Origin of the sequence: Archangium minus, from assembly GCF_044360475.1 — a bacterium.
GTDB lineage: Bacteria > Myxococcota > Myxococcia > Myxococcales > Myxococcaceae > Archangium > Archangium minus.
The window spans coordinates 1,603,907-1,661,577 of sequence record NZ_CP043494.1 but is presented as its reverse complement, the minus strand read 5'-3'; the positions used below and the strand labels follow the sequence as shown (position 1 = coordinate 1,661,577).

The 57,671-nt window shown below is 66.1% G+C and carries 46 protein-coding genes and 1 pseudogene (2 of these 47 running past the window's edge); 25 read left to right on the top strand and 22 right to left on the bottom strand.

All coding sequences use genetic code 11. The features are described 5' to 3' along the window. The 7 genes from F0U60_RS06965 to F0U60_RS06935 all read left to right on the top strand — a co-directional run. Positions 1–266, top strand: the end of a protein-coding gene (locus F0U60_RS06965; protein ID WP_395815672.1) for a molybdopterin cofactor-binding domain-containing protein. It extends 1,915 nt beyond the left edge of the window; 266 of the gene's 2,181 nt are visible here — the last part of the coding sequence; its start codon lies beyond the left edge, outside the window; its stop codon occupies positions 264–266. A gap of 2 nt (positions 267–268) precedes the next feature. After that, complete coding sequence (locus tag F0U60_RS06960) at positions 269–736, top strand: (2Fe-2S)-binding protein (protein WP_395815670.1); 468 nt, start codon at positions 269–271, stop codon at positions 734–736. 249 nt (positions 737–985) lie between these two features. Next, a complete protein-coding gene (locus tag F0U60_RS06955; RefSeq protein ID WP_395815668.1) occupies positions 986–2,665 on the top strand; it encodes a hypothetical protein in 1,680 nt (559 codons plus the stop codon). A gap of 476 nt (positions 2,666–3,141) precedes the next feature. Next, a complete protein-coding gene (locus F0U60_RS06950) occupies positions 3,142–4,332 on the top strand; it encodes a cytochrome P450 (protein WP_395815666.1) in 1,191 nt (396 codons plus the stop codon). A gap of 117 nt (positions 4,333–4,449) precedes the next feature. After that, the gene (locus F0U60_RS06945) at positions 4,450–6,000 is read left to right on the top strand and encodes a hypothetical protein (RefSeq protein WP_395815664.1); all 1,551 of its coding nucleotides are present in this window, start codon (positions 4,450–4,452) and stop codon (positions 5,998–6,000) included. Between the two features lie 960 nt (positions 6,001–6,960). Then, the gene (locus F0U60_RS06940) at positions 6,961–8,454 is read left to right on the top strand and encodes an FG-GAP-like repeat-containing protein (RefSeq protein ID WP_395815662.1); all 1,494 of its coding nucleotides are present in this window, start codon (positions 6,961–6,963) and stop codon (positions 8,452–8,454) included. Then, a complete protein-coding gene (locus F0U60_RS06935) occupies positions 8,421–8,606 on the top strand; it encodes a hypothetical protein (RefSeq protein ID WP_395815660.1) in 186 nt (61 codons plus the stop codon). Before F0U60_RS06940 ends, F0U60_RS06935 begins: the two co-directional genes overlap by 34 nt. Positions 8,607–9,090: 484 nt before the next feature. Here F0U60_RS06935 and F0U60_RS06930 read toward each other — a convergent pair whose 3' ends face one another. Beyond that, positions 9,091–10,659, bottom strand: coding sequence for a S8 family serine peptidase (locus F0U60_RS06930; protein ID WP_395815658.1), 1,569 nt, complete (start codon positions 10,657–10,659; stop codon positions 9,091–9,093). 487 nt (positions 10,660–11,146) lie between these two features. Between F0U60_RS06930 and F0U60_RS06925 the strand changes: the two genes are divergently transcribed. Then, positions 11,147–11,545 (top strand): VOC family protein, encoded by a 399-nt coding sequence (locus tag F0U60_RS06925; RefSeq protein ID WP_395815656.1) that lies wholly within the window; start codon positions 11,147–11,149, stop codon positions 11,543–11,545. Between the two features lie 589 nt (positions 11,546–12,134). On the opposite strand, the gene F0U60_RS06920 is transcribed toward F0U60_RS06925, so the two are convergent. Next, entirely contained in the window at positions 12,135–13,289 is a 1,155-nt protein-coding gene (locus tag F0U60_RS06920; protein WP_395815654.1) for an epoxide hydrolase family protein, read from the bottom strand. A gap of 165 nt (positions 13,290–13,454) precedes the next feature. Here F0U60_RS06920 and F0U60_RS06915 point away from each other — a divergent pair, with 165 nt between their 5' ends. Then, a complete protein-coding gene (locus F0U60_RS06915; RefSeq protein WP_395815652.1) occupies positions 13,455–14,132 on the top strand; it encodes a TetR/AcrR family transcriptional regulator in 678 nt (225 codons plus the stop codon). A 1,128-nt stretch (positions 14,133–15,260) separates the two neighbouring features. Here the strand turns inward: F0U60_RS06915 and F0U60_RS06910 are convergent. The 4 genes from F0U60_RS06910 to F0U60_RS06895 form a co-directional block, all read right to left on the bottom strand. Next, the gene (locus F0U60_RS06910; RefSeq protein WP_395815650.1) at positions 15,261–16,211 is read right to left on the bottom strand and encodes an alpha/beta hydrolase; all 951 of its coding nucleotides are present in this window, start codon (positions 16,209–16,211) and stop codon (positions 15,261–15,263) included. A 24-nt stretch (positions 16,212–16,235) separates the two neighbouring features. After that, positions 16,236–16,904 carry an NAD(P)-dependent oxidoreductase gene (locus tag F0U60_RS06905; RefSeq protein WP_395815648.1) on the bottom strand — a complete coding sequence of 223 codons (669 nt, stop codon included), beginning with the start codon at positions 16,902–16,904 and terminating at the stop codon, positions 16,236–16,238. A gap of 67 nt (positions 16,905–16,971) precedes the next feature. Beyond that, positions 16,972–17,445 (bottom strand): AtaL-like protein, encoded by a 474-nt coding sequence (locus F0U60_RS06900; RefSeq protein ID WP_395815646.1) that lies wholly within the window; start codon positions 17,443–17,445, stop codon positions 16,972–16,974. Between the two features lie 42 nt (positions 17,446–17,487). Further along, positions 17,488–18,357: an SDR family oxidoreductase gene (locus F0U60_RS06895; protein ID WP_395815644.1), complete on the bottom strand. Its 870-nt coding sequence runs from the start codon at positions 18,355–18,357 to the stop codon at positions 17,488–17,490. A gap of 121 nt (positions 18,358–18,478) precedes the next feature. Here F0U60_RS06895 and F0U60_RS06890 point away from each other — a divergent pair, with 121 nt between their 5' ends. The 6 genes from F0U60_RS06890 (at position 18,479) to F0U60_RS06865 (ending at position 24,225) form a co-directional block, all read left to right on the top strand. Next, a complete protein-coding gene (locus F0U60_RS06890; protein WP_395815642.1) occupies positions 18,479–19,372 on the top strand; it encodes a LysR family transcriptional regulator in 894 nt (297 codons plus the stop codon). Between the two features lie 192 nt (positions 19,373–19,564). Continuing rightward, positions 19,565–20,002 (top strand): hypothetical protein, encoded by a 438-nt coding sequence (locus F0U60_RS06885; RefSeq protein ID WP_395815640.1) that lies wholly within the window; start codon positions 19,565–19,567, stop codon positions 20,000–20,002. A gap of 92 nt (positions 20,003–20,094) precedes the next feature. Then, the gene (locus F0U60_RS06880) at positions 20,095–20,976 is read left to right on the top strand and encodes a LysR family transcriptional regulator (RefSeq protein ID WP_395815638.1); all 882 of its coding nucleotides are present in this window, start codon (positions 20,095–20,097) and stop codon (positions 20,974–20,976) included. 135 nt (positions 20,977–21,111) lie between these two features. Further along, positions 21,112–21,720, top strand: a complete 609-nt coding sequence (locus tag F0U60_RS06875) for a hypothetical protein (protein WP_395815636.1) — start codon at positions 21,112–21,114, stop codon at positions 21,718–21,720. A gap of 327 nt (positions 21,721–22,047) precedes the next feature. Further along, complete coding sequence (locus F0U60_RS06870; protein ID WP_395815634.1) at positions 22,048–23,139, top strand: glycoside hydrolase family 5 protein; 1,092 nt, start codon at positions 22,048–22,050, stop codon at positions 23,137–23,139. 423 nt (positions 23,140–23,562) lie between these two features. Further along, entirely contained in the window at positions 23,563–24,225 is a 663-nt protein-coding gene (locus F0U60_RS06865) for a hypothetical protein (RefSeq protein ID WP_395815632.1), read from the top strand. A gap of 135 nt (positions 24,226–24,360) precedes the next feature. Here F0U60_RS06865 and F0U60_RS06860 read toward each other — a convergent pair whose 3' ends face one another. After that, positions 24,361–25,671, bottom strand: coding sequence for a hypothetical protein (locus F0U60_RS06860; RefSeq protein WP_395815630.1), 1,311 nt, complete (start codon positions 25,669–25,671; stop codon positions 24,361–24,363). Positions 25,672–25,957: 286 nt separating this feature from the next. Next, a complete protein-coding gene (locus tag F0U60_RS06855) occupies positions 25,958–27,412 on the bottom strand; it encodes a hypothetical protein (RefSeq protein WP_395815628.1) in 1,455 nt (484 codons plus the stop codon). 393 nt (positions 27,413–27,805) lie between these two features. On the opposite strand from F0U60_RS06855, the gene F0U60_RS06850 reads away from it, so the two are divergent. Continuing rightward, positions 27,806–31,501: a TIM-barrel domain-containing protein gene (locus F0U60_RS06850; RefSeq protein ID WP_395815626.1), complete on the top strand. Its 3,696-nt coding sequence runs from the start codon at positions 27,806–27,808 to the stop codon at positions 31,499–31,501. Positions 31,502–31,891: 390 nt separating this feature from the next. On the opposite strand, the gene F0U60_RS06845 is transcribed toward F0U60_RS06850, so the two are convergent. From F0U60_RS06845 to F0U60_RS06835, 3 genes are all read right to left on the bottom strand, one after another. Next, entirely contained in the window at positions 31,892–32,683 is a 792-nt protein-coding gene (locus F0U60_RS06845) for a DNA alkylation repair protein (protein ID WP_395815624.1), read from the bottom strand. A gap of 326 nt (positions 32,684–33,009) precedes the next feature. After that, complete coding sequence (locus F0U60_RS06840) at positions 33,010–34,545, bottom strand: prenyltransferase/squalene oxidase repeat-containing protein (RefSeq protein WP_395815622.1); 1,536 nt, start codon at positions 34,543–34,545, stop codon at positions 33,010–33,012. Positions 34,546–34,674: 129 nt separating this feature from the next. Beyond that, complete coding sequence (locus tag F0U60_RS06835; protein ID WP_395815620.1) at positions 34,675–35,415, bottom strand: HAD family hydrolase; 741 nt, start codon at positions 35,413–35,415, stop codon at positions 34,675–34,677. Positions 35,416–35,753: 338 nt separating this feature from the next. On the opposite strand from F0U60_RS06835, the gene F0U60_RS06830 reads away from it, so the two are divergent. Continuing rightward, positions 35,754–36,419 (top strand): DUF4386 domain-containing protein, encoded by a 666-nt coding sequence (locus F0U60_RS06830; protein ID WP_395815618.1) that lies wholly within the window; start codon positions 35,754–35,756, stop codon positions 36,417–36,419. Here F0U60_RS06830 and F0U60_RS06825 read toward each other — a convergent pair. Then, positions 36,409–37,002, bottom strand: a complete 594-nt coding sequence (locus F0U60_RS06825; RefSeq protein ID WP_395815616.1) for a Crp/Fnr family transcriptional regulator — start codon at positions 37,000–37,002, stop codon at positions 36,409–36,411. The two genes, F0U60_RS06830 and F0U60_RS06825, sit on opposite strands and share 11 nt — an antisense overlap. Before the next feature lie 355 nt (positions 37,003–37,357). Here F0U60_RS06825 and F0U60_RS06820 point away from each other — a divergent pair, with 355 nt between their 5' ends. Next, the gene (locus F0U60_RS06820) at positions 37,358–38,824 is read left to right on the top strand and encodes a S28 family serine protease (protein WP_395815614.1); all 1,467 of its coding nucleotides are present in this window, start codon (positions 37,358–37,360) and stop codon (positions 38,822–38,824) included. A gap of 195 nt (positions 38,825–39,019) precedes the next feature. Here F0U60_RS06820 and F0U60_RS06815 read toward each other — a convergent pair whose 3' ends face one another. Continuing rightward, complete coding sequence (locus tag F0U60_RS06815) at positions 39,020–39,538, bottom strand: DoxX family protein (protein WP_395815612.1); 519 nt, start codon at positions 39,536–39,538, stop codon at positions 39,020–39,022. Between the two features lie 716 nt (positions 39,539–40,254). Between F0U60_RS06815 and msrA the strand changes: the two genes are divergently transcribed. Together msrA and F0U60_RS06805 are read left to right on the top strand one after the other, a co-directional pair. Next, the gene (gene msrA, locus F0U60_RS06810; protein ID WP_395815610.1) at positions 40,255–40,887 is read left to right on the top strand and encodes a peptide-methionine (S)-S-oxide reductase MsrA; all 633 of its coding nucleotides are present in this window, start codon (positions 40,255–40,257) and stop codon (positions 40,885–40,887) included. A gap of 380 nt (positions 40,888–41,267) precedes the next feature. Continuing rightward, positions 41,268–42,899 (top strand): cellulase family glycosylhydrolase, encoded by a 1,632-nt coding sequence (locus F0U60_RS06805; RefSeq protein WP_395815608.1) that lies wholly within the window; start codon positions 41,268–41,270, stop codon positions 42,897–42,899. Between the two features lie 303 nt (positions 42,900–43,202). On the opposite strand, the pseudogene F0U60_RS06800 reads toward F0U60_RS06805, so the two are convergent. After that, positions 43,203–43,508, bottom strand: a pseudogene (locus F0U60_RS06800) (DUF6188 family protein); the annotation flags it as partial. Positions 43,509–43,682: 174 nt separating this feature from the next. Next, the gene (locus tag F0U60_RS06795; protein WP_395815606.1) at positions 43,683–44,087 is read right to left on the bottom strand and encodes a RidA family protein; all 405 of its coding nucleotides are present in this window, start codon (positions 44,085–44,087) and stop codon (positions 43,683–43,685) included. 152 nt (positions 44,088–44,239) lie between these two features. On the opposite strand from F0U60_RS06795, the gene F0U60_RS06790 reads away from it, so the two are divergent. Then, on the top strand, positions 44,240–45,145 hold the full coding sequence (locus F0U60_RS06790) for a LysR family transcriptional regulator (RefSeq protein ID WP_395815604.1): 906 nt from the start codon (positions 44,240–44,242) through the stop codon (positions 45,143–45,145). Between the two features lie 47 nt (positions 45,146–45,192). On the opposite strand, the gene F0U60_RS06785 is transcribed toward F0U60_RS06790, so the two are convergent. Continuing rightward, complete coding sequence (locus tag F0U60_RS06785; RefSeq protein ID WP_395815602.1) at positions 45,193–46,038, bottom strand: alpha/beta fold hydrolase; 846 nt, start codon at positions 46,036–46,038, stop codon at positions 45,193–45,195. 241 nt (positions 46,039–46,279) lie between these two features. Here F0U60_RS06785 and F0U60_RS06780 point away from each other — a divergent pair, with 241 nt between their 5' ends. Beyond that, entirely contained in the window at positions 46,280–46,855 is a 576-nt protein-coding gene (locus F0U60_RS06780) for a PadR family transcriptional regulator (protein WP_395815600.1), read from the top strand. 28 nt (positions 46,856–46,883) lie between these two features. Here F0U60_RS06780 and F0U60_RS06775 read toward each other — a convergent pair whose 3' ends face one another. Continuing rightward, complete coding sequence (locus F0U60_RS06775) at positions 46,884–47,858, bottom strand: hypothetical protein (RefSeq protein ID WP_395815598.1); 975 nt, start codon at positions 47,856–47,858, stop codon at positions 46,884–46,886. Positions 47,859–48,189: 331 nt separating this feature from the next. Here F0U60_RS06775 and F0U60_RS06770 point away from each other — a divergent pair, with 331 nt between their 5' ends. Next, complete coding sequence (locus F0U60_RS06770) at positions 48,190–49,767, top strand: polysaccharide lyase family 1 protein (RefSeq protein ID WP_395815596.1); 1,578 nt, start codon at positions 48,190–48,192, stop codon at positions 49,765–49,767. Between the two features lie 65 nt (positions 49,768–49,832). Here F0U60_RS06770 and F0U60_RS06765 read toward each other — a convergent pair whose 3' ends face one another. After that, positions 49,833–50,006 carry a DUF4010 domain-containing protein gene (locus tag F0U60_RS06765; protein WP_395815594.1) on the bottom strand — a complete coding sequence of 58 codons (174 nt, stop codon included), beginning with the start codon at positions 50,004–50,006 and terminating at the stop codon, positions 49,833–49,835. Beyond that, positions 50,006–50,404: an MgtC/SapB family protein gene (locus F0U60_RS06760; protein ID WP_395815592.1), complete on the bottom strand. Its 399-nt coding sequence runs from the start codon at positions 50,402–50,404 to the stop codon at positions 50,006–50,008. The genes F0U60_RS06765 and F0U60_RS06760 overlap by 1 nt, the downstream gene beginning before the upstream one ends. A gap of 229 nt (positions 50,405–50,633) precedes the next feature. Here F0U60_RS06760 and F0U60_RS06755 point away from each other — a divergent pair, with 229 nt between their 5' ends. Both F0U60_RS06755 and F0U60_RS06750 read left to right on the top strand, forming a co-directional pair. Then, complete coding sequence (locus F0U60_RS06755) at positions 50,634–50,993, top strand: hypothetical protein (protein ID WP_395815590.1); 360 nt, start codon at positions 50,634–50,636, stop codon at positions 50,991–50,993. Positions 50,994–51,031: 38 nt separating this feature from the next. After that, on the top strand, positions 51,032–52,825 hold the full coding sequence (locus F0U60_RS06750) for a hypothetical protein (RefSeq protein ID WP_395815588.1): 1,794 nt from the start codon (positions 51,032–51,034) through the stop codon (positions 52,823–52,825). Between the two features lie 17 nt (positions 52,826–52,842). On the opposite strand, the gene F0U60_RS06745 is transcribed toward F0U60_RS06750, so the two are convergent. The 3 genes from F0U60_RS06745 to F0U60_RS06735 form a co-directional block, all read right to left on the bottom strand. Beyond that, the gene (locus F0U60_RS06745; protein ID WP_395815586.1) at positions 52,843–53,601 is read right to left on the bottom strand and encodes a DUF3050 domain-containing protein; all 759 of its coding nucleotides are present in this window, start codon (positions 53,599–53,601) and stop codon (positions 52,843–52,845) included. A 210-nt stretch (positions 53,602–53,811) separates the two neighbouring features. Continuing rightward, positions 53,812–54,531 (bottom strand): TetR/AcrR family transcriptional regulator, encoded by a 720-nt coding sequence (locus F0U60_RS06740; protein WP_395815584.1) that lies wholly within the window; start codon positions 54,529–54,531, stop codon positions 53,812–53,814. A 48-nt stretch (positions 54,532–54,579) separates the two neighbouring features. Then, positions 54,580–57,671 carry the 3' portion of a PAS domain S-box protein gene (locus tag F0U60_RS06735; protein ID WP_395815582.1) on the bottom strand. 379 nt of this gene lie beyond the right edge of the window, so the window shows 3,092 of its 3,471 coding nt (coding positions 380–3,471); the start codon falls outside the window, past its right edge — the gene reads right to left on this strand; it ends in the stop codon at positions 54,580–54,582.

Below are 57,671 nucleotides of genomic sequence, written 5' to 3'. Positions count from 1 at the left end.
CGGTCGATGCCTTCTCGACGACGCTGAGCGCGGGAATCCACATCGACGCGGGAGCCGTGCGCGAGGGCAGCTTCGCCGACTACCGGTGGCTGCGGATGAAGCACACGCCCGCGGAGCTCAAGGTCCACCTCGTCAGATCCGACGACCGTGTCGGCGGGGTGGGAGAGCTCGGCTACCCCACGGCGGCCGCCGCTCTTGCCAATGCCATGGCCCGGGCGACCGGCAACATGCCCACCCGCTTTCCGATCCTCGACGCAGGAGCCTGAACATGCCGGTTCATCACTTCATCCTCAACGACGACACGGTCTCGGTGGAGGCGCCGGAGGATCTGCCCCTGTTGTGGGTCTTGCGTGATCTGCTGGGCGTGACGGGTCCGAAATATGGCTGCGGCGTGGGCGTGTGCGGAGCGTGTACGAGTCATCTCGATGGCGGCGCCTTCCGCCCCTGCATCCAACCCGTCGGCGGCGTGGAGGGCCGTCAGGTGACCACCATCGAGGGACTGGGGGGCGAGGGGCTTCATCCCGTGCAGCAGGCGTGGATCGACGAGGACGTCGCGCAGTGCGGATTCTGCCAACCCGGTCAGATCATGGCCGCGGTGGCACTCCTGCGGCGTAACCCCCATCCGTCCGATGCGGACATCGACGCGGCCATGAGTGAGAACGTGTGCCGGTGCGGCACCTACGTCCGTATTCGAGCGGCCATCAAGCGCGCCGCCTTGCTGCTCGCCGCACGGTGAGAAGAGAGCCCCAACGGTAGCAGCGTGTTCAACGAAGGGGCGGTCATCGGTGCCTTCCTTCCTGCCCCGGGGTGTCAAAGAATTCGAGCGACGCGACCTGGCACAACCCGCGGCGGGAAGGAGAATGGCGGAAAGCACGCTGAGAAGTCTCCCCGCATCCACCGAGTCTGATATTTCATGAATTACTCTCTTCACCTGTATCCTTGTCGGCCGCGCTGGAGTTCCCAGTCGCGGCAACAAGGAGAAGCGATGAAGAGTACCTCTGGACGTACTCAGCGGGCGGCGCGTGCCGCCCTCCTCCCGGCGTTGTTCCCCATGCTGTGGCTGGGGTCGGCTTGTGGCGAGCCGCCCCTGGACGACACGCGGGAGGAGCCCGTGGTGACCCAGGCGCAGGGCGCCTCGGACGCCAACCTGTATGACTCGTTCACCCGGGCCAACCACGACTCCCGCCTGTACAGCCTCGAGCAGGGCGTGCACGCGTGGACCCCGAATCCCTATTGGGGCAGCGCCTGGGGCAGCATGTCGGGCCGCGCGTACCTCTCCAAGGACGACGGCACCTGGATGGACCACTACGCCACGGTGCCCGGCAGCGCGAACGTCCGGGTGATGGTGACGCTGGCCGCGCTGGGCGAGTTCTCCGGCCTCACCTTCCGCCACGTCGACCGCGGCAACTGCTGGAAGCTGGCGACGGACCTCGGCGCGCGGAAGTACTTCCTCACGAAGTACGTGGGCTACACGCAGTACTTCCCGCTGCAGATTGAGCAGGCGCCCGTCGCGGGGGACGAGCTCGAGGTGCGCGCGTCCGGCACCCGCATCGACGTGTACATCAACGGCGTGCACAAGGGCGGCGTCAACGACGCCTCGCACCAGTACGCCACCCGCGTCGGCCTGCTCGCGAGCCAGGACAACCTCGCGCGCTTCGACGAGTTCAAGGTCTACACGCAGGGCACGCGTGACGCCACGCTGCAGCCCTTCACCTCGAACTCGGTGTGGAACCTGCCCATCGGCCAGGAAGCGGTGTACGCGAGCACCACGGACCCGGCGACGCGCGACTTCCTCGCTACCTGGTTCGACAACCGCACCATCAACGCCTGGGCCAACTGGAACGAGTACTCGCACCCCATCAGCTTCGCGTCCAACACCGACCCGTGGGCGACGGTGTCGGACTTCAACGACTCGTCGCGCAACGGCACCTACAACGTGCCCGCCACCGCTACCATCGCCAACGGCAGTGACAAGCACATGCACGTGGTCAACCCCTCGCGGACGTACATCGACGAGGCCTGGGCCACCACGCGCCAGTCGACCACGGCGTACACCGTGGGGCGCCACCACAAGATTGACCTCTACGGCAGCGGCCTGGGCCCGCAGAATGGCGTGCGCGCCTACGGCGGCGCCGCGGTGGGCGGCCTCATCCGCGCGTGGGAGACGACGCCCACGCACCCGAAGTACACGGGGAAGATTCAGCACGCCATCGCCCTGGCCGTGGACCGCGCGCAGCTCTATTACAGCGGCGGGTCCAGCGGCTACGACTCCAAGGGCTACGGCACCGCGAAGGGCTACGTCTGGCCCGCCACCGAGCAGGACTGGAACAGCGAGTGGAACTACAAGGGCAACGTCCCCATGGGGGCGTACTTCGCCATTCCGCCCTCCGTGGACATCAACGCGCAGGGGCTGACGGCGGACGGGAAGATGGTGGCGCAGGCGCTCCAGGACTACGGCGCCTACGTGACGGACGCGACAGTGGGGGCGGTGATCTTTTACGTGGAGCCGACGGCGCCCTCGACCTTCGCGGCCAACCTCCGCAAGGACGCGGCGAAGCTGCGCTCGCTGCTGCGGCGGGTGACGAACAACAGCGCCGCCACGCCCAACGGCCCCGGCGCGCGCCGCGTGCCCATGCTGCCCGACCTGGCGACGCCCCAGCCCTAAGCCAATGCTTGGGGAGCCGCTCGCGCCCGGGCTACCTCACCCAGGGCCGCGTCATCCGGCGCATTCTTCGCCACCTGCACCTGCCCGAGCTGCCCCCACCCCAGGCACCTGCCAGCGGGTCAGCGCAGCACGCGCTGTGGGAGTGACGCACGGCTGAGTCGCGGAGCCCACGGCGACCGGTCGCCTGCGCTGGGGAGGGGTGTGCCTGAAGCGCGACGGGCGGGCCTCCTCGGGGCCCTCCTGCACCGTCCCATGCCTGTCGCACGGCCCTCCGGGACGACCACCTACCCCGGCCCTCTCCCTCAACAGGGCTCCCCTGCCGCCTATGCTCCGCTCTCCGATCAGTGTTTGTCGAGAGGACGGGGGTTGTTTTAGGGGCGGATCGCTGGATTCGTATTCATACAGCAGGTGCGTGAGGATTCTCTCCCAGTGTATCCTTCGGGACATCTCGACGGTGAGCAGACTGGAGTTCCTCCGTGACGACTCAACGCGTGAACATCCTGGCGCCCGAGTTCCGCGCCAACCCGCATCCCCGCTATGCCGAGATGCGTCGCAACACCCCCGTCATCCAGGTAGAGCCCGCCGGGTTCTGGGCCATTTCCCGTTATGAGGACGTGGCCCTCGTCATCAAGAACTCGCAGCTGTTCTCTTCGCAGGGGTTCAAGGCGGCGTGGCAGCCGGAGTGGGTGGGGTACAACCCGCTCGCCAACTCGATGCTCGCCTTGGATGGGGCGGGGCACACCCGGCTGCGGACGCTGGTGAGCCGGGCCTTCAACGCCAGCGCCATCAACCGGCTGGAGGTACGCATCCGGAAACTCGCGAACCGGCTCGTGGAGGAACTGGCGGCAAAGGGCGAGGCGGACTTCGTCTCCCAGTTCGCCATGCCACTGCCGGCGTTCGTCATCGGTGAGCTGCTCGGGCTGGACGTCTCCCTCCATCATCGGTTCAAGGACTGGTCGGACGACATCGCCAGCGTCACTCCTGAGCCCCGGGACTCCGAGCACGCCCGGCGCACACTCAGCGCCATCGAGGACTCGACGCGCTACATCTCCGAGGTCATCGAGGCCCGCCGCCGTTCGCCCGCCGAGGATATGGTCAGCGATCTGATCCGCGCGGAGGTGGAGGGACAGTCCCTGACGGATAGGGAGATCATCGACTTCCTGGTGCTCCTGCTCATCGGGGGCCTGGAGACGACGGTGCATCTGCTGGCCAACTCCCTGCTCTTCCTGGCGGAGCGCACGGATGTGCAGGCGAGGCTGCGCGCGGAGCCCACGCTGGTGCCTGGGTTCATCGAGGAGATGCTGCGCTACGAGGCGCCCGTCCAGGCGCTGTTACGCATCGTCACCTCCGACGTGACGCTCTCCGGGGTGAGAATTCCTCAGGGGGACGTGGTGCTCGCCCTCCTCGCCTCGGCCAACCGGGACGAGCGTCACTACACCGAGCCCGATCGCTTCGATCTCCACCGCGGACAGCCCGGCCTCTCCTTCGGGTATGGCGTCCACTACTGCATCGGCGCGCAGCTGGCCCGGATGGAGGCGCGCTGCGGCCTGGAGGCGCTGCTCTCCCGCTTCAGCGGTTTCGAGCGGATCCCCACCGAGCTGAACTGGGGCCAGGCCATCACGGTTCGTGGGCCTCAAAGACTGCCGCTTCGTTTCATCCCAGCCTGAGCTCGCCAGCCTGTTTCCAGGGAAGGAGCGCCAGCGCCGATGAAGCCATGGGCGTGCCTGGTATGCCTTTTTCCCGGCATCGATGAAGAACCATTGCAACTGACCCGAGGGGCGCTCGTGAAATCAAATTACCTGGGACTGCTGGTGATTCCCGTTTGTGGCACGTGGCTGGGATGCGCCGAGGGAGGGCCGCGGATGCCGCCGGCCTCCGAAATGGGCCCACCGCCCGCCGCTGGCCTGAGCTCCGATGGAGGCACGGTGCTCGTGTCCAGCTCCACGTCCTTCCACACCGCGGCGGGCGTCACGGTGGTGCCGAATGAGCTGTCGGACTGGAACCTCGAGATCCTCGTCCCCAACGGTTCGATGTTCACCCACATCACCGGCACGCCGGTCCCTGGTGGCTGGCAGTTCACGGGGGTTCCCCCGGGGATGTATTACCTGAAGACCGGAAGAAACTGCATCGTCACGGACGCGCGGGAGGTGGATCTCGACGCCCATAGGCTGGGTCGGGCGGACACCGTCCCCTCCAATGTGAGTCACTCTCCCCTCCAGCTCAACCTGACGAACCTCGCCCCGTGGATGCCGTACCTGAGCAGTACGGAGCCCGGCTCCAGTCTGCAGCTCGCATCCGGGCAGGTGAACCTCGGTGGCATGGTGGACCTCTTCGAAGATGTTCCCACCGGGCAGACAGAGCTCGTCACGAATCAGGCCCAGATGTGGAACTCCATTGGCCGGATTCCCATCTTCGAGGCAGACAAGGGGGACCGGCTCTACGTGAACCAGCTCAGCCAGCTCGACGCGGGTACACTGCCGGACGGCGAAGCGCTGGCGTACAGCACCGTGGTGCGCAGCGTGCAAATGGATGCCCTGGACTTCACCGCGGATGGCATGACGCCTCTGCCCGCCACCGGCAGGCTGGAGCCGGTGCCCCAGACGGCCTTGACCCTCGACTGGCGGCTGTCCGCTTACACCGGCCATGCCACGGCGGTTCACCCATTGGCCACGCCCGACTTCCCTTCGTTCTACGTCTTTCCCTCCGCGTACGGCCTGGACCATGGCTGGGTGGGTGACGAACTGGCGGAGGTGCTCTCCCTGCAACTGCCCCCAGGCGCCTCGTTCGAGCTCACGCGCCCGCTGACGTACGGCAACCCGTACCCTTCCACCTGGGGGATGGTGGGCTACGCCCAGTACGCGTTCAGGATCGAGATGCCGATACCGGATGGCTCCGGCTCCACATATGACACGCTGGGCATCATGCTCACGCATGAGCGACTGGAGGACCTCGTCGCCGCGCCCGTGCAACCGCGTGTGTCGCCGCCCCGGGCCCTGACCATCGACGGGGTGGATGCCACCGTGTCGAGAGAGCTGAGCTCCGTCACTCCCATCGTTGCCTGGCAGCCACCGACCCTGGGCACGCCCACGGCCTATCGGCTCGACGTCTATCAGTACACCGGGCCCTACTACGCTCCCCGCAAGGGGAACGTCTACGTCCCTGGTTCAGTGACACAGGTGCGGCTGCCCCCCGGAATGCTGTCACCGGATTCCATCCACTACCTGCGCCTGACGGTCGTGGATGCCCCCCACTACGACGTGAGCCGCCAGAGCACCCTCTATCTTCTGCCCTGGGCCAAGGCAGACACCCTCAGCTCTTTCTTCACCACGCCCTGAACACCCTTCCCGGCTCCGGCTACCGCAACGCGAGCCCCAGACGGGCACACGTCTTCGGGCCGGGCACGCCGTCGGCGTCCGAGCCGCTCCAACCGACACCGCGACGTGCCCGTGGGAACCGCCGCCCCAGAAGACGAAACCGCCGGCCGGTGGAGTGCCGGTCGTGTGGCGGTACCGCGCGTTCCGCAGCGGCGGCCCCGGGCGAGGAGGAGGCACCCGCTTCAGATGCGGCAGCTCGGGCCATGTGCCGCAAGCGTCAGCGCGCCCGGAGGCTGGATGGGGCGGGGTTGCTACGCAAGTCGTTCTCAGTGGACGTCTTCTCCTGCCCGAGGTGCGCAGGAAGGCGGCGGGTGCTGGCCTACCTCTCCCAGGGCCGCGTCATCCGGCGCACTCTTCGCCACCTGCACCTGCCCGAGGTGCCCCCTCCCCAGGCACCTGCCAGGGGGCCAGCGCAGCACGCGATGGGGGAGTGACGCACGGCTGAGGGATGCGCGCTCTCTCGGAGCCCAAGGCCACCGGTCGCCTGCTCAGGGGTGGGGTGTGCCTAGAGCGCGACGGGCGGGCCTCCTCGGGGCCCTCCTGCACCGCCCAATGCCTATCGCGAGGCCCTCCTGGACCACCACCTACCCCGGCCCTCTCCCTCAACAGGACTCCCATGCCTCCTATGCTCCGGGCCAGGGTACACCCTGTGGGCCAGCTCCAAGTCCTCGGAAAGACTCGAGGAGCGGTCGGCTATCCGTCCACGCCCAGTTCCGTTCTGGCTCAAGACCCCCGTTGCGAGTCCTTTGACACTACCTCCGCTCCTGACGTCCATGCCGAATCCCGGCGAGTGCTCACCTCCAGGCGAAAGAAGGCCCTCGGGGCGCTTCCCCCGTGCTCACGCCGAGGACCTTTTCCGAGGTTGCGGCAAGACCGCGGGATTTGGCATCTTTCACGCCCCCCTCTATCATCCAAGGCACGATGAGCAAACTCACACGCACCTTCGCTTTGATCTCGCTCGTTATTCTCACGCTCGCCGCAACTGATTCATCAGCACAAACACTGTGCCTGAGTTTCGTCTCCTTCAGCGCCAAGAAGAGCACCGATTGTTCCATCACGCTCGCGTGGACATACAACCAATGCGACACTGGTAGGTTTTACATAGACTATTCACTCAATGGCTCGTTTTACGAGCCAATTGCTGTCATCAACTCGGCGGGCGATATCGGCAGCCAACTGAGCTACACGTACGTGGATAACTACGCGTACCCTAATGACCCGAGTGCTCCGCGTGTTTATTATCGGGTAAGGTTCGAGGGGGACACGAGCGGTTCTCGTTACTCACCCGTGGGAACCGTACTCATGGGGACCACCGCATCCTGCGAGAGGAACAACACCAATCGAAGGGCTGTCATCCGCGATGGAATCGTCATCCCCAATGGGCATACGTCCCTCAAGGGGGACTACGCCAACATCATTCCTGGTGACTTCAATGGCGATGGGAAGACCGACTTCATCCGCCAGGAGAAGGGCGCCTGGGATGATAACGATGTCGACACCGCCCAGGTCTACTTCTCCAACGGCGACGGCTTCTTCACTGTCGTCACCCCGAACGATGACTCGAAGCTCAAGGGAGACTACACCAACATCATCCCCGGTGACTTCAACGGCGACGGGAAGACCGACTTCATCCGCCAGGAGAAGGGCGCCTGGGATGATGACGATGTCGGCACCGCCCAGGTCTACTTCTCCAACGGCGACGGCTTCTTCACCGTCGTCACTCCGAACAACGCCTCGCTCCTCAAAGGGGATTACAACAACATCATCCCCGGTGACTTCAATGGTGACGGCCGGACCGACTTCATCCGCCAGGAGAAGAGCACGTGGGATGATAACGATGTCGACACCGCCCAGGTATTCCTCTCTAACGGCAACGGCTTCTTCACTGTCGTCACCCCGAACGATGACTCGAAGCTCAAGGGGGACTACACCAACATCATCCCCGGTGACTTCAACGGCGACGGGAAGACCGACTTCATCCGCCAGGAGAAGGGCGCCTGGGATGATGACGATGTCGGCACCGCCAGGTCTACTTCTCCAACGGCGACGGCTTCTTCACTGTCGTCACTCCGAACAACGCCTCGCTCCTCAAAGGGGATTACAACAACATCATCCCCGGTGACTTCAATGGTGACGGCCGGACCGACTTCATCCGCCAGGAGAAGAGCACGTGGGATGATAACGATGTCGACACCGCCCAGGTATTCCTCTCTAACGGCAACGGCTTCTTCACTGTCGTCACCCCGAGCGATGACTCGAAGCTCAAGGGGGACTACACCAACATCATCCCCGGTGACTTCAACGGCGACGGGTACACCGACTTCATCTGCCAGGAAAAGGGGGCCTGGGATGATGACGATGTCGGCACCGCTCGGTTCTACATGTCCAAGGGCAACGGCACCTTCGGCCTCATAGCCTTGAACAATGCCTGGAGCCTCAAGGGGGACTACACCAACATCATCCCCGGTGATTTCAATGGTGACGGTCGGACCGACTTCATCCGCCAGGAGAAGGACTACTGGGATGATGACGATAACGGTACCGCCGAGGTCTTCATCATGCCTTAGTTCGAGTTTCGCAGTTTCTGGTGGCCAGGAGGAGCGAGCGGCGGATGCGCTGGTGGGCTGAGTAGCCCTCGCCCCCGGTGGCGCCTTCCAGCGTGCCTGAAGATGGCGCAGGGGAGCGAAGCTGGAGCGCACGTCAACCGTTGCGAGTCCTTTGACACTACCTCCGACAGCCCTCCCCTCCACACCGCCGCTCTCCTGCCTATACGCTTCCGCGTGGAGTACCGCCGCGAGGGCAAGCCCGTGGGCGAGCTGACGGTGGCGCGTGGCGCGAAGGGTGAGCTCTACGCGCGCACCGAGCACACCGCGGGCTGGGCGCGGCTGCCGAACCGGAGAGGACACGCTCGTGAACGAAGCCACCAAGGTGGCCGGCGGCAAGTCCTGACCTGCTTCAGGGAAGTCCGGTCAGACGCAGGCTCGGCATCGCCACTCGAAGAGTCGAAGGCACCTGGAGGCGCCCCCGCTGGGGGCGCCCTGGGTGATGGTGCTACCGGCAGGTGGTGTTGCTCTGCCAGAGCCGTGTGCCACCGTTACCGACGAGGACGAGGTTGCAGTCGTTGCCCACCACCAGGTAGGCGTTCGGGTTCCCCCAGGTGCCCGTGCCCCAGAGCGCGCCACCCGTGCCGTTGTACAGCACGAGGTGCCCATCCATCTGCATGACGAAAGTGGACGAGGTGTTGTTCCACGTCTGCGTATGCCAGAGCGCGCCCAGGCGGTCATAGAGAACGACGTTGCCGTCGGTCTGGTGGGTGAGCCAGACATTGCCCGCGCAGGAGTAGAGCGTCTGGCCGGGGATGAGGGACTCGCCGAAGTTGAGATAGCCGCAGCCGATCTGGCCGAGCGCGGTGGAGGCGATCAGGCGGGTGGGAGAGCCGATTCCCGCGTCGGCCACCCTGTTGGGCGGGGAGTTCTGGACGATGGCCGTGTGCACGGTCGCGGGCGAGGCCCTCGGGTTGCTCTCGAGGTACCGCGCCACCGCGCCCGTCACATGCGGAGCGGCCATGGACGTGCCGTGCTTGAAGTCGGAGGCGCCGTCGAGTGTGGCGGAGCGGATCCACACGCCAGGGGCGAAGACGTCCAGGCAGCTGCCGTAGTTGGAGAAGGAGGCCCGGCTGTAGGTACCGTATTCGTAGGCGCCGACGGTGAGGGCCTCGGGGATGTGGGCCGGTGTGCGGGCGCACGCGTCGATGTTATCGTTGCCAGCGGCCGCCACGTACACGACGCCGGCGGCGATGGAGCCGCGCACCGCCTGGTCCATGGCGTCATTGACGCCCGCGGACAGGCTCATGTTGGCCACCGCCGGCTTGATGTGGTTGCGCGTCACCCAGTCCACCCCGGCGACGATGCCCGAGATGGTGAGGCCGCCAGCGCAGTCCCCGACGCGCACGGCGTGCAGGCGGACGTTCTTGGCCACGCCATAGGTGGTGCCGCCCACCGTGCCGGCCACGTGCGTGCCATGCCCGAGGCAGTCCTCGGCTCCGCGACCGTCGTTGATGAAGGAGATGTCCGCCGAGGCCCGGCCACCGAACTCCGGGTGGCTCGTCATGATGCCCGAGTCGATGATGTACGCGTGCACCCCGGCGCCCGTGGTGCCGTAATTGTAGGTGCCCGAACCATACTGGTCCATGATGTCCAGGTTAGAGGGGGCGTTGGTCTGCGTGGAGTAGTCGAGGGTGGCCTTGCCGTCCTCCACCACGTAGTCCACCTCGGGCCTGGCGGCGATGGCGCGCGCGCCCGCCTCGGTGGCACGCACCGCGTAGCCCCGCAGCGCGTACGCGTAGGTGTGGGTGAAGGAGACGCCGAACTGGCGAGCGTGGGACTGGGCGACCTCATTCACGGTGAAGGTGCCGATCGCGCCGTCCTTCAGCACGACGATGTACTGCCCGGCGATGGCGTCCGTGGACTTCCTGAGCTTGCCCGCGGGGAGGGAGGCCAGGGGCGAGGCGGTGTCGAGTGCCGGCTCCCGGGCGCCGGTCGTCGGGGATTCGCCGCCGCAGGCGGACAGGACGGAGAGGTTGACGGCGAAGAGCAGGTTCTTCCAAGAGGGATGATGCATAACGGTACGGTGGGGCTCCAGCGTGTTGGGTGTTGCGCGTCGAGAGGGGATGGAGACAACAGGGTGCTGCGACACTCCTCCCATCATGACGTGTAACTTATTTCACACACGGAGAAACACTCCAAGAGCTGGTGCCATTGATTTTCATTTCGGCGCCACAGGCCTGGCGCTCGAGCACGGCGTCCACGGACACCGCGCAGGGCGTCCACGAGCGCGGCGGCATCCCGCCGGAGAGGGTGTCAAAGAGCTGCGCGATGCCACCCAGAATGACACTCGACGGAAAGGAGACTTCGACACGGGCAGGAACAACTCGGGCCCTCACCGCACACTCGTGCGCGAGAACTACCGGCGTGGCGCAACAGCGAAGCGATCTGGTGAGCGCCATCGCAGCGAAATTTTTTTCGCGGGCTTGTCGATTTCATGCGTCATCATTCGTCGTCCGGATGCAGGACCCGTTATTCAACTCACCTTTCGACATGGGGACGTCATGAACAAGCAGATCATCTTCAACCTGCCGGTCAAGGACCTGGACAAATCCAAGGCCTTCTTTTCCGCTCTCGGCTTCAGCTTCAATCCACAATTCAGCAGCGAGAGCACGGCGTTCATGGTCATCGCGGATGGCAGCATTCATGCCATGCTGATGACCGAAGCGTTCTTCAAGACCCTCATCAACAAGCCCGTCGTGCAGGCGAAGGAGGCCAACGAGGTCATCATCTGCCTGACCTGCGAGAGCCGGGAAGAAGTGGACAGTCTGATTGCCAAGGCAGTCGCCGCCGGCGGCCGTACTCCGCATCCGCCCGAGGACCACGGCTTCATGTATGACCAGGGCTTCGAGGACCTCGACGGCCACCTGTGGAACCTGGTCTGGACGGCGCCGCAGGCCTGATGCGGCCGGCCGGGCTGCTCAACGCTCGTCGGAACACCGCGACGAAGGCACGGTACTGCTCGCGCAACTCCCTCAGCGCCTGGCGCGTGGAGGCATGCCCCAACGGCCGCGGGCTACGTTTGGGATGCTCGGGCCGGGTATGTGGGTGCTGGGCCCTCACGGCTCGCGCCCCCAGGACAGGCTTTTGCCGTGCGCGAGCCTCGGATTCCACCTCCTCCCCCAGCCCTCCCAACACGGCAGTGGCGCCACCTCCAACTCCACCGGCTCGGCCCACTCCTCCGCGAAACGCCCCTGGGCTCCTGCCATGTCCTCGCTGCCCCGCCTGCTCCAGCGCTTCGTCCAGCTGAACCACTGGAACAGTCGTCGCGCTGGCCCCAATAGCACGCTCGCTCCCTCCCCACCTGCTTGGGGGAGCTGCGCATGGGCCTCGTGGTGACGCTGGTGGGCATGGGGCTCGGAGACTCCCAGCAGAATCGAGCCCTGACTTTGTAGCCGCCCACAATGCCGGAGGCCGTCCTCCGCCCGCGCCGCGCTCCTGAACCGCGAGCCGGGCGACGGACAACGCCCCGCGTGGCCGTGCCCGTCCGTGCTACCGGAGCCCAGCGAAGGTGGCGCGAACCTCCTCCACGAAGAGCGCCGGTTGCTCCAGCGCCGCGAAATGACCGCCCCGCTCCAACTCATTGAAATGGACGAGGCGGGCGAAGCGGGATTCCGCCCAGCGCCGGGACACCCGTATCTGCTCGCCGGGGAACATGCTGATGCCGGCCGGCGTCGGCATGGGCATGCTCGGCGGACCACCTTGTTTCATCGCCTGTGCGCTCTCCCAATACAAGCGCGCGGAACTCGGCCCGGCGTTCGGCAACCAATAGAGCATGATGTCGTCAAGCATGTCGTCGAGCGAGAACACGCGCTCCGGCTCGCCGCCACTGTCCGAGACATCCTGGAAGAGCGCATAGATCCACGCGGCCAGTCCGACAGGCGAATCCGCGAGGCTGAACGCGACGGACTGCGGCCGGGTGTTCTGGAGTTTGTAATAGCCAGAGAACTGCTCGTCATAGCGTTGCGCATCCGCCAGCATTTTCCGCTCGTGCGCGTCCGCGTTCGCGCATTCCTCGTGGGTCGGCTGGAACATCACCATGTTGAGATGGATGCCAATCAAGCCGGCGGGCGCCATGTAGCCGAGCATCGTCGTGACCCCCGCGCCCCAGTCGCCGCCCTGCGCGGCCCAACGCTCATAACCCAGCCTCCGCATCAACGTCAGCCACGCGCCGGCGATGCGCCCCACGTGCCACCCCGGCCCGGTGGGTTTGTCGGAAAAGCCAAACCCCGGCAATGAGGGGATGACGAGATGGAAGGCGTCAGACGCCCTGCCGCCATGCGCGACGGGATTGGTGAGGGGTCCCACCACGTTGCGAAACTCCAGCACCGACCCTGGCCAGCCATGCGTCATGAGGAGCGGCAGTGCGTCCGGCTCGGGTGAGCGGATGTGCAGGAAATGGATGCCCAGTCCGTCGATCTCCGTGCGGTGCTGGCCGAGGCCATTGAGCAACGCCTCGCACCGACGCCAGTCATAACCCTCGCACCACCGCTCCGCGAGCGCACGAATCCTGGCGAGCGGCGGACCCTGCCGGGTGTCCTCCACCGTCCCGGGGTCAGGCCAGCGGGTGTGCCTCAGTCGCGCGCGCAGTTCGTCCAGCTCGGACTGTGGCACGGACAGGTGAAACGGCTCGAGGTGATCAGTCATCAGGAACACTCCAGCTCGGGATGGGAAGCCACTCGTATTGCCCTGCCGACGCGCGTGTGCCACTCCACGGACTCGCGCGGCATCCGGGCCACGATGCCTCCGACGACAAACTGAACGACACCGTTCAGTTGCAACGAGCGGCGAATTAGCTTATGCGCTCGGGTCATGCAAGGAAAAAGCACTCTTCCCCAGAAAGCTCCGGTGGCGCGGAAGGGGCGGGGGGGTCGTCCATCGGCGGAGCAGGTCGGCGAGGTCGATCGCCGCATCCTGGAAGCCGCCACGCGTTTGTTCTTGCAACACGGCTTCGATGCGACGAGTTGCGATCAGGTCGCGCATCAGGCGAGCGCGGGCAAGGCCAGCATCTACGCGCGATATGCCAACAAAGAGCAGTTGTTCACCGCGGTTGTTCGCCACAACGTTGAGAGCACATTCGCCGCGCCCAAGGACCTCCCAGCCGACCTGACTCTGCGAGAGCGGCTGCGTGCCGTGGGGAACGGCCTCCTGCTCCATGCGCTTCAGCCCGAAGTGATTGCCTTGATGCGGGTGGTCATGACGACCGCGTATCGCCTGCCGGAACTCGCTCGACTGACGGACAGGATGGCACGGGACCGCGGTGTGCGGTTTGTCGCGGAGGCGATCGCGGGCCCGTCCGCAGGGACGGCCGAGGCCATCGCGCGTGCATCGCCAGTGGCCGCCAAGTTCATCGACCTGGTGCTCGTACCACATCAAATGCGCGCGCTTCTGGGTGACGACCTGGGCGAACTGGCAAAGAAGGCAGACCCCACCATCGACGAAGCCATCGACCTCCTCTCTCGCGGAGGGTGGCTCGACGGGTGGAAGTAGCACCGGCCGGGCGACCCAGGGCGACAGGGTCCTCTGGCAGGGCGTCCACGAGCGCGGCGGCATCCCGCCGGAGAGGGTGTCAAAGAGTTGCGCGATGCCACCCGGAATGACACTCGACGGAAAGGAGACTTCGACACGGGCAGGAAGTGGAGGAAAGGCACCTCGTGTCACGGGAAGATACTTGACCCGTCCGCAGCGCACACAGCGCTCCGCTGCGAGCCCCTCAACTGCTACGCCCACCTCCTCCTGAACGACGAGTTGAACAACCATCTCCAGTTCCGCGCCCTTCGCGTCGAGAACCGGCCAGCAGCCCACTCCGTTCGGCTTGAAGACGGTGCTCCAGACCTCTGGTGCCACGAAGAACTCATCGAAGACCCAGTGGAGTTGAAGAATACCATTGCACCCCCATCCTGGCTCGGACTTCATCTGGAAGGGAGCCTTCTGCTCCAACCCAATGCCACACTGCTCACAGAAACCAGACCGCGCATAAGTTGCATCCCGGTAGCCGAAGTGGGCCTCGTCTGGCTGAGGGTATCCATGGTGCCAGCTCGGCTCCAGCGCGAGCCAAGAAGCCTCTGCCAACTCCCTCTCCGAGAACTTCGTGCTGACGATGTCCACGGCCCTTCTCTTAACAATCCACAGCCGCAGGGCGGACCACGACTCGTGGGTCTCATCTACCTCGAAGGTGACCAACCCGCTCGCCCCCACGACAACCCCCAGGGCCGCCAGTTCCCCGCGAATCTCGGGCGTCGATGTGATGGAGATGCGATGGATGATCTGCATCGTTGTTTCACTCCATGGGCCAGCACGTAGCGAAGCCGGCCTACCATCGCCTCATCGTCCAGCACCGGCTCCGCCGAGTAACGCCTCTCCCAGAAACCGCCGCTCCAGTCCACCAGCCTCCCTACCTTCCTGGACAGATTGGAGCGCAAGTACTGCATGAAGGAGGCGAGCGCGGCACCCCGCGCCCACACCAGCAGGTGGAAGTGATTGGATGCGAAGGTGAAGGCGTGCGGCCGTATGGTGCCGGCACTCTGCTGGACGGCTCGCGCCAGCACGCCTCCCACCACCCCTCGGAATGACTCGAGGAGCGGTCGGTTACCCGTCTACGCCCAGTTCCGTTCTGGCTCAAGACCCCCGTTGCGAGTCCTTTGACACCCCCTTCGCGGAGCTTCGCGCCAATAGCCCGGCGAGGAATATCCCGATGTCCTCCAGTGCCTCGGCGGCCGCATGTAGCATCGCAAAATTCGAGGGAAAAACGTGAGTCATTCCCTCCCAGACGTGGACCTCGCAGCTCCGTCCGGCTTGTTCGGCCTTTTGCGCGAACCGCAGCGAATCATCCAGCAACACCTCGGCGTCGCCCACATGGATGCGCACCGGTGGCATCATCGAGAAATCGCCATCCAGCGTGGCCAGCCGCGGATCCTCGACACGATGTCCGCCGAGATAGGTCGCTGCAGCTTCAGCGAGCGTCGCTCTGGACAAAAGGGGGTCTTCATCCGCGCGAGAGGACATGGATTCTCCGGAGACGGACAGGTCGATCCACGGCGACATCGCGACGACGCCGAGGATCCGATCGGATTTCGCCGTGCCGCCCGTCAGGAACGAGAGCGCAAGACCGGCGCCGGCGGAATCACCGCAGAGCGCGATACGCTCGTAGCCACGGGCCAACAGGCCTTCATGAAGCGCGCGGATATCGTTCGTCGCGGCGGGAAACGGCCGTTCCGGAGCAAGCGCATAGTCCGCGACGAATGCCGCGGCGCCCGCCCGCTCGGCGATGTGCCCGACGAAGTTCCGGTAGGCCGCCGCCGAACCGATCACATAGCCGCCGCCGTGCAGGTACAGAACGACAGCCGTGTCGTCCGCATGCTTGGGACGGCACCACCAGCCTGGTACGCCGCCTACCTCTCCCTGCTCGAAGCTGACCGTCTCGGGTGGGGGCGTGCGGGCGATGATCTCGTCGAACGCGGCGCGACTCGCGGGCTCGAACTTGAGCTTCGGCGCCCCGGCGAACAAGGCGCGCATCGCCTGCAGGGCCTGCGCGTCCGATGAACTGATTTCGTGCTTGATGACAGACATGTTGGCCTCCATTCCTGGTTACTTTCACCAGGTGATCAACGGGGAACGATGCACCCAGGTGTCGTCGCGCACCTGGTCCAAAGCAAACCTCGCAACGTCTGCTCGCGAGATGGTTCCGCCATGGAAGCTGGAGAGCTCCGTGAGCGCGCGGATCGTGTCGCGGCTGGGCTTATTGGTCAGGACGGAGGGGCGAACGAGAACCCAGTCGAGCCCGCTGTCTCTGACGATGGTCTCCTGCCGATTCTTGTCGGCGTACACCTTGCGCAAGAGAAGCGGGAAGATCAGGTTGTCAAAAAGAAAGCCGCCGTGCCCAGCACTGTCACCGGCGCCAATCCCTGTGATGCAGACCAGACGTGAGACTTGCTCGAGCTTCATTGCGCTCACGAGCGCCCGTGTCGCGGTCGAGAGAAGTGTCACCTCGCGGAACGGGCTGGCCGGTGTGCCGAGTACACTGATTACGGCGTCCCGGCCTTTGAGCGCCTGACGCAAGGCCATCTCATCGCGGGCGTCTCCGACGATGAGCGTCGCCCCCTTGAGCTCACTCGCCTTCTCGGCTGAGCGCACGAGCGCGGTGACGTCGTACCCTCGCGCCACCGCCTGGCTGACGATCAGGCGGCCGGTGCCGCCGGTCGCTCCAAGGACCAGAATCTTCGGTTGGGGTGTCCGGATGTTGTCGGTTACGGAATCTCGCATGGTAGCTACCTCGGAAAGCGGGACGCCTCCGAGGAGGCAGTCCCGTCGTTCATGTCCCGGGTGATGATCAGAGCCGGCCCTCGGCGAGCAGTCCGCGGGTCCGTTTCAGCGTTGACAGCAAGGCACTCTTGTAGCCCTTGTCGCCGTCCATCCATTCTTGTTCGGCCTGCTCTTCGGGGCCGTTCGGCGCCTTGCCGCGCAGACCGAGATAGCAGTAGAACCGAAGGTGAAGCGCGCCGGCTTCGTCCTCGAACAGCTCGTTGATGATCGCACCTTCGCGCGGACCGGTGACCTGGAAGAAGGTCACCTTGCTCTCCGGCTCGAAGGTGATGATTTCGCGCAAATCATCGCCTGCGATCGTGGCTTCACGCACGATGTGCGTCACGCGCTCCTCCACCACATCGCAACGGGTGCAGACGTTGGGCGGGAGAAACAGGCGGGCGTCGCGGGCCTTGAGGACCAGGCCTTTCCATGCCTGCGCGCGGGTCAGCGGGGTCTCGCCCTCCGGATTCACCGGAACCGTGGCGGTTGAATAGATCATGATGGAATTCCTTGTTGTTGGGGTTGCGTATTGCCCGTGCCGTCAGGCCGAGGCCGCGATCTGGGAGACGAAGTCGCGATAGGAGCGCAGGGGACGGCCCAGGAGCGCGGTCAGGCGCTCGACGTCGCCGGCCTCGGGGATCATTCCCTCGGTGAGAAAGCGTTCGCTCATCAGCCGCATGTCGAAGGCCATCCAGCTCGGCATGAACTTGCGGAGGTTCTGCTCGAACCCGCCGGTGTCATCGCCGCCATAGGCGATCGTGCGACCCAGCACCTCCGACCAGATGGCGGCGGCAGCCGCGCCGGTCAGCGTATCGGGACCGACGACATTGATCCGCTCGAGCGGGAGCGGCCTGGTGGCCCGCTCGCGGCGGATGAGCTCGATGGCCGCGAGCTCGCCGATGTCGTGTGCATCGACCATGGCGAGGCCCTTGCCTCCGATCGGCATCGGGTAGACACCGTATCCGAGCACGACGTCCTTGATCGTGAGCTCGTTGTTCATGAAGTAGGCCGGGCGCAGGATGGTGGCGTTGAAGCCCATCTGCTCGATCATCCGCTCGACGCCGAACTTGCCCGCGAAGTGCGGCACGTTCACGTAGAGGTCGCTGTGGAGCACCGACAGGTAGACGATCCGCTCGACGCCCGCCTTGCGGGCCAGGTTGAGCGCGATCAGCGCCTGCGTGAATTCATCGGGCACGACCGCGTTGAGCAGGAACAGGGTGGAAACACCCGCGAACGCGCCGCGGAGCGAGTCGACGTCGAGCAGGTCGCCCTGCACGACGGTGACGCCCGCCGGGAAGTGGGCCTTCGCGGTATCGCGGACGAGCGCGCGCACATCGGCGCCACGCTTCACGAGTTGATCGACAACGTGGCGGCCGACTGTGCCGGTTGCGCCGGTAACGAGGATGGTCATGGGGATCTCTCCGGGTTCGAGTCAGAAGACCCCCTATAAATGAGCGATCCACCTCTGGACCGACAGATGTTATCCTTGGACGGGCCGTCTCACTGGTGGAACGGTCTCCCTGGTGGAACGAATGGATCTGCTCGCCCTCGCTGATTTCAATCTCGTCGCCCGGCACGGAGGGTTCGGACGAGCCGCACGTGCCGCTGGGCGCCCGAAGGCGACCCTGTCCCGCCGGGTCGCGGAACTGGAGGCCAGCCTCGGCCTGCGCCTGTTCGAGCGCGGGGCGCGCACACTGAAGCTCACCGAGGAAGGACGGGCGCTCTTCGAGCGAGCGGGGGCATTGCTGACCGAGCTCGACGAGACCGCGGCGGCGATCGCTTCGGGTGGGGAAAAGCCGCGAGGCAAGTTGCGGATCAGCGCGCCCCTGCTCTTTTCACAGACCGCGATGGGTAAGCTCGCGGCCGGCTTCGCGCTGAAATATCCGGAGGTCCGGCTCGAAATCACGACGGAAGATCGGACCGTCGACATTGTCGAGGAAGGTTATGACCTGGTCATCCGGGTCAATCCGGATCCGGATGAAAGCCTTATCGGACGAATCTTTCTGCGCGATCGGCTGGTAGTCGTCGCGAGCCCGGGCCTCGCTCGACCGGCGGGCAAGGTCGCTGTTCCGGCTGTAGTGCGAGGGGCGGGCGACCGGAGTGCAGCCTGGGATGTCATGGTGCCCACTGGAAGATCACGCATCGCGATAGAGCCAGTCCTTCGCCTGTCATCGCTCATCATGGTCCGCGATGCTGTCCGAGCGGGCGTCGGCGCCGGACGCCTCCCCGTGTCACTCGTCAGTCACGATCTGGCTGCCGGCACACTGGTGCATTGGGGTGATGTAGACGGGCCAGACATCGCCCTGTGGACGCTCTATCCATCGCGGCGGCTGCTGAGCGCTCGTGTCTCCGCCTTTCTCGACTATTTGAAGGAAGCTTTTCCTATGGGAACGCCTGACGAGCTGGCGGCCTATATCGGGGCGTAAGACGGGTATCGGGAGGGCTTACGGTCGCGGCGTTGTCCGATGGGAGCCCGACGGGCGGGCCTCCTCGGGGCCCTCCTGCACCGTCCCATGCGTGCCTCGCGGCCCTCCTGGACCACCACCTACCCCGGCCCTCTCCCTCAACAGGGCTCCCCTGCTGCTATGCTCATGGCGTGATCTCGTGGAGATGACCTGATGAATTTTCGCTTCTACCGTATTGGCGCTTGGTTATGGATCATCACCGGTGTCGTTCACAACACGGCCGACGTCGTATCGCGGCTGTTTCCCTCGGCTGCCAAAGAACCGGTCAGCACCGCTCTGCGCAACCTGCCCTTTGAACTGCTCGGCATGCGCAGCGACTACTACAGGCTGACCACGGGCTTCAGCCTGGCGATGGGTACGTCGATCGCGCTCGCGGGTGTCCTGTTCCTCTTGATCGCCCGCTTAGCGGCGGATACGGCCGACCGGGCGCGCCCAGCCTGCGTCATCGGCCTTGCCGCATCCGTGTGCCTTCTCGCGCTCACGGTCACTGTGCTGCAGCTCCCACCACCGATCGTCACCTTTGCACTGGCAAGTCTCGCCTTCGCGGCTGCACTATTCGCCCCGACACGGGTCGGCGTCAGCCTCGCCTAGCAGGGGTCTCCCCCAAGCAGGAGAGGAGGAGGTGAGCGAGGCACCTGAGGCGCGTCTGCACCGGCCCGGCGCAGCGGGGAGATGGGGGAACGATGCTGCCGGACCTGGAGTCGCTGCGCTGCTTCGAGGCCGCCGCCGTGCGGCTCAACTTCCGTGACGCCGCCAAGGCGGTGGCACTCTCCCCCGCCGCCTTCAGCGAGCGCATCAAACAGCTCGAGTACCAGGTGGGCCGCCCTCTCTTCCAACGCACCACTCGCCGCGTGTGGCTGACCCCCTGCGGAGAGGCGCTCCTGCCGCAGGCGCGCCGGACGCTGGAGGAGGCGCGCCGCTGCCTCAGCGCAACGCCCCGGCTGCCCTATGCGCTGACCATCGGAACACGCTTCGAGCTCGGCCTGTCGTGGCTGACGCCGGCGCTCACCCCGCTCCGCCGCGCCCACCCCGAGCGCACGCTGCACCTGACGTTCGGCGACAGCGCGGAGCTGCTCTCGGCGGTACGCCGAGGAGCGGTGGACTGCGCGGTGAGCAGCGTGCGCCTGGCGGGTGGCGACTTCCGCTACGCCCTGCTGCACGAGGAGCGCTATGTGCTCGTGGGAGCCCGTGCCCTGCTGGACGAGCGGCCGCTGCGGCGCGCCGAGGATGCCCGGCGGCACGTGCTCCTCGACGTCCACCCCGACCTGCCCCTCTTCCGGTACTTCCATGATGCCCGGCCCGCGAGCCAGCGCTGGGACTTCGCCGGCCTGGAGTACCTCGGCACCATCGGGGCAGTGCGCCTGCGCCTGCTCGAAGGCTGCGGAGTCGCCGTGCTGCCGCACTACTTCATCCGCGAGGACCTTGCCGCCCACCGGCTGGCCGTGCTGCTGCCCCGCGCGGACATCCTCCACGACCACTTCCGCCTCATCTGGCGCGCCGGCCACCAACGCGAGTCCGAGCTTCGCCAGCTCGCCGAGGAGCTTCGGGCCTTCCCCCTGCGATGAGCAGCCGTTTGTTCCGTGCAGCCGAACAGTGGCGTTCACGTCGTTCTGATTCTACGGGAAAATCAGGTCTGGCATGCTTTCCCCATCGATGCGGCGGCCCAGGTGGCGCGGTCGCACGAATGGGGAGGAATGCACATGCGGTCATTTCATTCCGTGGTGGGTAGCGTCGTCGCGGCATCGTTCGTCTGGGCCTGCGGAGGCGCCGCGGTGGCATCGGACGCGGAGGCCGTCGGAGCACGGCCAGAATCGGTCCGAGCCATGGCTCAGGAGGAGGCGCTGACGGGCACGTGCCTCGCGACCGCGAGCGGGTTCGACAACGCGGTTCCGGAGGACCTGGTCCACGCCGTCGCGGCCAGCTACGTGAGCGACTACCGGATTGCCGTGCCCGGCGCCATCGAGCTGACCTGGGCGTACGGCGCCGTTGCCCACATCCCGGCCCGGGCCTCCATGGAGCTGACCAGCCCGGACGGCTCGCAGGGGTGCGAAGTCCCGGAGGTCTCCTTCGGAGACTCCGACAACCCCAACGACACCCTCCCGGCCAACGCGGAGTTCAAGGCGGCCCAGCGACTCTACAACGCCATGACCCGCGCGCAGCAGACCACCCTCGGGCCGGGCTGGACCCGTCGAAGCTCGCCGCAGGGGCTGGTGAAATGCGAGCGCCTGGTGACGCGGGACTACGACGAGTTCCGCTGCACCTTCTCGCGCGCCAGGAGCACCATGCCCAGCTTCAGGCCGTGCCGGTAGCGGCCACCGCGCCGGGCACGGCGACCTGGACCATGGCGGGCAGCGCCTCCACCAACGAAGAGGCGCGCAACTGCGGCCATTTCTGGTCCCCCACGCAGGTGCGGGAGGGGTGCGAGCGATTGTGGAGCACCTGGGCGTGCGCGGCAGCATATTCGCCCTCCGTTGGAATCCCTTTCAACAAATACGCAAAAGCCGATAAAACAGGAAAATCCAACCTAACAAGGAGACACTGAGATATCCTGCGCGCGCTTGACGATGAGCCAAGCCGTGCGGGTGTCTGTCTGAAAGACACCCGCGACGACATTGCATACATCTCGAGAGGCGCGAATGAAGAGGAATCCGGTTGCAGGCGGCAGGGGTCTGAGCGGCTGGCGGGGTCTGTGTGTGGCGGTCCACCTGACGCTCCTGGGTGGGTGCGGAATCGAGGAGCCCCTTCCTTCCGGGGAGCGGCCACCGGTGGTCGTGGAGCCTGGCCCCACCGCCCCCACCTCGCCCGCCACGCCCACCCACCCGACTCCGGCGCCGCTCGCCTCGCCCGTGGCCACGAACGGCAGGCTCCAGGTGGTGGGCAATCAAATCCAGAACCAGAATGGCGTGGCCGTCCAGCTCAAGGGGATGAGCCTCTTCTGGAGCCAGTGGGGCGGTGCGTTCTACAACGCCTCGGTCGTCAACTCGCTCACGGACAACTGGAAGGTCACCGTGGTGCGCGCCGCCATGGGCGTGGAGGAAGGCGGCTACCTCACCAACCCCGCGGCGGAGAAGGCCCGGGTGAAGACCGTCGTCGACGCGGCCATCGCCAAGGGCATCTACGTCATCATCGACTGGCATGATCACAACGCCACGCAGCACACCGCGCAGGCCAAGGCGTTCTTCACCGAGATGGCGCAGCTCTACAAGAACACCCCCAACGTCATCTTCGAAATCTTCAACGAGCCGGACTACGAGTCCTGGAGCGAGGTGCGCGCCTACGCGGTGGAAATCATTGGTGCCATCCGCGGCGCCGGCGCTCCCAACCTCGTGGTGGTGGGCACGCCGACCTGGTCGCAGGGCGTGGACGCGGCCGCCAGCAACCCCATCACCCAGTACCCCAACGTGGCCTATACACTGCACTTCTACGCGGGCACGCACGGGCAATGGCTGCGTGACAGGGCGGCCGCGGCGCTGTCCAAGGGCATCGCCCTGTTCGTGACGGAGTTCGGCACCTGCGACGCGTCCGGCAACGGCAACCTCAACCTCAACGAGACCCAGCTGTGGATCGACTTCATGAACAGCCGCAAGCTGAGCTGGGCCAACTGGTCGCTGCACGACAAGCCCGAGACCGCCTCCGCGCTCGTCCCCGGCGCGAGCACCACCGGCAACTGGCCCGCCTCGGCCCTCACGCCCTCCGGCACCTTCATCAAGCAGAAGCTGTTGCAGTAATCCGAGAAAAGAGACAGCAGTTCTTCAACCCTCCCAAGCTGAAGCCCTCACCCGAACGAAGCCCTCGTTTCACGCCGCTTCGGCCCTCCTCCTCTCCGCCGCCATGGTCGGCTGCGGCGGCTCGCTCGGCGAGGCGGACGTCGCGGGCCCGAGTCTGGAGGAAGGCCAGGCAGAGAGCGCGCTCGAGCTCCGCAAAGGCTCAGGTACCCCCGCCCCCACGCTCGCGTGCGCGCCGCTGTGCAATGGGAGCTGCACCCCCATCGATCTCGCGACCATCAACACCAACGGTGCAATTGAGATCGCGCTGACGGATCAGTATGTGTACTACGGCGGCGGCTATGGCTCCGAGGTCAGCGACGACGAGGTAGGCAGGGTCCCAAGGCCGGCGGCGCGAAGACCATCCTCATCGATGGGCTCACGTACGTGACCGAGCTTGTGGGAAGCGGCCCCTACGCCTACTTCGTCGGCAGTGATCCCGGCCTCAGGAGCAACTTGAACAGGGTGAACCCTGACGGCACCATCACCGCGCTGCCGATCACCGGCGGCTACCCGTCGGGGGTCGCGGTGGACTCGACCCATATCTACTGGATCGGCAACAAGCAATACGACATCTACGCCCAGCCGCTCTCGGGCGGGACCGCTTCCCTGGTCGTCCCTCATGATCCTGTTCTGGGCGGGCTGCGGACGTCATTGTTCGCGGACGGCGATAGCCTGTACTACCGCGAGCTCGGCTCTCTCTCTTCCACCATGAAGGCGCCCAAGTCTGGCGCCGCAGCGCCGACCAAGTTCGCTCGGACGAGCTGGTATCTCGACTTCGACGACGCCAACGTCTACTACGCCGGTAGCGGGGTCTACAGAATGCCCAAGAGCGGCGGCACTGCCGTCCAGCTCGCCACCACGGGGACAAGGGTCGTCGTCGATAACGAGAGGATCTACTGGCTCGATGGAACAGCCCTCCGGGCGATGTGCAAGGACGGCACCGGCGCCCAGGTCCTGGCGTCCACCGGCGAGCGTTATAACCTCGCCGTGGACAGCACGGGGGTCTATTGGGCTGGCGAGGGCAAGATCCGGAAGATCGCAAAGTAGCCCGCCTGCGGCGCTGGGGGGAGAGCCCGGCAGCGCAGCGCAGGAGCGAGCTCGGGAAGGGCAAGAGCGCTGGCGACGTCGAACCGACGTCGCGCGCGCGGCTCCCCGAGCTCGCAAACCTGCGACGCTACCCTCTCAGTAGTAGTACATGTCCCCCAGCTCTTCGTTGATGCCGAAGAAGGGACTGAACACGAAGTAGTTAGCGTCGCCGACATTACCGCCCCAGAGGATACCGGCGATGGGATTCTGGGTGCCGTCCCAGGTGAAGACGGGTGAGCCACTGTCGCCAGCATCTGTGCCAGCGGCGACGCCGTACTGGCAAAGGTAGTAACGGCCCGCGCCATTATCATACATCGTGACACACGCCTCCTGGATGGGGCCATAGGTCCACCCTGTGGTCTGGCCGATTTTCTCGAAGTCCTGGCCCAGAAGGGGAGCACTGGCGAAGCCGCGGGGGTAGAACACGGGGGAGGAGGAGTTCACCGTCAAACTGCAGTGTGTCGATGGCAGAGCGCAGTAGTTGATGGTCTGGGCGATTGCCCCAAAGTCCGTTGAGGAGGAGGCCACGAAAACCGCATCACTGTACCGGCAGAGCTCGCCGGGCGGGCAACGCGAATCGTGCTCCCTCGTGAAGTAGGGAGGATCCAGCTTCTCCGTGCCGATTGCCCAGACACCATTGCTGAAGCTCGTGTTCTCCACGACTCCAGGCTTCGGGGTGCAGTGGGCATTGGTGAGGAAGCCAAACTGCCCCAACCTGCTGCTGTAGACGGGATAGCCCATCGTGCATTCAATGTAGCCAGCGAATACTCCTGTCCAGATCTTGTAGCCACCCGGCACGGGACGCACCTCGTCGTCCAATGTCCTCAGGGCCCTGATCGGGGACCTGATGAAGACATTCAGGGCGTCTTCCGGCAAACCCAGCTGTGCCCAGTAAGCCTGGGTTTGGGCCACGGCCTCTTGAGTCAGCACGCCCACCGACACCCGGTTGGCGCGCTCGTCGACATCGAGGCTCTGGACAGAGCCGAGGGTCAACACGCTCGTGGCGTAATCGCGGAAGCGGACCAACTCGGAGAAGCGAAAGCGCGCCGGCTCCACCACCGTAGACGAGGGACTGCGGGTCCTGACCCTGGAGCGGGAGCGGATGTTGGCGATGGCATTGCCAATGTGGCGAGCCGTCTGCCGCTCCCCCTCGGCGGCGCCGGCCGTCAGCAACACGTGCGCCGTGCCCTCCTTGTCGAGGTAGAAGCCGCCCATGTTGGGCATCTGCTTCTCCAACTCGAGCAGCGCTTCATCCGTGTTCGGAGTGGTGGAGAGGACCTGCAGCGCCCTGGCCGCCGCGTGCTCGAGTGCCGCGCTATTCGGAAGCGCTTCCGCGCCCGAAGCTGCCGTGAACGAAGGACTGGCCACAAGAAGCAGACAGGACAGCAACTTTTGACGCGAATTCATCATTCCTCCTGGGGGTGTTCCAGAAACACGCGGGCTGTTCTTGAGCTTAAACCGCACCCGGTGAGGAAAGGAGAGCGTCCACTGTCGAGAGGGCACGTGCGGCAGCACCCGCTCCACCTGGTGCACCGCCGTCACGTGCACCCACTTCGCGTCGCAGGACGGACACACCCCCGGTGAGTGTCTAGTGAGTTGAGACGCTGGGGACTGATGCTGGCTGAGCGAGGAACTCGGCTTGGGAGCAGTGCTGCGGCTCGCAGCGTTGTACGAGGGGATTCTGCTCGGGTGGTTACGCGTAGCGTACCAGGTGACGGAGGCGCTTGACCTCATCGCGGAGCTGGTCGCGTACCTCCGCCACCGTGCCCGAGTACTCGAAGATCGGATCCTTGCGGTCGATGGTGGTCGCCGAGAATCCACCACTGAGCGAGCTCAGTCCTCTGCCGAAACCCTTGGAGTACCCGGTGACGTCGGTGTCGTACGGCGTGAGGGTCGCCTCGAGCTCCGTGACTTCGGCGAGCTGGTTGAAGGCCGTCCCGAACTGACCGCGGAGGAGGGACTCGAGACCGCCCGAGCCGAAAACCTCGTCCACGCCACCGGTGAACTCGAGCTTCGCCTCGGCCTCGCCGCCGAGCTCGCCCACGATGGGCAGCTTGCCTTCCGCCTTCACATCCGCCGCGAGCGACACCGAGACTTCACCGGAGTGCACGGCCGTCGTCGCGATCTCCTCCACGACCCCGTCCGGGTCCTCCAGCACGTCGCTGACGCTGATGCCCTCGGGGAGTTCGAAGCTCTCCTCCACATTCAGCTTCACGTCCCCACTGAGCTCGCCTTTGACGCCCGGGATCGAGCCGGCCGTCTCGGCGGAGATGCTCGTGTACTGGCTGAGCACCAGCTTCGGTGGCCCGTCGCCGAACTCGAGGCGCACGTTCGCGCCGAGCTCCTGTGACGTGCCCCCTCCAAGCGAGGCGCGCTTTCCGCCGCTCAACTTGCCGACGAGGTCGGAGGACGTGTTCGGGTTGAGCTCGAGTGCGGAGACGTTGTCGAGCAGCGCGGGGTAGTTCGGCGTCGCGCCATCGAGGGCACCCTCGATTCCGCCGTCGATGAATCCTGAGACCCCGCCGACGACGGGGCCCAGGAACGTCCGGGCCGCCTCTGCCGCTTCTTCAGCGCTGTCGAAGGTGAACTCGACGGTGGCGCTGGAGTTCGTGAACCTGTCGCCGGAGAGCTTCGCGCCCTTCTTCTCGAGGCTCGCCATCACGCCCGCTCCCGCTTCGCCTTCGACCGCGAGCGTGTACGTGCCGTCCTCGTTCTTCGTGATGGTCTGCGTGCCTTCGAGCCGTCCGCCGATGCCGTACACCGAGCCGTCGATGCTCGCGCTGAGCTGGTAGCTGTCGCCCGAGCCGAGGTCCTCGATCTGGTCTTCGATCGCCAGGAAGTCGACCTTGTCCTTCAGAGTGTCGATGACCTTGCGTCCGATGCCGGCGACGAAATCGATACTGCGCTCCGCGGCCTCGGCGATCTCCTCTCGCGCGGTGGAGAAGGGATTGAGGAGGAAGGGAACCGGCGACGGGGAGTCGATGAAGCTGCTGACGCCGTCGTAGACTTCGGCGGCCTGAGTCGTGGCCGCGTCGAGCACCTCTTCACCTGTGTCGATGACGGAGTCGACCGTCTCGGTCACGGCCTCTTTCGTGGCGTTGTAGGCGTTGGTGACCGGGTTGTTCTTCAGCAATCCGCCGATTCCCATGCGCGTCTCCCGTGGTGGGTTTTCAGGGAGTACGCGCGTGTGAATATTCGGGTTACATCGAGGTGGGCCAGCGGAGACAGCGGTGAGGGTGGAGCAGGTGCGAGGGCCACCTCTCGACAAGCCGGCCTGCCCGTGCCTCATCCCTGAGCTCCCGTCAGCACTCAACGCCGTTCCCAGAACGTGCCTCTTGACCCGTTGACACGGGCAACGATCCGGTCGAACGTGACCGACCGTGCGCCCCTCTGCCACCGCTTGGTTGCTCCTTCGATCGCGCTCTGCCGTGACAACGTTGACGAGCGGTGGCGCAAGCGTCAGTGGACGGCGGCCATGACCGCGTACAGGGCCACATCGGCTCGACAACATCGACAACATCAACAACAGAGAGGTCGTCGTATGACGGTGCTCAGGAGAGGAGCGGGCCGCGCGCGTACGTTCGCGCTGCTCGCAGCGATCGCGTCAGCTTCGGCGGCTTGCACCGCGCCCGCGACGCCCCCGGATGCCCCACAGCCCCCGGACGCCCCACAGCCCCCGGCCACCAATACGGCTGTCATCTCGGGCAATGCCCGCTTCGAGGTGCTCAGCCCCACGCTCATCCGCACGGAGTACGCGGGTGACGCCCGCTTCCTCGACGCCCCGACCTTCAACGCCATCGGGCGGGACGGCTTCGGCAAGACGAGCTTCACGACGCGTACCGAGGACGGCTGGCTCGTCATCGACACCGGCGCGCTGACGCTGCGCTACAAGGTGGGCTCCGGCCAGTTCACCGACGAGAACCTCGTCATCAGGCTGAAGGCCGGCGCGCAGGACGTCGAGGCGCGCCCCTGGGCGAGCCGGGTCATCCCGACTTGCGCGCTCGGCGTGCTCTGCGAGGCAGAGGGCCTCGTGCTCGAAGGCATCAGCGAGGCGCGCGACCACACCGGCTTCACCGGCACCGGCTTCGCCGCGGGCTTCGAAGGGACCGGGACCCGCGTCACCTTCCAGGTCGCGCCCGAGGCGGGCGGCTCCTACGTCCTGGACCTGCGCTACGCGAACGGACTCGGCGACCCGCGCACGCTCACGCTCACGGTCGACGGCGGGTCGGCGCGCCAGTTCACGCTGCCGCGCACCGGCAACTGGGACTCCTGGGGCCACGTGTCACTGCCCCTCAACCTGACTGCCGGGCCGCACGTGGTTGCCCTGACGCGCACCAGGTCCGACACGGGCCAGCTCAACATCGACAGCCTCGCGCTGCTCAAGCCCGGCGACGCGTACCCGCAATCGCCGAGGACCTGCGGTTTCGGCAAGCGCTGTGAGGCCGAGGACCTCGCGCTCAACGGCCGGATGCACCTGGCGACCAACCACCCCGACTACACCGGCAACGGATTCGCCGCGGGCTTCGAGGGCGTGGGTGACTCGATTGGCTTCGACATCGACGCGCCCGCCGCTGGCGACTACGAGCTGACCGCCCGCTACGCCAACGGCTTCGCGTCGCAGGCCGGCGTGACGCTGACGGTCGAGGGCGGTTCGAGCACCCCCGTCCCCATGCCGTCCACGGGCAGCTGGGGCGCCTGGAAGCCCGTCACCGTGCCGGTGCACCTCGCGGCCGGCACCAACCACGTCACGCTCGTGCGGCAGGCGACCGACGCCGGCAACGTCAACATCGACAGCCTGGCCATCGGCCCGGCCGGCACGGGCCTTCCCGCGCCTGCCAGCATGGCGGGTGAGGACTGCGGCTTCGGCGGCATCTGTGAGGCGGAGTCCGCGGGCCTGTCCGGCGGCGCGAGGATCGCCAAGGACCACAACGGCTACAGCGGCAAGGGGTTCGCGGCTGGGCTCGACGTCGCCGGCTCGCGGATGACCGTGCGCGCGGTCGACGTTCCGGCGGCTGGCACATACTCGCTGCAGCTGCGCTACGCCCGCGGGCTGAAGACGCCGGGCGCGGTGACCGTGCAGGCAGGTACGGGCGCGGCCTCCACCCTCACGCTGCCGCCCACGAGCGACTGGGACAGCTGGCGGACGGTGCGTACGGACATCACCCTCCCCGGCGGCACCAGCGACGTGCGCCTGAGCTGCCCGCAGGCCGGCGGGTGCGCGATCAACGTCGACACCGTGGCGCTGACGAAGACCGACGCGCCGCTGCTCGCGCCGCACGCCGCGCTCGGCGGCTACCGGCGTGGCCTCGACGCCTTCGACGGCGACAAGGGCAGCGCGATCCTCAACCCAGGGCTTCTCTACCAGGACGGCTGGTCGCTGCTGGACGACACCGCCTCGGCGGCGTACGACCCGGCGTCGCGGAAGCTCACTCCCCGCGCCGCGCACCCTGGCGGCTACCAGGACGGCTACGTCTTCGGCTACGGCCAGGACTACCAACGGGCCCTCGGCGACCTCGCGAAGCTCACGGGTCCGTCGAAGCTGCTGCCGCGCTGGGCGTATGGCGTCTGGTTCTCCGAGTACCTCGACCGCACCGCGGCCGACTTCCAGGAGGACCTGCTCCCGACGTTCCGCAAGGAGGGCGTGCCCCTCGACGTCCTCGTCGTCGACACCGACTTCAAGGCCGGCAACGCCTGGAACGGCTGGGAGATCGACACCAGCAAGTTCCCCGACCCCGAGGGGTTCTTTGACTGGGCGCGCTCGCAGGGCCTGCACACGACCCTGAACATCCATCCCAGCATCCTGCCGACCGACCCGCAGTTCGCGGCCGCGCAGGCGACCGCGAAGGGCAAGCTCACCAAGCACACCGGCGGCTGCTCGGGCGGTGCCGCCGAGTGCTACACCTTCGACTTCGGCGATCCTGACCAGTTGAAGGCGTTCTTCGGCTTGCACGACACGATGAAGCAGCAGGGCACCGACTTCTGGTGGCTCGACTGGTGCTGCGACGCCAGCGAGGCCAACATCGACGGCGTCACCGGCGACGCGTGGATCAACCAGCAGTACACCGACTACACGAACTCCAGCATCGGCCGCGGCTTCGCGTTCTCCCGCGCGTTCGGCTCGCTGCAGGCGGGCGGCTACAGCAACCCGACCGCGGTGCCGACCGGGCCGTGGGCGGACAAGCGCACGACGCTGCCCTTCACCGGTGACACCACCTCGACGTGGGGGACCCTCGCGGCCGAGGTCGGCTTCACCTCCGGCGAGGGCGCCGCCACCGGCCTGTCGGCGATCAGCCACGACATCGGCGGGCACAACGGCGGCCTGTGGGGCATCCCCGGCTCGGACGTCGTCGACGGCCAGCGCACGGACAAGCTGCCCGACGACCTGTACGCCCGCTGGGTCCAGTTCGGCACCTTCCAGCCGATCGATCGCCTGCACAGCAACCACGGCGACCGGCTGCCCTGGCAGTACCCGGGCGCCGCGGGCGAGTCGGCGAAGAAGTTCCTCAACCTGCGCGAGGCGCTCGTGCCGTACACCTATACGCTCGCGCGTGAGGCGGAGGCGACCGGCGTCCCGGTTGTGCGGCCGACGTACCTCGCGTACCCGACCGAGCAGGACGCGTACGCGACGGCCGGCAGCGAGTACCTGTACGGCTCGGACGTGCTCGTCGCGCCGGTGACCACGCCCGGGAACACCGCCACGACCACGGTGTGGTTCCCGCCGGGCAGCTCGTGGACCGACTGGTTCACCGGCAAGACGTACGCAGGCGGCACGACCCAGAGCATCACCACCGGGCTGGACACCATGCCGGTGTTCGTCAAGTCCGGCGGGATCGTGCCCACGCGCAGCAAGGACGTCACCAACGACGTCCAGAACCCGCTGGACGCGGTCACGCTCACGGTGGCGGCGGGCGCGAAGGGGCACGCCAGCCTCTTCGAGGACGATGGCACGACCTCCGACCGCACGCAGAGCACCCGCACGGACATCCGCTACACCGAGGGCGACCACAGCGCGGCGCTCCGTGTCGACGGCCCTGTCGGGTCGTTCACCGGGCAGGTGCAGAAGCGCGCGTGGACCGTGCGGTTCGTGGGTGCGCGGGAGCCAGAGTCGGTGACCATCGACGGCAAGGCGGCGCCGGCCGGCAGCTGGACCTGGGACGCCACGAGCAGAGTCCTGACGGTCAAGGTGGCCGAGCGTCCGACGAGCCAGGCTGTGGACGTGGCCTACCGGTACAGGTAGGACGCGTTCGCCCCGGGTCAAGGCGGCAGGCCGTTGCTCCCTCAGCTCTGGCGGCCTCCTTCTCCTGCTATGCTTGGGGTGGCCGGTATTGCGTTCCAACCCCACCTCGCCACCCTCGCCCAGGATGCACACATGGCTGTCCCGCTTGTGCACGTCGAGGCCGATGGACTCCATCTCCCACGCCCCCCACTTCGGCGGTCACGTCCGTGCCGCCGCAATGTAGGGCTCGGTGGGCCTCCACGCCCCCGCCGCGTCCTGTCCTCGATTCCCATCCCTTGGGACGAGGACAACGAATAGCGACGAAGAGCCGAGCCTACGCCCAATGATGAGGCGCAGCTCGCCTTGGGGGACCCAATCAATCCTTGTCGGACCAATTTGGACGAAATGATGTCAGCGCGCTCCCTTCGGGGCAGATGGCCTCTTCCCGGCGCTCTTCTTCCTGACCGGAGCGGCCTTCGCCTTTGCGGCCGCATCCATCGCCTTTCGTGCCGCGGTCTTCTCGCCTCGACGCAGCGCGAGCGACGCCTCGATCCACTCCGGCGCGTAGCTCGACGTGCAGCCCTTCGGGATCGGTCGCGGGTCCCACCGGCCGAGGCGCTCGCCGATCGCGATGGCCTCCGCAGTGTACGCGGGCAGGTGGATGCCGATCCAGACGAGACAGAAGTTGATGCCCTCCTTCACCCGGTACGGTGCAGGCGGCAGCTCACGCTCGATACGCGCGAGCGTCGCGCGGACGTCGAGGTCCTTCGCGAGCCCGCGCGCGATGCGCCCGGCGAGGATTCTCCACCCGGCGCGGCGGGGAAGCTCCTTGCTGCCGTCCATCCATCGCACCTGCAGCGCCTCGGCGATGGGTGCATGCACGAGCACGCGTCCGACGAGCTCGTCGACCAGGGTCGGGTTCGAGAGCGGCTCAAGGAGCGCGCGCGCCTCCTTCTCGGTGAGCGCCGCGGGATCGAGCAGCATGCACGCCAGGATGCGCGCCTCGTGGTTGCCCGTCGCCCACAGCTCCAGGCCGAGCCCGTGGTTCGTCCCGAGCGCCTCTGCGAGGCCGCGGATCTTGCCGAGCAGCACGCCGAAAACGTTGTCGCCCGCGCCATCGCGCACGTAGCGCTGGCGCACCTTCTCGTCGCCCTGATCCTCAAGCTGCTTCATTACCTGGGACAGCGTCATCGTTTTCGGCATACGAGTCTCCTCAAGTGCAGTCTCTCACCCGATCGAGGAATATTGACCGGTGATATCGGGGGCCACCACACCAGGCACGCTTCATTCCCCCATCATCGAGGTCTGAATGCGTTCAGGATTGGTCGTACGCCGCTGGCTCGTCGCGAGCGCGATGTCGCTGCTGGTTGGTTGCGGTCCGGAGGTACTCGAGGAGAAGCACACGCAGGAGCCGGTCACGTCCAGCGAGCAGGAGATGGTCGGCGGCACCAGCACAACGCTCAGCGGCAGCTGCGATGGGAACGGCGAGGTACTGTGCAACGGGGTGTGTACCGACACCCTGACCGACCTCAACAACTTGCATCCTCGCGAGCCTCCAGGCAGGCAGGCATGGCCAGCACGTGGTTGAGCGCCAGCAGGGCGAAGATGTCGGAGAGGACTGGGACGTTGTACGCGATGGGCCTCGGGCCCGCCTGATCGGGAATGGACGGGAACCGGCCGTCCGCCTGCTGCTGGTGGACGAGGTACCTCACGCCGCGCTCGCGCGTGGCGTGCTCGTCGAAGTGGCTGAGGGCAATCAGCGCGTACGACGTGCTGATGGGATCGCTGGCATCGCTGGCCCGTTGTCCCCAGCCACCGTCCTCGTTCTGCGAGCGCCGCAGGTACTCCAGGGAGGCCTGCTCTACCCGCTTCACCTCTTGCCGGAGCCCGGAGGCGCTCTCGGGCAGCAGCCGCATCGCCAACAGGGCGCGGAAGATGGCGTTCGTCTCGCTCAAGCTCCAGCTGCGCTCGAAGGTACCATCCGCCTTCTGGTGGGCGGTGATGTAGCGGATGCCCCGCGTGATGAGCGCGGCGTGCTGCTCGCGGTTGGGGGCTAGGGCGTTGAGCGCGCCCGCTGTCATGGCGATCTCCGGCTTGCTCCCCGCGACGAAGGTCGGGAAGCCACCGTCACTGCCCTGCATGTCCACCAGGTACGCCTCGGCCCGCGCGATGGCCTGGGAATAGCGCGCCGGCTCCAGGGTCCGCAGGAACTCCAGGCAGTATGCCGTGTCGTCCACGTCCGTCTGGTGCACGCCCTGGACATAGGCCCAGCCACCATCGGGCTGCTGCTCGCCCACGAGGTAGTCCGCCATGCGGTGCAGCAGGGCCCTCCTGGCCCCGGCCTCCACCAGCGCCAGACCCGCCGTGGCCGTGCAGAAGATCCCCATCCCGGTGATGAAGGGGATGATGCCTCCATCCGCGTTCTGCACTGAGACCAGCCGGTCAATGCCGTTCTGGACCGACAGGTGGTGCCGCGGAAAGTGCCGCAGCGCCAGCAGCGCAAGGATGTTGGCCAGCAGGGGCTTCTCCCGGGTCCCGTTCGTGCTCTGGGTGACCGTCAGCAGCTCCTCGTCCTCGGGGCTGATCCACTCGGGGTGACCGCTCCCCATCGCATGGAGGATGCGCAGCGCGGCCACCGTCACGTGCACCCAGCTTTGATACTTCTCCTCGCCACTGCCCGAGAAGTCATCCTTCGTGAGCCCGGGGTCGAACGGTGCCAGCCCCAGCACCGCCATGAGCACGCTGAACATCATCCGCTTGCGCCGGTGGGTGAAGTGATTGAAGCGCGCCAGGTACGCCCTGAGCACCTCCGGGTCCTTGCGCGTGCTCTCCCCCAGCGCATGCCGGCGCAGCACGGCGTGGAGCGGATCCACCCGCTCGTCGATGCACTGGGCCCGCAGGTAACCCAAGATCTTCCCCCGCACCTCCGGGTACAGGCCCAGCTGCTCCAGCAGGTGCAGGCTCAGCACCGACTCCAGGACGCGGCTCTCACACTGGCCCCGCACACACCCGTCCTCGCCCACCTGGGTCTCCAGGTACTCCCGGAGCCGCTCCCTCGCGGCCATGACCTTGAGCTCCATCGAGGGGTGCGCCCATCGGCCAATCTCGGACGCGGGAGCATTCATGAATGCGGAGGGGTGCATAGAGGTCCTGTCAAAGAGAGCGCGTGACAACTCGAGAGGTGAGGCGGGAGGTCAGCCATGGGGCTTGGGCGAGGCCTCGCGAGCGGGCGCCGCGAGCAGCTCCCGGGTGCGCTCGAGCACATCCTCCCGCGTGGCCACGGCCCAGCCGCGTTGCTGGGCGAGCACCCGCAGAGCGGGCTCGGGTTCGAAGGCCAGGGGCAGACCCAGGCGCTCGAAGAGGGCTGAATCGGTGAGCGAGTCACCCAGGGCGAAACACCGCTCCAGGCGCACGTCCTGCCCGCGCGTCACCGCGTCGAAGATCCGGCTCTTCTCGCCCAGGGCTCCCGACGACAGGTCCACGCCGCCCGTGTAGTGGCCCTCGCGGCGGGAGAACAGGGCACCGCAAGCCAGGGAGACGCCGAGCTCGTCGGCGACGCGTTGAATCATCTCCTGGGGGCTTCCCGAGATGATCACACACCCGTAGCCCGCCTCCCGCAGCAGGCCGACCAGGGGCCGCACGAAGCCGAAGAGCTTCCGCCGCTCCTCCTCCCACACCTTCCAGGCCAGCGCGTCGACGGTGTCACACCGGATGCCTTCGAGGGCCTGGGCGTAGAGGGTGTAGGCGCGAGTGGCCATGGTGGGGAAGTCGATGGCCCCCTGCTTGTACTGGCGGAGGACCTCGAGGACCCCTTCGGCGCGGGTGCGGTGGCAGGCACCCGCGGCCATCAGGGCCCGCAGCAGCTCGACGCCCAGGGCTCCCGGGTAGAGCGTTCCATCGACGTCGAGAACCGCAGCCTTCAGCTCGTTGCTCATCCCCATGGCACCTCGGCGGCGGTTCTAGCCAAATCCAGCGGACTGGCCCGCCGCCGGGCCAATCCTCCGAGGTCACATCCCTTCATTGACACCCCAGGCAGCGGGCTGACCCCATCATGAGAAACACATGATGCACCCAGGGTAGAGCATCAGGCGTTGGTGGAAATCACCCGAAAGCACATGAACCGCTTCACCCGGAAGAGGGAGCGAACGCTCAAAGGCGGCCCGCGGCTCTCCTAACGCCGTCCTCGCATTTATTAACCCTCATCAATGCGGGCGAGGGCGCCCCTCTCTACTTTCGAGGCCACCACGTCGCTGAACGTTCTAGAGCCCTCGAGATGAACATCACCCGCCTTCACTCCCGCGCCCTGGGGATTCTCTTTCTCCTTCCGTTCTTCGCCTACGGCATCGGCACCGCGCTCATCACCTCCGTCCTGAGTGAGCCGGGGCACCTGGCCGCGGTGGCCGGTCAGCGGACGCCGTTTGTCGGGGGCGCGCTGCTGCTCTTGTTGAACTCCGTCACCGTCGTCGGGATTGGCGTGCTGTTCTTTCCGATACTCCGCGAGCGCAGCCCGAGCATCGCCGTCGCGTACGTCTGCACGCGGGTAATGGAGGCGCTGCTCCTCATCGTTGGGGTGGTGTTCCTTCTGTCCATCCTGCAGCTCGGAGAATCCGCGCAAGGGCAGACGACGCCGGAGCTGGAAACCCTGTCCAAGCTTCTCTCGAAGGGGAACTTCTGGGCGTACCAACTCGCGATGATCATCCTGGGGGCCGGCAGCGTGGCGTTCTGCCTGTCGCTGTACCGGTCCCGGCTTCTGCCCTCGTTCCTCCCGCTGGTGGGCGCGGTGGGCTACGGACTTCTGGCGCTGGGGTCCGTGCTCGAGCTCTTCGGGCTGCCGTGGGGCACCCTCTTCTCCGGGCCCGGGGGCCTGTTCGAGCTGTTCCTCGGCGGCTGGCTCATCGCCAGGGGGTTCCGGACGGTCACGCCAGCCGTCACGGCGTAGCCGGCTTGCCGCGCGTGGCGATACGCTTTCGGATCCGACTCAGCGACTCGGGCTTCACGCCGATGTAGCTGGCCAGCTGGTACTGGGGAATCCGCTGGAAGATATCCGGTCGCGCCTTCGAGAGCTTGAGGTACCGCTGCTCCGGGCTATCGGTGAGATAGGAGGCGAGCCGCTCCTGCTGTTCCGCCAGGACCTTCTGCATCACCATCCGGGAGATGCTCTCGAAGCGCGGGAAGCGCCGATACAGGTTCTGCTCGCGTTGCTCGGTGCCCACCACCACCGTGGTGTCCTCCGCGCAGACCAGGAAGTGCTCCGCCGGGGTCCGGTTCATCATGCTGTGAATCGAGAGGACCCAGTCGTCCTCGGTGAAGAACCCGTTGCTCCGCTCTTCACCGTCGACGACGTAGTACTGGCGGACGCAGCCCTGGAGGACGAAGTAGGCCTCGGTGCAGACCTGGCCCGCCATGAGCAGGTGCGTGCCTTTCGGACAGGTCTTCACCACCATGCTGTCCAAGATGGCCTGGGCTTCCTCGTCCGACAGAGGCGTGACGCGGCGGAAGTAGTCAACGAGCTTGTGTTTCATGAGGGCGCTGCGCGACCGGCAGGAGGCCCATCATCCCACCGGATCGGCGGACGTAGCCCGGAAAAGAAATGGCCAGGCCCATGCACCTCGCGCGCCAACCCGCAAGCCCTCGGATGCATTCAGCGCCAGGTGGGTTCAGCTCCCATCCCGCGTATCGAGTCCTCTGACACCTTCGTAGGGGCCCGCACGCGAGCGGTCGAGAGGTTTTTGGGACGCCAGCCGGGCCGTTCCCTCATTTCCTCCCGAAAGCCCGGGGCCCCCTGGCCCCTCACGCGCGGAGTGGAGATGAGCCCACCTGAAATCTTGAAGCCCGCTGGTGCCCATCCCAAGTGATACCCCAACTGGAGGAGTGTGAATGAAGCGGTCAGGAAGAGCTGGCGTTTCCATTGCGGCATGGCTGATGACGGCCGCCATGCTGCTGCAAGCATGTGGTGACACGACCCTGTCGGAGCCCGGGGCCCCGGCCAAGAACCCAGTGCAGACCGCGGGAGCGCTGGAGGCAGGGGCGGATTCGGAGGACATCCTCGCGCGGCTCCAGTCCATCCCCGGCCTCACGGTGGTGGGTGAGGTGGCCTCGCCCTTCCCGGGCACGCGCTTCTTCCAGCTCTACTTCGAGCAGCCGGCGGACCACCGCAATCCCGAGGGGGAGCGCTTCCAACTGCACGCCACGCTGCTGCACCGCTCGGTGGACGCGCCCGTGGTGCTGTACTCCAGTGGCTACGGCGTGGAAGGGCTCCCCTGGCAGTACGAGCCCACCTCATTGCTCGGCGCCAACCAGCTCTCGCTGGAGCACCGCTTCTTCGGCCTGTCTCGGCCGGCTTCCAATGACTGGAAGCTGCTCGACATCCGGCAGGCCGCCGGCGACTACCACCGCATCATCCAGGCCTTCAAGCCGCTCTACTCCGGGCGGTGGCTGACCACGGGCGGCAGCAAGGGCGGCATGGCCGCCGTGTACCACCGCTACTTCTATCCGGACGACGTGGACGCCACCGTGGCGTACGTGGCGCCCAGCGTGCATGGGCTGGACGACGTGCGCTTCGTCCACTTCCTCGACCAGGTGGGGGACGAGGACTGCCGCGCGAGGCTCCGCGCCTTCCAGCAGGACGCCTTGCGGCGCCGCGAGGAGCTGCTCCCCTTCGTGGAGGCGCTGGTCACCTCCTCGGGGGAGAGCTTCGAGCAGATTGGCCTGGACCGTACCCTGGAGTTCGCCGTCGTCGAGATGCCCTTCTACTTCTGGCAGTACGGCAACGCGTCCCGCTGCTTGGAAATCCCCGCGACTGGCGCTCCGGCGGAAGCGGTCTTCGCCTTTCTCGACAACGTCGTCGGCCTGGTCTCCACATACGGGGACGGGGCCCTCGACTACTTCGCGGCCTACTACTACCAGTCCGCCACGGAGCTTGGATGGAACCGCTACCCCACGCGGCACCTGCACGGACTGCTGCGCTACCCGCGCCAGGACGTGCCCACCACGTACCTGCCCTTTCCCGTGGAGGAGCGGTTCAATCACGGCCTCATGCTCCGCGTGGAGCACTGGGTCCGCCGCCAGGGTGAGCGGATGCTGTTCCTCTACGGAGACCACGACCCCTGGTCCGCCGGCGCCTTCGAGGTGCGGGAGCGCAATGACTCCTTCCGCTTCTACGTGCCGGACGCCAACCACACCAACGCGCGCATCGTCCGCCTGCCCGAGCCCGAGCGTACCCTGGCCCTGTCGCGGCTCTTCACGTGGATGGGGGTGACCCCGCCGACCACCGGTGCTCGGGCCTTGGGGACCGAGGCCGCGGGGGACGTTGCGCCCATGGTGGTGGAGCGCTCCCGGCTGTAGTCCCGGCGACCCGAGGGCACCGGCGCCGCCCGGTGCTCCCGGACTCAACCGGCTCTCCATGAGGCCCCTGTCCGAGTAGCCAGGACGAAGGACTTGCTCAGCGCACGGCCGCGGTGCGGCCACGCCAGTCGGCGGAGCTCCACCGTTGGCGCCCTCAAGCGGGGGCGGAGACGGAACAAGGTGAGCCCCATCCACTCAGGTCGTGGCCTCTCCGGAGGCTCGAACCTGGAAGGAGGGCATTGGATTGACCACCAGATAGAAGGAGATCAACAGCAGGGCCACCTCCAACGGCAGCCGCCAGGCCTGGGTCGTGACGGCGATGTTATTCATGCGCACCGGGTGGCCGAGCGCGTTGGGCAGGCCCACCGTGAAGAAGGCCACCAGCATGTCCACCATCAGAGGAAGGGCTGTCAGGCGGGTGAGGTGCAAGGAGAAGGAGCGCGGCAGGAAGGCGGCCACCATCAGGAGCATGCCGCAGACCATCTCGACCCAGCAGACCATATAGGCATTGAAGAGCGGGAACGGCACGCCGATGGCGCTGAGGTATATCGCGAAGCCTTCCGGACCCCGAGGCAGGACGACGGCGTCAGTCCCGAGGTGGATGGATGCGAAGAACTTCACCTGGCCGAGGAAGACGAACACCACCCCTGCAATGACTCGCAGGGCAAACCGGTGTGGGGATTCCACGAAGCGAGCAGAATCACGAGGGCTCATGACGTCTCCTTGGGTATGTGTTTGGCTTTAAATCCAGACAGCACGACTGATTCGCATACACCCGTGCCGGGCCCCAAGCCGGGTGGAATGGCCTCGACGACGTCCACGTCCAGGGCGCCACGGCACACGTGGGGCCACCAGGATGCCTCCCCTATGGATTGCTTCGGCCCCCTACCAGCCGGTCGGTCGGCCCGGCTTTCACTGCAAGTTGCACTGGGAAATACCTCAAGTCAATAGCTTATCAATCATGTTTTCTCAATAACAATCCATACTTAAGGAGGGGGCGCTGCGCCTCGGCCCATCAGCCATGAAAAAGCCTGTTCAAGCCGGAAAGGTTTCAAAGGACTCATATCCCGAAATGGTGTCGAACACATCGTAAAGCGTTGAGGTCGATGCGTCGGGTCTAGCGTGTGGACGGGGCCCGGTATCAGCGCGCTCGCGGAAGCCGCGTGAGCCGCAGTCCATCCAAAGGTGAAGGCATCCAAGGACACCCTCGCCCGGCTCCTGCTGCATCCACGTGCCATCCACAAAGCCCGCGGGCGACAGGCTGTCCGAATCACCTGGTCCGCATGGGTCTCCCGCTCGGGGAATGAAATCCGTTTTTCCTGAATTAAACAAATACAGGAGAAATGGATCGGCTCCCGTGATGAAACCTGAAGGGAGGGTCCCGCGTATTCGCCCGGAGCGCCCACGCCGGGCGTCTGGAGTGCGAACCCATGTCATCTACCCGTCCCGTTGCTCTCTCCCCCCTCCGCCTGTTGCCCATGGCCCTGGCCCTGCTCGTGGTGTCGAGCGCCTTCACCGAGGCGCGCGGCGCTCCGCCGGCCAGGACGTCCAATGCCGTCAAGGAAGCCCTGACGGAGACGGCCTATCTGGCCGGAGGGTGTTTCTGGGGAATGGAGGATCTGCTGCGCAAGATTCCGGGGGTCCTGGAGACGGAAGTCGGTTACACGGGCGGCTCGAAGACCTTCTCCCACCCCACCTATAGCGACGTGAGCACGGGGAAGACGGGGCACGCGGAGGCCGTGCGCATCGTCTTCGACCCGAAGGTGCTGACGTACGAGACACTGCTGGAGAAGTGGTTCTTCCGCATGCACGATCCGACGACGCTCAACCGGCAGGGCAATGACGTGGGCACGCAGTACCGCTCCGCCATCTTCTACCTCTCGGAGGAGCAGCGCCGGGTGGCCGAGGCGGTGAAGGCCCGGGTCAATAAGTCGGGCAAGTGGCCGCGCCCGGTCGTCACCACCATCACCGCCGCGGGCGAGTTCACCCCGGCCGAGGCGTATCACCAGGATTACCTGGTGAAGAACCCCAACGGCTACACCTGCCACTACATGCGGGACTGAGGCTCCCGAGGCCCACGGCGGTCCTCGTCTCCTGGCGGAGGCTGATGCGCTCCGTGCGGAAAGAGGACTCGCCGTGGACACCTCCCCGGGTTACTGGACGGTCCAGGCTGCGGTGGCCTGCCTCGTGGAGGCATGCCCCAGCACCGGCCTCCGCTGAGTCGCGTCTCTCCCAGAAGCCTCCACTCCAGTCCACCAGCTTTCCCACCTTCTTGGACAGGTGGGCGCGCCGGTACTGCATGAAGCAACACACTTACGCCAAGACACTCTGCCTGCCTCCACATCTCTTGGGGAGAACCCACTCATTCCGCAGTATTCATTGAAAACCTGTTTCAGGCACGAATAGAATCATCGAGTCACTTGGTCAAGAAACGGAGTTTTCCATGAGTCTGCACTTGTCTCTGTGGTTCAAGCGTGCTTTCCGCATCTGTGTGGCCATGCTTTTCCTGCCGGTGGCTGCATTCGCTCAGACGCTTCCGCCGGCGTCGCAGGTGGCCGGCCAGATCACCATCGGCTGGAACCTCGGAAATACGCTCGAGGCCATCTGCGGTGAAACCGCATGGGGTAACCCGACCGTCACCCAGCAGTTCATCAACAGCGTCAAGGCCGCTGGGTTCAATGCCGTGCGCATTCCAGCTGCCTGGGATTGCCACGCCGATCAGAGCACGCTCACGATCGATCCGGCATGGATGGCTCGCGTGAAGGAGGTGGTCGATTACGCCTACGGCCAGGGGATGTATGTGATCCTCAACATTCACTGGGATGGTGGCTGGCTCGAGGAACACCCGCTGTATTCGCATCAGCAGGCCGTCAACCAGAAACAGCGCGCCTACTGGACGCAGATCGCCAACACTTTCAAGAACTACAACGAGCGCCTGCTGTTCGCCGGCACCAACGAGGTACATGCCGACTACGGCACGCCGACGACCGAGCACATCGCCGTGCAGCAGTCGTACCTCCAGACCTTCGTCGACGCCGTGCGCGCGACGGGCGGGAACAACGCATCACGGACACTCGTGGTGCAGACCTACAATACGAACAGCTGGCACGGCCTCGATTACTTCTTCCTGCCGTCGGACACGATCGCGAACCGGCTGATTGTCGAAGTGCACCACTACGACCCCTACGACTACACGCTGAACCCCAACAACACTTGCTTGTACTGGGGCGCCCCCTATCCGTCTCAGAGCGCATGCACCTGGGCTCAGGAGGCCTACCATGACGACCTGTTCGCGCGCGTGAAGGCGAAGTGGATCAACCAGGGTGTCCCGGTGATCATCGGCGAGTACGGCGTGGCGACGCGTCCGAACCTCAACCTGGAATCGCGGCAGTACTACCTCGAATACGTCAATCGCGCCGCGGCTGCCAACGGCATCAAAACCTTCTACTGGGACAACGGCGTCAACCCCAGTCAGACCAACGGCTTCGCCTTGTTCAACCGGAACAACGGAGCCGTCGTCGATCAAGGCGCGCTGGATGCCATACGGCGAGGCGCCGGTACCAGCACTCCGAACAGCTTCACGCTCACGGTCACGAAGTCGGGTGCGGGCAGCGGCACGGTGACGTCGTCGCCGTCGGGGATTGATTGTGGAAGCACGTGCAGCGCGAACTACTCGAGCGGCACGTCCGTAACCCTCTCTGCCGCTGCGGCGAGCGGCTCGACCTTCGCCGGATGGAGCGGTGCGTGCAGTGGCACAGGAACCTGCACGGTGTCGATGACGGCCGCGCGTTCGGTCACTGCGACGTTCAACACGAGCGGAAGCAGCACGACGTGTTCCAACCCCATCACGTTTTCAGGCAGTACAGGCAACTTCAACACGACCGGTGCTGTGTGCTATCGGACCAACGCCAACATCAACGGTTGGGGTTGCCACAACTTCGACGGCCGGACGCTCACCGTAGGTGGGCAGGCGCGAACCTGTAGCCAAATGCCTCTGACGCGCTCATCCGACGGTTACTACTACTTCGCCGTGTCGGGTGGGACGTACCCGTGGGCGGGCTTGTACACGTGGTAGGCCTCGGCGCATAAGGCCGTGTGGAGGGTGAGGGCTGGGGCGCAGGGGCTGCGGACAGGGGCAGGCTCAAGACGAAGCTCAAGGTGCAGCGCCACGAGCGAGGCCAGCTCGCCCGGCTGCCGCTCGCGGCTTCAGCGGAAAAAGAAAACCCCGGCTCGCCTGATGGTGGCCGGGGCGCTGCTGCATCCAGTGGAGGCGGCGGGAATCGAACCCGCCGCCGGAGGCCTCTAGAGAGAGCGCTCCAGAGCTCCCAAGAAGGTCCTGTCGGTGATGCCGGTGGCCCTGGCCCTCGACAGATAACGGTCAGCGTTGCACGAACACACAGCGCCCGACACCGCCGTGGACGGTGAGCCCCTCGTCATTCGTGTAGTGCCAGTTTTCGAAGGGGCCGTCGGGGACGAAGAGTTCCCGGCCGTCCTCGAAAGAGATGCGCAACTGCCCATGTCTGTCGGCACGTGCCGAGACGATGGGAACCTCGAGGAACGACTCGAGGACATTCACGACTCCTGGCTCCAGGGGCGAGAAATAGCTCTCGGCTCCGGACGCCCGGACGTGGAACTCCCCATGGATGTCGAGCACGCTGTGCTTCGGGTCGTCGAAGCTCAGCCGGGCCGTTCCCCTCGCACTTCGACGAGCTGAGTCCCCTCGAGCGGAAGGTGATTCGAGTACTTCGCCATGACGCGGAGCCTACACGGATGGCGGGTCTTGGCGTACATGAAGGGAGCACGAAGCGCCCCGCAGTCAATCGACCGTGGGGCGCTCGTGCGCAGGTTGCCGCGTGGGTCAGTCCACGACCGCGGTGGCTTCGATCTCGACGAGGACGCCCGGCTCGAAGAGCACAGAGACCCCGATCAGCGAGGCCGGCGCCGGCACGAACTGCAACTCCTTGGCGACCTGCTCGATGCCGGCAAGGAAGGCGGGCATCATCTCGCGCTTCCAGTCGACCACATAGACCGTCAGTCGGACGACGTCGCGGAACGTCGCCCCGGCAGCCGCAAGGGCGATGGCGACGTTGCGGTAGGCCTGTGCCACCTGTCCAGCCAGGTCACCCCGCGCGACGAGCTGACCCTCCGCGTCATACGCGACCTGCCCTGCGATGTGCACCTGCCGGGTGCCGGTGGCGATAGCCACCTGTCGATACACGTCGGGCTTCATGAGTCCATCGGGGTTGATCAGGGTTACGGGCATGGGTGAGCTCCAGTTGGCAGTGTCGAATGAAGAGTTCCGGGGACGTCGCCGCCCCCAACTTGAAGGGGTGATTGCCGCCCTCGTATACCGAGCCCATTGACGAACGGCGTTCCCCACTCCGGCGACGCGGGAGCTACAATGGGAAGCCCTCAATGAAACGCGCCCAGCTGGATGAGATCTTCGCCTTCATGTCCGTCGTGGACGCGGGCAGCTTCGTGGGAGGCGGCCGCGCCCTCGGTCTGACGCGCTCGGCGGCTGGCAAGGCATTGGCCCGGCTGGAATCCCGCCTCGGGGTGCGCCTGCTCAATCGCACGACGCGCCACCTGAGTCTCACCGACGAGGGCCGCGTCTTCCATGAACATTGCCTGCAAGTCCTGGCGGCCCTGGACGAAGCGGAAGCCAGCGTCGGGCAGCGCACGGGCACCCCCCGGGGGGTTTTGCGGCTCACCGTGCCCGACGCATTCGGCAGACTGCATGTCCTACCCTTGCTGCGGGACTATCTGCGGACCTGGCCCGAGGTGCAGGCGGAGGTGAGCTTCACCGATCGTGTCGCGGATATCATCGAGGAGGGTTACGACCTGGCCGTGCGCATCAATGCGCCCAGCACCGATACGCGCCTGGTTTCCCGGCTCGTGGCTCAACACCGGGCGGTCGTCTGCGCCGCGCCCTCCTACCTCGAGGCGCGCGGCGAACCCGCGACGCCGGAGGAGCTCGCGACGCATGAGTGTCTGATCTTCAGTAGTCGGACGCGACGACAGAGCTGGCGTCTGCGCCAGAAGGGCGGCGCCTGGGTGAAGGTGGAGGGGCGAAGCCGCCTTCGTCTCGACAGTGGTGAGGCGCTCCGGGATGCGGCCGTCGCGGGACTGGGCATCGCCGCTCTTCCCGGCTTTCTGGTCGACGAAGACCTGGCGAGAGGGCGGCTCAAGGCACTGCTACCGTCTTGCGAGACGGAGGACGTCCGGATCTTGGCGATCTACCCGAGCAAACGTCACCTGCCGGCGAAGGTGCGACGCTTCATCGACCTGATGGTCGAGCAATGGAGCGCGAAGTCGCCCTAATGCCCTGCGGGTTTCGACACCTCGTCCCCAACGAATCGTCTGACCCCCTAAGAAGCGGCCGGATCCGCGCTGCCAATGCGGCTCTCCAACCACGGACGAATCATGGGCACGACCTGCGTCGCCTGCATGGCCTGCATGTGATTGAGCCCCTCGAGCACTCGCACATCCCAGCCGAGCTCTTCCAGCTGTGTGCGTCCGTTCACGATCGGGCCTGCCAGGTTCACGTGGACATCGCCCCAGCTCTTGCCGTACCGCATCTCGTCTGCCGAGCCCACGAAGCAGAGGCGGGCACACGTGAACCGCGATTGGGCGGCTCGGTCGTCGAATCCCTGCAACGCCTGATAGAGGGTGACGAACTGTCGAGTCTGCTCCCGCGACAACGCCACGGACGACCATTCGGAGTCATCCGCGCCCCGCGCACTCGGAGCGGCGCTCGCCAGCTCGTGGGCCGCCGTGGTGACCCGAAGCATCTCCACGTAGGGCCCGTTGAGCGGCGGGAATCCGCCTATGACGAGCGCCGACAGTCGCTCGGTCCGGATGGCGAGTTGCATCCCGATCATGGCGAGCCATGAGTACCCGTAGTAGGCGAACCGCTCCGCTCCCGCGGCATCGGCCACGGAGAGGAGATCCGCGACGACGTTGGCCGGCGTCAGCGTGTCCGGTTTCGGAGTGCGCAGGATATGCCCCTCATAGCCGACGGCGACCACTCGAAAGGCGGTGCTCAGACCCTTGATGAGGGATTGGCCCAGGGCCGGATCGGCACCGTACTTCCGCATTTCCTCTGCCTGCGGGCCTTCAACCGGTCGCGGATTGACCGGCAGCAGCAGGGTTGGCCCCTCACCGTGGACCTCGAACTCGATGGTGCTTCCGTCATGCAACCTCGCTTCAGGCATTTGCGTGACCTCCTGGCGCGAGAGCGCCACTGGTTGATGCGCGCTCGTTTCTGAACCACCTTGTTCGAAGGCGGATTGCTTCCCCGGAACCCCAGCGGGGAGCATCCCTGCCCCCTCCGGTATTCAAACTTGAGTACAGCTATCTAAACACCCAGCGCTCTGTAGTCAAGTTAGACTAGTGACGTGCTCGGGGAGACCTCGCTGCTGGCGAGCGGGCCGCCCAGGTGACAGGAGACGGGTGATGGCCATATCGGTGGTGAGACTTCTCGTGCTGGGCGTCATTCGGATGCGCGGACAGGCGGCGCATGGCTACGCCGTGCATCGCGAGCTCGTCACCTGGAGGGTCGACACCTGGACCCGAGTCAAACCTGGCTCCATCTACCATGCGCTCAAGCAGCTCACGAAGGAGGGGAAGCTCCGAGCCGTCGGCGTGGAGGAGAGCACCGAGGGGCCGGGCAGAACGCTCTATGAGCTGACCCAGGAGGGCGAAGCGGAGTTTCGTGAGCTCCTCGACGCGGCCTTGTCGAGCATCGAGTGGGAGGAGCTCGGGGCGGGGGTCGCATTCATGCAGACGCTGCCGCGACACCACGTCATCCGCCTGTTGAAAGAACAGCACCGCCGAGCCACGGAGATCCACGTCGGCTTGGAAAAGATGGTTCCGATGTTTCCCCACCGCGACCAACCGCCACACACTCAAGACCTGCTCGCGCTGTGGAGCGGAGGAATTGCTGCGACGGCTCGCTGGACCGAAGGGCTGCTCCAACGACTGGAGGCAGGTGAGTATGTGATGGCAGACGACACGAAGCGTCCTCAGTAGCGCGAGGCGAAGTTCCGCGCGATGCCGCTCAGCGGATGCCTTTGAACTGGAAGGCGAGCGCAACCCACGGCATGGCCTGGCTCACCTCCGTGCCCGTGCGGTAGCGGTGGCTGAGGAACCACTGCGAGAGGAGCACCACGGTGGGCGCGTTGAAGAGCCGGTCAGGCTCGTCATGAAAGGTGTAGGAGACGAACGGGCCCACCCGGTGAATGGTGGGGTTGAGCCCGGTGTCCGTCTCTCCGGTCGGGTAGTCCTGGGGCCGGAAGAAGCTACCCGTGGCCGTGTAGCGCAGGCCCACCGTCAGGCGGCCCGCCAGGTAGAGCACGTCCGCGTCGTTGCTCGCCACCCAACCCCCATTGGGGACCACCGCGTCCAGCACCGGCTCATAGAAGACGCGGTCTCCGTCGCGTAGCCGCAAGTCGAAGCTGAAGAAACGAGGGTTGCTGCGCACTGCGATGGGGCCCACCTTGAACTGCAGCATCGCGGCCAGGGTCAGCAAGGAGCCGCTGGAGACATAGTTCGTCCCCCCTACCCCACCGAGCTCCGCCAGGCGCCGGTCGCTCGCGTCCGAGTTGGGGCTGGGGAAGGACTGCAGGTAGTTCAAGTTGCCGAACCAGCCGACCCCCTCGTAGGAGGCGGACAGTTGCAGCATGGGGAACGGCTGGAGCTCCACGCCGAGGCCGCCGCGCACCAGGGCCGGGCTCACGAAGGCCACGGGCCCCAGGCTGACGAAGTTGTCCTTCAGCATGGGCGACTCGCTCTCGTACAGGCGGTAGCGCACCTGGAAGGTGAGGTTGGTGAAGAGTCCCGTGGGGTTCGCGCGCGCGGCGATGCCCACCCTGTAGAAGGTGTGGAGGCGTGGAATCTCCCGCGTGGGCGCATCCTCCTGCCGTGGCACCGCAGCCCCTGGCACCTGCGAGCCCTGGGCGAGCGCTCCCGGGGACGCGAGCACCACCAGCAGCCCCCACAGACATCCACCTGCCACTGCGCTCCTCATTCTCATGATGGTTCCGCCTTCCCGTGCATGTGCGTGAACCTCAGCCAGAGACGAGACGGGAGGCCAAGGCAACGCAGAGCTTCTCCCATCCTGTCAGAGTCGGCGGACTCAGAGTTTCATCCGGTGGAAAAACCATCCCACACCACGAAACGTGTGCAATTCAGGACATTCTGGATATAAAAACAAAGATGCCATTACTCCTCGCGCGGCTGCGTGGAGTGCCCTGGGAGTGGCACGCCCGATGCGCTCTCAATCGCTACCGCCGAGCTCCACGCGGTCCGCGAATGGTCCCCCCCACTCGGGAAACGGCTGCTTTCTCAAAGAGATACAGAACATCATGAAAGTGGAATCCAAGAAGAAGGGAACGACGTCTTCCGCGGTATTTCTGGCGGTAGCCCTGATGGCGGCCTGTGGAGGTGATGATGGTTCCGTCACGAGCCCCCTCTCCACCACCGCTCCGCTGGCGGCCGCAGCCGCGCCTACCGCGGTGATCGATGCGAAGACCCTGACGGATACCACGGCCCCTCTGTTGATTCCGCAGGCCGGGACCCGGACCTACAGTGCTCCGGTCGAGACGGATAGCGGCCATGAGCCGTCCAATTACAAGCCGGCGCCGGTGGTCCCGAAGATCGTGCCTGCCACCAGTGATCCAACGGGAGGCGTGCTGACCTTTGAGCGCGAAACGGCCCCCCTGGAGGGTTGGCACGCCTGGGCGCGCAACGGAGCGGCTGGCACGCATCGCCAGGTGCTGGTCACCGGCGGCTCCTCGGCGGCGGCCAACCGGATCTACACCGTCTTCACCAAGGAGCAGCTGGTCAATGCCATCCGTGAGGCCCGGAACGAGCCCAAGATCATCCGGGTCGTTGGGCACATCGACTTCCGGGTGGATGGGGGCGTGTTCCGGGAGTACACCAGCTACGACGATCTCAAGAACGGAGGCACGCTCTTCATTCCGTCCAACACCACGCTCGTGGGAATCAACGACGCGAATGGCAAACCCGCCAAGATTTCCGGCACACAGATTCTGATCGGCAACGAGAACGCCAACTTCGAGTTGGATTTCAAGGCGTGGGTGGCCGCGGGCAAGAACCCGGACGCCTTCCCGGGTTGGACCCGCAACGTCATCGTCCGCAACCTGGCCATCGACGTCATGTGGGACGTGAACCCGGAGGATTCGGCCAATGCCTATGCCGACGGCATCTGCGTCTCCTGGGCGCAGAATGTCTGGATTGACCACATCACCCTGACGGATCTGCCGACGCCTTCGTCCATGTCCTCGGATACCCGCCATGACGGAGGCCTGGACGTGGTGCGTGGCTCCGATTACGTCACCATCTCCAACAGCCATTTCACCGTGCACGGCAAGATGAGCCTGGTGGGCAACAGCGATGGCGGGCGCCAGTGGAGTGATGAGGGCCGTCTCCATGTCACCTTCACCGGAAACCACTGGGAAGGCGTGAACAGCCGGACGCCGCGCGTGCGCTATGGCCAGGTGCACATCTACAACAACCTGGTGACGGGCGACACCAAGCCGAGCGTCGCCAATGGCACCCTTCCCGCCGGCGTGGCCCCGTCCGACGTCAAGTTCGAGAGCGCGATCGGCGTGGGCTTCAAGGCCGACATCCTGGCGGAGAACAACTATTACAACATGAAGACCCTGAAGCCGAAGGAGGTCTGCGGCAAGTTGGTGGTCGATCATGGCAAGGGAGTGAGCTTCCGCAGCAAGGGAGCCCGCTTCCTCAGCAACAAGGACGACGCAGGCAAGCCCATGACGGCGACGATCGACGTGGAGCTGCAGGGCTGTGACGGCATCCCGGTGGCCAATCTCTGGACGCCGCCCTATGGCTACACCCTGAAGACGGCGGACGACGCCAAGGCAGAGATTCTGGCGAACGTCGGCGCTGGCAAGCTGTAATCCGCCGCGGGCCGGAAACCCAGCCCGCGCTGCCGGAGCAGGAGGCGCTCAAGGCAGGCGCCTCTTCATACGAAGCAGGCCGTAGGCCGCTCGCGCGCCCGGCGGTAGAGCAGCGCGCTGGCCACCAGCAGGGTGAAGGCCATGGCCCCCATGGGCACCGCGACGAGGCGCACCATGGGCGGGTTCACCACGGCCACCTCCACCATCACCCGGACGAACATGAGCGAGGAGGCCAGCATCACCGCCAGCGCGCCCCCCTGACGCAGCTCGCGCGTGGCCCCCCGGGCCCGAGCACCTCCTGCGTCAGCGCGAGCGCCCCCAGCAGGTAGCTGAGCAGCAGCGCCACCTCCGAGGTGAGCCCGTGCGAGCGGCCCTGCCGCACGTCTCCCGCATAGGACACCACCAGCAGCGCCCCCAGCGCCGCGAGCGACAGCAGCATCAACCACGGGCCGAACTGGCGCGCCACCAGCACCGAGGCGGCTCCCGCCAGCGACACCAGCGGGTAGGTGCGCGAGCCGCCGAGGAAGGACTCCCGGCCCTCACGCGGATCCGGCGCCGAATACTCGCGCTCCTGGCCAATGAGGAAGCCCGAGGCCAGGACGAGTCCGAGGGAGAGGAAGGGCTCGTAGGTGTCCATGGGCCTCCTCTATCAGACAGGCCGCGGCCGCTCAGCGGGTCACCTTGCGTGGAGGTCGGGTCAGCCGCAACTCGCCGGACCACATGACCCTGGCTTGCAACATTCCGCTGTACGTGGGCATTGATGGACCGCTCGCGGTGACACTCGGATCCGGAGTATAGGAAGCACCCGCTTCCTCCCAGGCCGGTGTGAGGGAGCACGAACGCACCCAATGGGGGGGCTCACCATCATGACGCTCAAGACGCTCGCTTCCGCCACCACACTTCTACTCACGCTGTCGCCGCTGACCATTGCCTCGGCGCAGTCCGACCTCGATGAGGTCTACGTCTTCGAGGCGGTGGACAGCTACGATACAAAATCGGATAGGCAGTTTTCGGTCACCGGCATCATCCGCGGTGAGCCGACCCCCAAGACCATCGATTTCGACGAATACACCACGTACGCGGAATACGGCAATTTCGTACGCACGTGCGAGCGCCTGTCGCTCATGGCCATGAGCAAGCCCGGCCAGTACCTGCTCGAGGTGCGCCGCACGATGAACTGGGGGGGCTACTATCAACTGACGGGCTGCCGCCTCACCCGCCGCTAGTCCCCCACATCCCGGACACGGACAAGCGGAGGGGCAACATGATGCGATGGATGTGGTTGGCACTCGCGCTAGCGCTGGGCGGTATCCAGCTCGGCTGTGGAGAAGACGCGAACGAGGACTCCGACAGAGACGGAGTCGTGAACAGTGAGGACTGCGACACCACCTCGTCCCTGCGGTGGAGGCGGGTGCAGGCCTATGACGATGCGGACAGGGACGGGCATGGAAGCGGCGAGCTGATCTGGGTCTGCGCCGGGCATAACCTGCCCTCGACCGTCGCCGCCGAGGCGGGCGACTGCGCGCCCACGGACTTCAAGCGGTGGCGGACGCTCGAGGGGCTCTACTACGTGGATGCCGACCAGGACGGCGTGGGCAAGGGCCCCCTCGTCACCGCGTGTGTCGGCGCAGAAGTGACGGGCTACACGCAATCCCAGGGCGAGGACGACTGCGACGACGCGAACCCGCAGGTGTGGGCCGTGCGTATGCTGTTCATAGACGAGGACAAGGATGGCGCTGCGGGCGGCGAGCCCGTGCGGCACTGCATCGGCGCCACGCTGCCTCCGGGCACCTCCGAGACCGCAACGGACTGCGCGCCCCAAGATGCCTCGCGCTACACACCCATCAGCTACCGATTCCGGGACGCGGACGGAGATGGAGCCACCGTGCCCGAGGAGGGCACTGTGTGTAGCAATGGGAAGCTGCCGACGGGCTATCGTCTCGAGCCCGCGGCCCAGACCGACTGCGATGACACCCGCTCGTCCCAGTGGCAGTGGCTCGACCTGTACCCCGACGCCGACGGTGACCTCGTGGGCAGCGAGCCCGCGGAGCAGCGCTGCTCCGGCCTGAATCCAGAGCCCGGCTATGTCCGAACCGCGGGCGACTGCGCTCCAGAGGACAGGAATCGCTGGGAGATGAAGTCCTACTCCTACCGGGACGCGGATGGGGACGGCGCCTGGGCGTCCTCAGGGGGACAGGTGTGCAGCGGCTCTTTCCTCCCAAGCGGATACTCCACCTGGGCCAGCGCCCCCACCGACTGCGATGACACCAACGCGGCGGCGCGCGTTACCTGGAACGTCTTTCCGGACACGGACCATGATGGCGTAGGCGCGGGCTCCAACGAGACGCTCTGCGCGGGCCCCACGCGGCCGTACGGCTACTCGGATAAGGGGACGGACTGCGCACCTGAGGACGCCTCGCGCTGGCAGGGCCTCACCTACCAATACCGCGATGCCGACGGAGACTCCTTCACCGTGGCCGCTGGCGGCTCCCTCTGTGCCGGTACCCATCTGCCCGCGGGCTACACGAATACCTCCAGGGGCAACGACTGCAACGACTCCCGCGCGGACGTGTACCAAGGCATCCAGGCCTACGCGGACATGGACGGAGATGGCGTGGGTGCCGGGAGCGCAGAGTCCTTCTGCACGAACGGCGCCTCTCCTGCTGGCTACTCACTCCAGGGCACCGACTGCGCCCCGGAGGACGCACTGCTCTGGCGGAAGCTCTCCTACAAGTACGTGGATGCTGACGGCGACGGCTACACCGCGTCCTCCACGGGCGAGGTGTGCACGGGCTCGACGCTGCCTCCACCCTATGCCAACACCGCCTCCGGCAATGACTGCGACGACACCGACCCCGCCCTCTACCTCTGGCGCGTCCTCTACCCGGACAACGACGGCGATGGTGTGGGTGCACCTCCTCGCGCCGTGATGTGCCTCGATGATGGCCCCGTTCCCCCGGGCTACTCCATCTACGGGTTTGATCCGGACGACTCCAACCCCGTCGTCTCGCATCCCGCCCAGGACCCGGAACTCGAAGTCCTCCTTTTCGATGATTGAGCTGCCGACAAAGCCGCTCACTCACGAGAAGCCAACACGCCGTCCCACAGCTTCGCCCGGGCGCGCAGAGCGGACACGGCCGCCTCCTGTGCTTCCCTCCAGCGCTCCCGGTCCTCTCCACACAGCCGACACAGGAGCTGCTCCGCCCGGACGCCGTGCTCCTCACCGTCGAGTTGGATGTGCCGCTCCAGGTACAACCGCAGCGAGGAGCACCCGGTGCCCAGCGGCTTCACGGCCGTGAGGATGCGCTCGAAGACGGCGGGGAGCAGGGACTCGCGACCCAAGAGGAAGGCCGCCGCCACCTGATGGGGGCGCAGCCGAGTCGATGCCAGGGTGTGGCTCACGAAGGCCCGCGCCGCCATGGGCGCGTGCTCCAACGCCCTCTCCAGCGAGTGACCGAGACGCAGGGCTTCGAGGAAGCGCAGCACCGCGCCATCGTCCGCGCCCACCTCGCGCATGGCCTCCCGGTACAGGTCGAAGTGGCTCTGGTACACCCCGGGCTGGACCTCATCCGTCTCCTCGCCTAGGACGATCTCGTTGATCATCCGCGCGCACTCGATGTCCGCCGGGGGTGCCCAAGGCACCTCCACACAGGTGAGCTGCCGCTGGAGCGTCTTGAGCAGGCTCATGAAGTCCCACACAGCGAACACGTGGGCACCCATGAAGGTGCGCAAGGCATTCAAATCAGAGAGCCGCTCGTACACGGGATGACGCAGGAGCGCCTGACGCGACTCGTCCGTGGCGGACAGGAGCCTGGAGAGAGAATCAGAATTCATGGGTTGTGCAGGAATGAGCTCAAGCGTAAACGCCCCAGGAGAGAGGCGCTAACCTGCCTCGAATGAATGTCCCCACGGGCGTGCTGGAGCGAAGAAGGTCGCCTTCTCGCGCCTGGCTGGGGCATTGTTCGCACGCCATCCCATGAACAACGACCCCTATGATCTCACTTGTCGGGTGGGAACGTGAAACAGGGAGGTGCTGCGCCGCGCCTACTTCGCCTGACGCCGGGGGGAGACAGAACGCCCCTTGCCGCCTGGCGCGGGGCTGCCGTCGGTGAAGAGGTAGTGCTCGATGATGGGCACCACCTCGCCCAGCCGGCGCTCACGCCACTCCGCGTCGCTCATCTCGGCCCAGCCCTCCAAGGGCAGCAGGGCGAAGGTGGTGAGCAGCAGCGTGCCCACGTGAACCACCGCGGCCTCGGGATCCAACTCCAGGCGGATGCGCCCCTCCTGCTGTCCCTGACGCAGCGTGTCCGCCATGAGGCGCAGCCACGGCTCCACGCCCTGTCTCAGACGCGTGAGCTGCTCTCGGTCCCCGTCCAGCAGCTCGCGCAGCATGACGCGGGCAGCGTGGGGATCTGTGTCGAAGAACTCGCGGATCTGCGCCATGGCCCGCTCCAGCCGCTCCTCACCCTTGCCGGTGAAAGCACCGAGCAGCAGCAGCAGGTGGCGGTTGGAGTGCTCGATGAGGGAGTCGACGACGGCGGCGTGGAGCGCCTCGCGCGAGGGATAGTGGTAGAGGAGGGCCTGCTTGCTGATGCCCACGGCCAGAGCCACGTCGTTGACGGAGATGGCGCCGAAGCCGCGTTGGGCGATGAGGCGGGTGGCCGCCTGGAGGATGCGCTCGCGCGGTTCCGCCACGGGGGCCTTGCCCGCACGAGGCCCGCGAGCCTTCACGTCTCCGGCACTGGAGGGGTGTTTGCGCCGCATGGATATGCGGGGAGAACTATCCCATGGCGCGGGAGGAGCGAAAGTCCGCTAATGGAGGGACGTGTCGCCCGTCCGGGACTCGAGACCCCGCGCAACGGGGAGCGTGAAGTAGAACGTCGTCCCGGCGCCGACCCGGCTCTCGACCCAGATGCGTCCCCCGTGTGAGTCGATGATGCCCTTGACGATCGCGAGCCCGAGTCCAGCGCCACGCTTGTCCGTCCTGCTCGCTTGCCAGAACCGGTCGAACACGTGCGGGAGGTGTTCGGCGGGGATTCCCGGGCCGGTGTCGGCGACCCAGAACAGGGTCTCCTCTCCTCTGGGCTCCGCACCGACCCGGATGTGCCCTCCCGGCGGGGTGAACTTGACCGCATTGCCAATCAGATTCTCCAGCACCTGAATGACCCGGTCCCGATCGGCCCACACCTCCGGTGGCTCGCCATGCAATTCGGGCCGCAGGTCCACGGACACCGCCGACGCAATGGATTCCTGGTTCTCTTGAACCTCGGCCAGGAGCTCCTTCACCGAGACCCGGTCACGTTGGAGCGAGAACGTTCCCTGTTCGATGCGCGTCGCATCGAGCAGATCCCGAATGAGGTGATTCATGCGCATCGCCTGGCGTTGAATCGTGTCCAGGGCCTTGTGGACGGTGCCCTCCAGCGGAGTTCCCATCCGCTGCAGCCGTTGCAACTGAAGGAGGATTCCATTCAGTGGATTCCGGAGGTCGTGGGCGACGATGCTCAGGACATCATCGCGAGACCTCACCGCGCGGCGAAGCGCCTCCTCCGTTTCCTTCAACTGCGTCACATCCGTGTCGACCGCGATCGCTCCAGCGGACCTGCCGCGCTCGTCACGCAGCGGCAGCACCGACTTCATGAGGACCTTCCGGGTTCCGTCGGGGCCCTGGATCCGGATCAACTCACCGATGCTCGTCTCCCCCTTCGATAGCGCGCGGGCGAGAGGCCAATCCTCCGCGGCGAGCGGCTTGCCGGTATCCGCATACCAGCCCTTGGATCCGCGCAGGTCCCACGAGCGCGCGCCGGACCGGCCCCAGATACGCACGGCGGCGGGGTTGGAACGGACGATCCGCCCGGTGGCGTCCGCGATCCGGAGCCCGATGGGTAGAATCTCGAAGATGCCGCTCAAGAGACGCTCGCGCATCCGGAGGGCCTCCTGCGCCTTCATCCGTTCGCTCACGTCCTGGAACACGCCAATCGCGCCGATGATCCGTCCCTCGGCATCTCGGATGGGCCCGGCGCTCCCGAGGATGGGGAGCCGCGAGCCATCCGGGCGCTCGGCGAGGAACTCAGCGCCAAGGATGGTCTCACCGGTTCGAAGCACGCGCGAAGAGAGGAGCTGCTCGCGCGGCACGGGTGTCCCGTCAGGAAAGAGGATGCGGTTGGCGGAGGGAACGCTGCCGAAGAGCTCCACGGCCCGGGGGTTGGAGTAGACGCGCCCGTCGGGTTCGATGAGGATGACGCCGAGAGGCACGGTCTCGAGCACGGCCTGAAGCCAGCGCCGCTCCGCGTCGAGCGCCGAGAGGAGCCGCTCCCGCTCCTGCTCCTGCTCCTTGCGCTCGGTGATGTCGCGGATGAACATGCTCGTCCACTCCGCCCCCTGGCCGTCGAGGAAGATGGAGGAGGAGAGCTCGACGGGGAAGCACCTCCCGTCCTTGCACTTCATCGTGAGCTCACCGCGGAACCGCCCACTGCGGCGCCACTCCTCGAGCGCGACCTGCAGCCGCGGGTCGGAAGGATCGACCACGGCCTGCCAGCCCAGCTTCCGCAGCTCCTCCTCGGTGTAGCCGAGCATCTCGGTACAAGCCCGGTTCGCCATGAGGATGCGCCCATCCGGTGCCGACAAGAGGACCGCATCCATGCTGTTGTCGAAGAGCGCTCTGTAGCGGAGCTCACTTTCACGTAGCGCTTCGCGCATCATCCTGCGCTCGTTCACGTCATGGAGGTACACCGAGAGCGTATGGGCCGCGGGATACGCGTGGACCAGGAACCACCTGCGAGTCGTTGGAGAGAAGGCCTCGAACTCGAGCATCTTCTGCTCCCGCATGGCTCGGCGGCACTCCCGGCCAAGCGTCGAGTCCCACGCCTCCGGGTACTCTTCCGGAAAGAACCTTCCGAGCAGTTCCTCGCGGCCGCGCCCCATGAGCTCCTCCGTCCGCCGGTTGATGTAGGTGAACCGCCACTGCTCATCCACGGCGAAGAACGCGTCCGTGATGCTCTCCAGAACCGCGGTGAGCTTCCTCTCCGCGGCTTCCGCCTGGGTGCGCGCGGCCTCTTCACGGGCGAGACGAAGCGCGGCCTCCTCGGCCTTCCGGCGCTCCGTCGTATCGCGCTGCACGGAGCTGAACTGCACGAGGCGCCCCTGCTCGTCCAGCACGGGGGCGATGCTGATGTCGACATAGAAGGGAGTACCGTCCTTCTTGTAGTTGAGGAGCTCGACCTGGATGGGCTCCCCGCCCTCGAGCGCCGAGCGGATCCGGGCAGTCGCCTGGCGATCCGTGCCCGGCCCCTGCATCATGCGTGGCGACTGGCCGACGACCTCCTCCGCCCGATACCCCGTCATGCGGGTGAACCCCTCGTTGGCGTAGACGATCCTGGGCCCGGGATGCTCCAACGGATCCGCCTCGGTGATGAGGACGGCATCGTTCGCGTTGGTCACGACCGACTCGAGGCTCCGCAGCCGCATTTCGGCGCGCCGCCTCGCGGTCACGTCTCGAAAGACGATGGTGAGTCCGTCCGGCGAGGGATAGGCGTGAACCTCGAACCAGACATCCGCGGGCGCAAAGAAGTCCTCGAAGTGGACGGCGCACTGCTCCCGCATGGCTCGAAGGTATTCGCGTTCGAAGCGCGAGCCCTTCAGTGTCGGCAGGACCTCCCAGACGGACCTGCCGAGCAGCGGCCCCTCCCCTCCCAGGGCGTAGGCCACCCGCTGCGCGGCCTCGTTCACGTAGGTGTAGCGCCAGTCCTTGTCCAGGGAGCAGAACGCGTCGGTGATGCGCTCGAGGATCCGGGTGACGCGCTCCTCGGCTGCTTCGGCCCGGGCCCGCTGCCGCTCGAGCTCCGCCTTCGCCTCGCGGAGCTGGCGGCGGACGAACCCGGTCACGTCCTCGACCTTGTGAATGATGA

Bases quoted from the DNA above. Each gene is read 5' to 3' on its own strand.
- F0U60_RS06960 (WP_395815670.1), top strand. From the start codon at position 269: ATGCCGGTTCATCACTTCATCCTCAACGACGACACGGTCTCGGTGGAG.
- F0U60_RS06955 (WP_395815668.1), top strand. From the start codon at position 986: ATGAAGAGTACCTCTGGACGTACTCAGCGGGCGGCGCGTGCCGCCCTC.
- F0U60_RS06940 (WP_395815662.1), top strand. From the start codon at position 6,961: ATGAGCAAACTCACACGCACCTTCGCTTTGATCTCGCTCGTTATTCTC.
- F0U60_RS06935 (WP_395815660.1), top strand. From the start codon at position 8,421: ATGTCCAAGGGCAACGGCACCTTCGGCCTCATAGCCTTGAACAATGCC.
- F0U60_RS06930 (WP_395815658.1), bottom strand. From the start codon at position 10,659: ATGCATCATCCCTCTTGGAAGAACCTGCTCTTCGCCGTCAACCTCTCC.
- F0U60_RS06925 (WP_395815656.1), top strand. From the start codon at position 11,147: ATGAACAAGCAGATCATCTTCAACCTGCCGGTCAAGGACCTGGACAAA.
- F0U60_RS06920 (WP_395815654.1), bottom strand. From the start codon at position 13,289: ATGACTGATCACCTCGAGCCGTTTCACCTGTCCGTGCCACAGTCCGAG.
- F0U60_RS06915 (WP_395815652.1), top strand. From the start codon at position 13,455: ATGCAAGGAAAAAGCACTCTTCCCCAGAAAGCTCCGGTGGCGCGGAAG.
- F0U60_RS06910 (WP_395815650.1), bottom strand. From the start codon at position 16,211: ATGTCTGTCATCAAGCACGAAATCAGTTCATCGGACGCGCAGGCCCTG.
- F0U60_RS06905 (WP_395815648.1), bottom strand. From the start codon at position 16,904: ATGCGAGATTCCGTAACCGACAACATCCGGACACCCCAACCGAAGATT.
- F0U60_RS06900 (WP_395815646.1), bottom strand. From the start codon at position 17,445: ATGATCTATTCAACCGCCACGGTTCCGGTGAATCCGGAGGGCGAGACC.
- F0U60_RS06895 (WP_395815644.1), bottom strand. From the start codon at position 18,357: ATGACCATCCTCGTTACCGGCGCAACCGGCACAGTCGGCCGCCACGTT.
- F0U60_RS06890 (WP_395815642.1), top strand. From the start codon at position 18,479: ATGGATCTGCTCGCCCTCGCTGATTTCAATCTCGTCGCCCGGCACGGA.
- F0U60_RS06885 (WP_395815640.1), top strand. From the start codon at position 19,565: ATGAATTTTCGCTTCTACCGTATTGGCGCTTGGTTATGGATCATCACC.
- F0U60_RS06880 (WP_395815638.1), top strand. From the start codon at position 20,095: ATGCTGCCGGACCTGGAGTCGCTGCGCTGCTTCGAGGCCGCCGCCGTG.
- F0U60_RS06875 (WP_395815636.1), top strand. From the start codon at position 21,112: ATGCGGTCATTTCATTCCGTGGTGGGTAGCGTCGTCGCGGCATCGTTC.
- F0U60_RS06870 (WP_395815634.1), top strand. From the start codon at position 22,048: ATGAAGAGGAATCCGGTTGCAGGCGGCAGGGGTCTGAGCGGCTGGCGG.
- F0U60_RS06860 (WP_395815630.1), bottom strand. From the start codon at position 25,671: ATGAATTCGCGTCAAAAGTTGCTGTCCTGTCTGCTTCTTGTGGCCAGT.
- F0U60_RS06855 (WP_395815628.1), bottom strand. From the start codon at position 27,412: ATGGGAATCGGCGGATTGCTGAAGAACAACCCGGTCACCAACGCCTAC.
- F0U60_RS06850 (WP_395815626.1), top strand. From the start codon at position 27,806: ATGACGGTGCTCAGGAGAGGAGCGGGCCGCGCGCGTACGTTCGCGCTG.
- F0U60_RS06845 (WP_395815624.1), bottom strand. From the start codon at position 32,683: ATGCCGAAAACGATGACGCTGTCCCAGGTAATGAAGCAGCTTGAGGAT.
- F0U60_RS06840 (WP_395815622.1), bottom strand. From the start codon at position 34,545: ATGGCCGCGAGGGAGCGGCTCCGGGAGTACCTGGAGACCCAGGTGGGC.
- F0U60_RS06835 (WP_395815620.1), bottom strand. From the start codon at position 35,415: ATGAGCAACGAGCTGAAGGCTGCGGTTCTCGACGTCGATGGAACGCTC.
- F0U60_RS06830 (WP_395815618.1), top strand. From the start codon at position 35,754: ATGAACATCACCCGCCTTCACTCCCGCGCCCTGGGGATTCTCTTTCTC.
- F0U60_RS06825 (WP_395815616.1), bottom strand. From the start codon at position 37,002: ATGAAACACAAGCTCGTTGACTACTTCCGCCGCGTCACGCCTCTGTCG.
- F0U60_RS06820 (WP_395815614.1), top strand. From the start codon at position 37,358: ATGAAGCGGTCAGGAAGAGCTGGCGTTTCCATTGCGGCATGGCTGATG.
- F0U60_RS06815 (WP_395815612.1), bottom strand. From the start codon at position 39,538: ATGAGCCCTCGTGATTCTGCTCGCTTCGTGGAATCCCCACACCGGTTT.
- msrA (WP_395815610.1), top strand. From the start codon at position 40,255: ATGTCATCTACCCGTCCCGTTGCTCTCTCCCCCCTCCGCCTGTTGCCC.
- F0U60_RS06805 (WP_395815608.1), top strand. From the start codon at position 41,268: ATGAGTCTGCACTTGTCTCTGTGGTTCAAGCGTGCTTTCCGCATCTGT.
- F0U60_RS06795 (WP_395815606.1), bottom strand. From the start codon at position 44,087: ATGCCCGTAACCCTGATCAACCCCGATGGACTCATGAAGCCCGACGTG.
- F0U60_RS06790 (WP_395815604.1), top strand. From the start codon at position 44,240: ATGAAACGCGCCCAGCTGGATGAGATCTTCGCCTTCATGTCCGTCGTG.
- F0U60_RS06785 (WP_395815602.1), bottom strand. From the start codon at position 46,038: ATGCCTGAAGCGAGGTTGCATGACGGAAGCACCATCGAGTTCGAGGTC.
- F0U60_RS06780 (WP_395815600.1), top strand. From the start codon at position 46,280: ATGGCCATATCGGTGGTGAGACTTCTCGTGCTGGGCGTCATTCGGATG.
- F0U60_RS06775 (WP_395815598.1), bottom strand. From the start codon at position 47,858: ATGAGAATGAGGAGCGCAGTGGCAGGTGGATGTCTGTGGGGGCTGCTG.
- F0U60_RS06770 (WP_395815596.1), top strand. From the start codon at position 48,190: ATGAAAGTGGAATCCAAGAAGAAGGGAACGACGTCTTCCGCGGTATTT.
- F0U60_RS06765 (WP_395815594.1), bottom strand. From the start codon at position 50,006: ATGCTGGCCTCCTCGCTCATGTTCGTCCGGGTGATGGTGGAGGTGGCC.
- F0U60_RS06760 (WP_395815592.1), bottom strand. From the start codon at position 50,404: ATGGACACCTACGAGCCCTTCCTCTCCCTCGGACTCGTCCTGGCCTCG.
- F0U60_RS06755 (WP_395815590.1), top strand. From the start codon at position 50,634: ATGACGCTCAAGACGCTCGCTTCCGCCACCACACTTCTACTCACGCTG.
- F0U60_RS06750 (WP_395815588.1), top strand. From the start codon at position 51,032: ATGATGCGATGGATGTGGTTGGCACTCGCGCTAGCGCTGGGCGGTATC.
- F0U60_RS06745 (WP_395815586.1), bottom strand. From the start codon at position 53,601: ATGAATTCTGATTCTCTCTCCAGGCTCCTGTCCGCCACGGACGAGTCG.
- F0U60_RS06740 (WP_395815584.1), bottom strand. From the start codon at position 54,531: ATGCGGCGCAAACACCCCTCCAGTGCCGGAGACGTGAAGGCTCGCGGG.